Raw genomic sequence first — 54,230 nt, 5'->3', positions numbered from 1 at the left:
GCAACGGATCACCCCTCATGACATCACCGAGGGCTATTGTGGTGAATGCCACGTGGAACATCACCACTATGATCCTCAGGAGGGCACCCAAGATGTTGCCGCTGAAAAAAAGGGCCAGCCCGTAGAGGATCGCCTCGACTACAGCGAAGGCCAGGGCGACCTTTACCGTCAGGTGCCAGCGATACATATCACTGCCCTTGGAGGAGAAGTAGGAGAGTAGCTTAGCCCCTTCCTCAATGAAGCCAACGCCCATCACGAGGGCTATCATCATGACCGTCGTTGACTCAGAGCGGAATACAAAGAGGAGGACTCCTTCGAGGAAGAGCGCGAGAATGAACGCCAAGAAACCGTACTTAACTACCGTGGAAGTTTTAACGAAGGGGGTCACCCTGTCTATCTTGGTCATCCACCCATCTGTCTTAACGTACAGTTTAATTCCAACGGCTATAACTACTATAACGTAGGCGGCCAGACCCATTACCTCTAACATTGCACCACCGATAACTCTTTTATGTGGTATTTTTAAGCCTTGCCCCAGCAGGTTTTTAAATCCACGCCTTAATGAAACTGGGTGTTGCCATGGAGGATGCAAAGAAAAGGCTGGTAAAGATGTTTTTTGACGAGGAGGCGATACTCTTCGGGCGCTTCGTTCTGACCTCCGGAAAGGAGAGCGATTACTACATAAACGTCAAGAGGCTGAGCACAAATCCGAGGGCACTCAGACTGATGGCGAAGCTTATAGCGGAAGAGGCCAATAAAGCCGGAGTGGAATTTGATAGAGTGGCCGGTCCTGAACTCGGCGCGGTTCCGATAGCGACTGCTCTAGCACTCGAAACCGGAAAACCTCTTGTCATAGTCAGAAAAAAGCCAAAGGGGCACGGGACAGGGAGTCAGATTGAGGGAGAGGTGAAGCCCGGGGAGAGAATCCTCCTGGTTGAAGACGTGACCACGACCGGCGGAAGCGTGCTAAGGGCCGCGGAGGTTCTCGAAAAGCTTGGGGCAGAGATAACGGCGATAAGCGTTGTTGTTGACCGCGAGGAAGGAGCAGGGAGCCGGATAAGTGCGAGGTATCACTTTATACCCCTCATCCAAGTCTCAGAACTTCTTGAGAGACGGAGTTCCACCACGATGAACGAGTGAATTAATCGCCCCCTTCAGCCTCTCCCACAGGCTCTCCCTATTCTTTCCCCCAAACATCCACCTGTCAAGCAGGCCGCCTGACTTGGAAAGGGCGCGCGATGCCCTCGCGAACGGAGCATAGTGCAGAACGGGGGTTCCGTAGTTGGTGGCTTCTGGAACGCGGGGGTCAAAGGGTATTACACCGATTACAGGAACCTCTATACTGTACTCAAGGAAGTCCACTATGTCGTCAATGCTCTCTGCTGCCTCATGAACCTTGTTTATTATGACGCCCACGTGGAGGTCGTAAGAGTCGCCGATGGCCTTGAGCTTCACCACTTCGTTCTCTATCATCCTATGGACGGAATGTATCGGCCCTCTCTCTATCTCCACGACTATAAGCTGATACTGGGCCAGGTGAAACGTTGAGACTGTGTCGAACGGAATACCAACGGGGGAATCTATTATCGTCAGGTTGTAGCGTGTCTGAACCTCCCGCACGATATTCCTCAACCTCTTCTGGTCTATATCGATAACGTCGTAGATGCTTGAACTGCCCGGCAGAATGTCCACCCCAGTCCCTGGATCGTGGTAAACGGCATCCATTGTTCCCATAGGAGGATTCTTCAGAAGGGTGTGGACGTTATAGCGGGGATTATATATCCCAAAGTGAAAGGCAAGCTTTGGAAGGTAAAGGTCACCGTCAACGGTCAGGGCCCGATAACCATTACCCGAGAAGTAAGTCGCTAGGTTGGCGGCCATGGTCGTCTTCCCTGCACCGCCCCTTCCAGTAATAACCACAGCTATCACAGCATCGCCTCCCTGTTGAAAACATTTGTTAAAAGTGATTAGAGCGGGACAGAAACGCGCCTTAGAGGTAGTCCCCAATGGTCTTTGCGCGAACCATTATGGCGGCCTTCTTATGACCATAGAAGACCTCGACCAGGCCATCAGATTCGAGTTCTTTAACGGTCTTAAACACCGCCGGTGCTGGCGTTTCAAGCTCAGCGCTCAAGCTCTGGAGAGCAACCGCCCTCTTCTTGGTCGCGAGGGTTTTATAAACTATATCTTTACGTCTTCCAAACATCCCGCGGCACCGCTTATTTATACGTCTTCAAACTAAATAAACCTTCCGAGGACATTTTTGACACCCGCCCAAGGGCAGGTTTATAAACGCCCCAGCGCACGGACGAGCATGAAGGGAGTCATCGAGGAACTCGACTGGGACGGCATGGGAATTCTTAGGACAGGGGGGAGAGAGGTTTACGTCCCGTTCACAGCACCAGGAGACGTTGTTGAAGTCATAAAATGGCGCAGAAAGAAGAGGAAGCTCATCGCGATTGATTTTGAGGTTGTCAAGCCATCACCTGAGAGAACAGAGCCTCGTTGCCCACACTTCGGGACCTGCGGCGGCTGTGCCCTCCAGCACATTCCCTACGGGAGTCAGATTGCATTCAAAGAGACCAAACTTTCAAATATTCTGGGGATAGCTGTTAAAGTCAGACCATCTCCAGTTATTTACGGCCATAGGAACAGGATTGATGTCGTCATTTCAGCAAAGGGGACAGGCTTCAGGAGACGGGGAATGTGGTGGGATGCGGTTGACATCGACGAGTGCCCCATTTTCGGGGGGATCAGCAAAAAGGTTCTCAAATCCCTCAGAGAGTTTATAGAAGACCACAGGCCGAGCCTCTACGAGATAAAAAAGAACGAGGGATTTTTAAGATATATTGTTGTGCGCGAGGGCAAGTTCACGGGGGAGCTTATGGTCAACCTCGTTACCTCCAAAGGGACTCTGCCCGAGGATTTTCCAGCCTACTTCGATTACGCGGACTCAATATACTGGAGCGTCAACAGAACGAAGAGCGATGTCTCCTACGGTGAGATAGAGAAATCTTGGAAGTCGGAGTTCATAAAAGAAAAGCTCAACGACGTCGTCTACCTAGTCCACCCAAACAGCTTCTTCCAGACTAACAGCTACGCTGCGATTATGCTCCTTGAGGAGGTCTCAAAGCGCATTGATGGAGAGAAGGTTCTCGATTTGTACTCCGGTGTCGGTACCTTCGGGGTCTACCTCGCGAAGCGCGGCTTGAAAACCGAAGGAGTCGAAGTAAATCCCTTTGCGGTTGAAATGGCAAAAAGGAACGTTGAGTTGAACGGCGTTGATGCCGTCTTCCGCGTTGGGATGGACAGGGACGTTGGGAACCTCTCCACTTACGATACGGTAGTGCTTGATCCGCCCCGTTCGGGTCTGCACCCTAAACTTATAAGGAAAATTTTAAAAGACAAACCTGAAAGCATTGTCTACGTATCATGCAACCCCCGGACTTTAGCCGGGAACCTCCAATACCTCTCAGAGAAGTATTCCCTAGACAGTGCTGTCGGGATCGACATGTTCCCCCACACTCCACACGTTGAGACGGTTGCCAAACTGACACTCAAGGTTTAATCTCGGAACAGATAGGTTCAAAAACTTAATATACCCAATCGACATATATGTGATGAAGTAGAGGTGAGGAAAATGCTTGACGAAAGGGACAGCATCATAATCGACATGCTCACCAAGGACGCGCGCACTCCGTTCACGGAGATAGCAAAGGTCCTTGGCATAAGTGAGACGGCCGTGAGGAAGCGCGTGAAGGCCCTAGAAGAGGCAGGAGTTATAAAGCAGTACACCGCCGTCGTTGATCCCTCCAGGCTCGGTTACAACCTCGTCAGCCTGACAGGGGTTGACACCCTGCCTGAGAGGATATTTGACGTCGCGAGCAAGCTCAAGGAATTCGAGTTCGTGAGGAAGGTGTACCTGACGAGTGGCGATCACATGATAATGGCCGAGGTTTGGGCCAAGGACGGGGAAGATCTCTCAGACATAATCTCCAACAAGATCGGTAGGATAGATGGCGTCACCAAGGTCTGCCCCGCGATAATCCTTGAAAAGCTGAAGTGAGCTTTCTATTTCTTCTTTGCCCTTCTGTACCTTTTTCCATCACCACGTGCCTCTTGAAACAGATTGCACCATGCGAAAAACGCTTGAACAAAGCAAAAGCGGCGCTTTTGAAGAAAGGGTTGTAATGGTGCGGTGGCCGGGATTCGAACCCGGGTTACCGGCTTGGAAGGCCGGTGTCCTAGACCAGGCTAGACTACCACCGCTCTCAGCCGCGGTAAATAAGCGGATTAGGTTTAAAAGCTTTACCTTTTTCTTCTGAAAGCCTCGCCCTTTAGGGTGGGGGGTGCAATAAACTATCAAACAACCATAAGTGATGGAAACCCTTTAAATTGTTTGTATTTTATTAAGGCCTCGAAGAGGCCACTTAAAAACAACCCGATGAGGTGGGGGGTTTCAGTTACCACTCCCTCCTTGGAGTGGTTTGACGCTGTTAAGCGTCTTCGAAAGACTGCCCGTTATGGCAGTTTGAAACTCACGAGTGGTCTTTGGAACGATAATCCCAATCCGCTCTGCGGTAGGGGTAATGGGCATGAGACCGTGCCTTCGGGCTGAGCCGAAACTGGCAACGGGAGTAGGTGAATGAGTGCCCGTAAACCTTCCCGTCAATGGCGGAGGGTTAATTTGTCAGAACCCTCGCCATTCACGACGAGGAGGAGGTCAGTTTCCAGCCTTCCCAATCACTATACCTATAACTATCAACACAAGCCCCCCGACGGTCGCGGGCGCTATGCTCTCCCCAACTACGGTGAAGATGAATAGAAGGCTCAGGAATGGTACTAGATAGGCTAAATTCGAGGCGAAACCTATATCACCCTCAACAGCCTTATACCAGAAGATGTAGGTAATACCCATCTCGAAGAGGCCGACGTAGATTGCTCCGATGGCGCCCACTAGGGGTGGAACAACAAGCCCACCTAAGAGCGTGAGAATTACTGAAACATAAGCGAACCCAAAGAGGAAGTTCCAGAACATCTTCTCAATGAGGGGTCGCTTATCTCTCAGGTTCAGTAACCAGTAAGCGGCCCATATAACCGCGCTCCCGATGCCAAGGGCAACACCGACGGGATTGGAGAGGTTCAAACTGGTTAGGTTCCCCCTTGTAGCCACCACCAATGCCCCGAGGAAGCCGATTAACAGCCCAAAAACTGCCCCCCTCCCAGGTCTCTTCCCGAGCAGGGGGATTGAGAGAAGGACGAGCATAAGGGGCCAGGTGTAGTTGAGCGCCTGTGCTTCCTGGGCTGGCAAGCGGCCGTAGGCCGAGAAGAGGACGGTGTAGTAGAGAACCACTAGAAGGCCAAGGTAAGCCGAGCGGAGGTTTTCTTTCCTCGGCGAGAACTCGCGGAAGTAGATAATCCCGAATACAATGAGTGAGGTCAGGGAGGCGTAGAAGAGAAGTTGCAACGGCGTCATGTAGCGGAGCGAGAGCTTGAAGGCGGAAGCAACCGTTGACCAGAGGAGCACAGCAAGAACGGCGTGCTTTTTGGACATGATCGGAGATAGAACTGGATAAATAAAAATCTTATCCGCGCTCTCTTAGGACCCTCCCGATAACCGCACCGAGGTCATTTAGGGCCCTAAGGGCATCGGAGATTTGGACCGGCTTCTCAAACCGAAGCTCAAGTCCGCTGATCTTCACGCCCCTGACGCTTTTCATTCCCTCGGGGGGTATGTGCTTAAAATCTCCTCGAAGGGAATTGGGTGCCCTCTCAAGCTCTCTCCTTAAGGAATCCGCGGTTATCCAGCCTCCAGAATCGAAGTACATCTTCCTGGCATCCATATACACTCCGTTCTCAATTTCATTGAGCGTGGCCCTGAGGAGGGGAGCTTTTATTAACCCACCCGATTCCAAGAAGGAGTGTTAGAGTTCGTTAGTTGATGACAGTGCTTTGAATTCCTCTCTCCTGTCAAAAAGCTCATCAATCCTCTTCTTCGGTCTCGGGTCGAACAGCATAAGTAACGCCCCCATTACCTATAAGCCTTTGGGGTGATTGGGAAGAGACTAAAAATAGGGAGAGGGCAAAACGGGAGGAATTACTCCTCCCTGAATGCTCCGTACTTCTTGGGGTTATAGAACGGTGGGGTAACGGTAAGGGCCTTCTTGGGCTTGCCCCTTATCTCTATCTCCAGCTTGACGCCGGGCTTGGCGTACTCCGGCTTCACGAAGGCTATGCCGATTCCTATGCCGAGGAGCGGCGAGAGTGTTCCGCTGGTGACCTCGCCTATGAGCTCGCCGTCAGCGTAGACCTTGTAGCCCTCCCTCGGGATTCCCTTGTCGACCATCTTGAAGTGAATCATCTTACTCGGCAGGCCGCGCTCCCTCTGCTTGAGGAGGGCGTCCTTCCCTACGAACTCCTTGTCCCAGAAGATGGCAAAGTCAAGGTTGGCCTGGAGTGGCGTAACTTCGTCGATATCGGTGCTGAGGAGCTGGAATTCTTTGGTCTCGTTTCCGTAGAGGGTGTAGCCGGCCTCAAGGCGGAGCGTATCCCTCGCTCCAAGCCCGGCGGGCTTTATGCCGTACTTCTCACCGGCCTCGAGGATCGTCTCCCAGACGTGGAGGGCCTTCTCCGGCTTCCCGCGCTTGCTCTCGTCCGGGTGGTAAGGGTTGGAGTCCTCAAAGTAGACCTCCCAGCCGTTCTCGCCGGTGTAGCCACTCCTGGAGAGGAGCATCTTTATCCCGTCGAGTTCAACCTCCTTGGCCTGGAACCACCAGAGGTCGTTGATATCTATGCCGAAGAGCTCCTTGGCAAGGTCCCTGGCCTTCGGCCCCTGGATGGAAAACATGACCATGTCGTAGGTCTTGTTCTCCATCTCGAGGTCGAGGTTGCCAAACTTCTCGATTCCGCGCTTTATCGCGTTAAACCATGCCTCAAGCTTCTCAAAGGCATCGCTGTCACAGACCATCATGTAGGTGTCGTTACCCATGTTGAAGATCAGAGTTTCATCCTTTACAGCGCCGCGCTCGTTGAGAACGAGTGTGTATGTTCCACTTATCGCAGGGGGTTTGCTTATGTCGTTTGTGGTAACGTACTGGAGGAACTCTAAGGCATCCTTACCGCGGAAGATGAACTCTCCCATGTGCGAAACGTCGAAGATTCCAATGCCGTTCCTCACGGCTAGGTGCTCCTCCTTTATGCCCGAGTACCAGATGGGCATCTCCCAGCCCGCGAACTCCTCAACCTTCTTAGCGTGCTCCTTATGCCAGTCGAAGATGTGAACCCTCTTGACCATGGCTACCACCGTTCAATCTTGGGTCTGGCCGTTATAACCCTTTTCACTCCACGTGTCTTATGGCCTCCGCCGGCCTCAGCTCCGCCGCCTTTCTGGCGGGGTAAACGCTTGCAAGGATTCCTATAAGCAGTGTAACCCCGAAAGCAATTGCCACCACCCTGAGATCCACCACCGGGTTTGGGAGGCCCGATGTTTTCTGTCTCAAAATGTCCACGACCGCATCCGCGAGGAAGACCCCGGAGACGAAGCCGATGATTCCTCCTATAACCGTAAGCATCAAACCCTCGAGGAGTATCATCTCGAGGATGAACCTCTTCTTGGCCCCAAGGGCGCGGTAGGTTCCTATCTCCCTCGTGCGCTCCATGACGGAGGTGAGTAGCGTGTTGATGACCCCCAGAGCTCCAACGAGAAGGGCTATGCTGCCTATGCCGATGAGCAGGTTGTTAAGCATCTCCTCTATCTGGAACACCGTTTTGATGCCCTGGCGCTCCGTTATGACTGTGGCACTCGGCAGGAGCTTTGAGACCCTTTCCTTGACGTAGTCGACGAAGTTAACGTCATCCACCCATATCTCGATGAAGCTTATCTTCCCCGGCTCGTTGTACATCCTCTGGAGCGTTCCCAGGGGGACAAAGACGCTCGTGTCTATGAAGCCGCCGATGAAGCTCTGACCGCTCTCACGAAAGCTCCCAGAAACCTTGAACTCCCATGGATTGCCGTTGCCGTTGTATACCTTTATCGTCTGACCCGGGAGGATCTCCCAGTTGAGGTAACCGCCACCGGCCTTTTTTACCCTGCCGTTGGCGATGGAGTAGCCAAGAACCGCCTTAAAGCGCGAGCCTTGAGGCATGAACTGTCCCCTCTGCATGGGCGGGCCGGTGAAGGCGTAAAACTTCTGCGCGTCCCGTGGGATTATGCCCATGACCGTCACGGGCATCTGCCATCCCTGATATTCCATGGCCGTGAACTTGAGGAGGATGGGGTTTATGGCCTCAACGTGGTTTATGTGCGCTATCTTCTGCACGACGTCCTGGTTCAGGGTGCTCGTGCCTATTGTCCAGATCGATGCCCCCATGCCGGGCAGGACTATCACGACGTTGCTCGTGCTCTGAAGAGTCTGGGCTATGGAGATCTGGAATCCCTCGGCTATGGCCACCAGCGCGGTTATTGAGGCTATGGCTATTATTATCCCAAGCATGGTGAAGAGTGTTCTGGTCTTTCTCCTGTGAAGATTCCTGAATGCTATCTTCAGAACCTCTCTATCCACGCCTCGCCCTCCAGAGCAGTATAATGGCAATTATCAAAGCGGCCGCGCCAACGTAGTAGTACTCCCGTCTCCTGTCAGTATGTATCCCCAGCGGTATCTGGACGGTTATCGTCTTTGTGAAACTAACGAAGCTTCCATTGTCGGCCAGATACGATACCCGGACGTCCACGGGGTAGGTTCCGGCCTTCAGTGTATCATTGAGTATCATGAAGTTGGCGCTGTCGTAATCCAGGGGTTCAACGCTCCCGACGTACTTCTCACCCAGAGGGAAGAGGCTCAGCTCCTTGGAGCTCACCTCGACTGTAACACCATCTGCGGCAGCCCTACCGTCGTTGGCCACGTCAATCTCAAAACTGTACTCTCCATTGCTGACCCAGACGTTCCCAAGGTAGACCTTTAACCGTGGTTTTCCGGCGACGCTGACGCCAAAGGTTGCCTGCTCCTTGTAGGTTACCCCGTTCTCGTCTTCGTAGGTTATCACCGCATAGAGGGGATAAACATTGCTTGAAACATCCTTGACCGCGAAGGTGAGCTTTCCTGTATAGGTCTGGTTTACCTTTATCTCGTCGAAGTAGAGGCCGCTCTGCCGTCCTACCGGATAGATGTTGGCCTCCTGGTTACTTCCTCCCCCCGTGGGGAAGAGCTGATAGGTCTGTTTCTCCTCGGTGGGTTTGGTGCCCATCAACTGGACCCTAACGTGCATTGCCGGGGCGTTTCCGGTGTCAGCCACTTTGAGAACGACCGTGAAGTTAGAGCCGGGTGGAACCGGGTCTGGCTCGGTTTTGAAGCTAACTATCGTCACCTTTGGACTCTGGGCGTTGTTAACAGGGATTCCAATCTGGAACTCCTCCGTCTTCACGACACCGTTCTCATCGCTGTATTCGACTTCTATGTAAAGGGGGTACACGTCGGGTTTCAGGGCCTTGGAGGTTATGAGCCTGAAGTGTAGAGTCCTGACTCCGCCCGGCTGAAGGGGTCCGATGTACCTAACGGGTCCCTCCATATAGGATGCAAACGGCAGCTCCTGACTTACGGAGGGTAGTGAAACCGTTGGAAGCAGGCTCTTCCCGCCCCCCTCCTCTTGGACACTGGGTTTGGAATAGAGGTAAACCTTGACGTAGCGGGCGCTCGTGTCCCCTATGTTGGAAACCGTCACGTTCAGCTGAAACGGAGCCCCCACCTCGACGTTCGAGAAGCTCACGTTATCCATCACGACAACCGTTCCCTGAACGAGTGAGTAGCGCAGGTACTTGGGGACGAGTATCTTCATCTTGGCACTCGAATTGGTAACGTTGTATACCATCATGTAAACGCCGTGCCAGTAGTGCCCACCAACGCCAAAATAGGCGTAGTCGATGAAGTCATCCCTGTAGTAGCGCATGAAAACAGTTCCATTTTTGAATCCCAAAACCGAGAGCTGAAGGGGCCCATAGGTGAATGTGCTGTTGACATGGGTCATGCCGTAGAATACAGTAGTCGGCTTGGAGTATATCGACACAAAGGCACGCGGATTCTTAAACATCGCACCCGATGAAACGTAGTTTAAGTTGATCTTTACGTCACCGTAGGAGTAGGACTGCCCCTCGGAGAGCGAGAAGGTAACCGATGTAAAGTTCCTGTTGTCCCTCAGCTTGAAGAGAACAACGGGCGGCCACGTCTGGGCGTTGTAGAGGAAGTTTAAAACGGTAAGAGTGTAATTCCCGACTATCACGGATTCCCCCAAGCCAAGATAACCTTGAAAAGTCACCATATAAGACGGCTCCCCGGTGTTCCCCAGAACGGGGGGAAGGAGGAGAACCATGAATAAGAGGAGAGCTAAAATCTTTTTCTTCAAATCTCCTTCACCTCGTAGAGTTTTCCATCGCGTATCCTCAAAACCCTATCGGTTTTCCTCGCAACGTCCACATCGTGGGTTACGATAACGAAGGTTGTGCCCCGCTCCTTATTAAGTCTCCTCATTAGTTTCACTATATCCTCAGAGGCCTTTGTGTCTAGGTTTCCAGTTGGCTCGTCGGCGAGTATTATGCTGGGTTCATTGGCCAGCGCCCTCGCTATTGCAACGCGCTGCTGCTGGCCGCCGCTCATCTCCGGAGGTTTATGATCAACCATGTGGGGGATGCCCACCATACGAAGAAGCTCCATGGCCCTCTTCAACCTGACCCGCCTTGGAACCCGCGCCAGTATCATCGGAACCTCAACGTTCTCAAGGGACGTTAGTGTGGGTATGAGGTTGTACTGCTGGAAGATGAATCCTATCTTCCTCAGCCGCATCTCTGAAAGCTCGTCGTCGTCTAGGCCTATCACAGATGCTCCATCTATGTAAAGTTCCCCCGAGTCAGGAACGTCGAGGAGACCGAGCATGTTCAACAGGGTGGTTTTTCCACTCCCGCTCGGACCCATTATGCTGAGGAACTCTCCCTCATGGACTTCAAGGCTCGCCCCCCTCAGAGCTGGAACCATCACTCCCTTCCCCATACTGTAGCTCTTGTAAAGCTCAACGGCCTTTAAAACAACCTTCCCCTTCCCCATAGACGACATCCTCCAACTGGGTACCATCCACCAAAAACCCATATATAGTTTGTCCAATAAAACCCCCTGGTGAAAGACATGTTCAACAGAGTTTTATACCCTACGGATTTCTCGGAGGTCTCCCTCCATGCCCTCCGCGAGTGCATACCGAGGCTCGCAAAGCTCGAGATCAAGGAGCTTCACCTCCTCAACGTCGTCGACATAACCATGGCCGAGTTTGAGGCCTTTGAGCTTGAGAGCGTTTACAGGAAGAAGCTTGAGAGACTCGCAAGAGAAGTGGAGGAGGAATGCGGCGGAAAAACCCGGATAAAGGCGGACGTGAGGATAGGAATTCCCTCGATAGAGATAGCTAAAGCTGCTGAGGAAGCGGGGGCAGAGCTTATAGTCATCCCGAGCGTCGGGGAGAACATCTGGCGGCGCATGTTCGTGGGAAGCACTGCATCTAACCTCGTGAGGGCCGCGAAGAAGCCAGTTCTCCTTATCAAGTATACCGAGAGGGACGGGAAGTTCGAGTTCTCCGGTGACTGCGAACGGATGTTCGAAAGGCCGCTCGTGGCGCTGGACTTCTCTAGGTGCTCAGTTAAGCTGGTTCAGACGGTCAGGAAGTTCAGAGAGCGTGTAAAGGGCGGAATCCTGATCCACTCCGTTGACTACGGTGGGGTTGACGAACTCGAACACAACATGGCAGTGGCCAAGAAGAACCTGGAGAAGTCGACGAAGGGCTTAGGAGAGATGTTCGAAATCGAGGTGATGGTGGGAACTGCCAGCCAAGCAATAATAGGCACCTCTCTCGCAAAGAACTCAACCCTGATAGTGCTTGGAAAGAAGGGCAGGAGCTTCATAAAGGACCTGCTTCTCGGTTCGACCGCAGAGAGGGTGATAAGGGACTCAAGGCTCCCGGTTCTACTGGTACCGTGTGAATGAGACCTCAGACTGGAACGGCTTCCACATCAGGATTCGGTAGCTACCCTGTTGCCATCATCGGTCGTCTCCTTCTTTTCCTGCGTGCTTATAAACCTACTCCCTCGTGCTCTCGCCGGTCATCACCGCACTTGCTATCATGTGGGCCAGTCTGAGCGGTTCCGGTGTTAGGCCTGTTCTCGTGGTTACGCGGATTATCTCCCTAGCTGTTCCCTCGTCGACGCCAACCGCCTGGAGGTAGAGCTTCTCTGGGAGGAGTTCCACGAGGGATGGAGCCTTTTGGAGGAGTGCAATCCTCCGGTCAGCATCTGGGAAGTGCTTTCTCAGGGCGTTCTCCATGGCCTCTATGTCGGGCTTTTTCCTAACGATGACAATGACTGGAAGACCTGTCTCACTGTTCAAGCGCTCCAGGTCGATTACGTTGAAGCCCCCGTAGGTTATCCCCTTGAGGAGGATGACCCTCAAATCCTCAAAGCGGGAGGAGGTAACGGCGTCTATCATGGCGTCGGTCGCATCGGTTCCGTCGACGGTTATCCAGCGCGAGAGGGCCCCCACAACCTCCTGCGAACCCTTCATAACGACGCCGATAAGGATGGTCTTATCCCGGTTGAGTTTGGAGGAAAAGGAGAAGGTGCCGTCGTCGAAGCCGACGACGCGAATCTGAGGTTTGACCTTTCGTATCATTCAAAGAGCACCTGCCCCATCCACTCGGAGTACTCGCGGTTGAGCTTGTCAAGGTCGATTCTCGCGATAACGGGTACCTCGTAGGGGTGGAGGTCCCTTATGGCCTCTTTGAGTTCCTTCCACTTACCCACCTCTGTTTTGAGGAGAACTCCAACCTCTTTCTCCTCTCTTACCCTATCTTCCCCCCAGTATATCGCTTCGTGCTCGCGCAGGTTAGCGCAGACCGCAAGCTTCCGCTCAAGGAGTTCCCTCACTGTCTTTCTGGCGCTCCCCCAGTCCGGAAAAGTGGTATAGACGAATATTGCCTCCATGCCCTCACCCGTTTGAGTATCGACGGATAAGCTTAAATCGGTTGCGGGAAATTACCTGAGGGATGAGTCATGGAAAGGGTGAGGGCGCACCTTAGGATACACGGCCGTGTTCAGGGGGTCGGCTTCCGCTGGAGCATGCAGAGGGAGGCTAGAAAACTGGGCATTAGTGGGTGGGTTAGGAACCTGCCCGATGGGACTGTTGAAGCCGTAGTGGAAGGCGAAGAGGAGAGGGTTGAGGCTTTAATCGGCTGGGCGCACCAAGGACCCCCAATGGCTAGGGTAACAAAGGTAGAGGTAAGATGGGAGGAACCGGAGGGCCTCGAGGGCTTCAGGGTGACGGGTTAGTCATTCTCTCGATGAGTGCCCTCTTGGGGCAGTACTTAACCTCGCAGTAGTTGCAGACTAGCTTTTCCTTGTCCTTCTCCGGTGTGTGGAGAATGAGTTTTCTAAAACCCTCCATGTCCTTGACGCGGACGAAGACGCCAACGGGAAGCGTTCCGTCGATGACAATGTAGAGCTTCGTGGGTTCCTCGCGGAGGTTTCTACTGAATATCTCCATAACACTAACGTCGTTTTCGTGTAGCAGCTTCAGAACGTCAGAAAAGCCCTTTAGGTATTTGTCCTTGTCGAGCTCTATCTCTAAAACCTCCCAGCCCATCAGCGGTGCTACATCGATTAGGCTCGGCAGGGGGTTGAGCTTCTCGAAGATGAGCTTAAGTGGGTAGGTCTTCTCAATGTAGTCGATGGTATGGTAGACTATCTTTCTGTTGACGCCGATTATCCTGGCAAGCTCGCTTATAGGGACTTCAACGTCCCTCAGGTAGATTTTACCCTTCTTAACGCTCAGGCCGTTCTCAAAGAGGAACTCGGCCACCTTCCTCCTCGCTGGGTAGTTCTTGAAATAAGCCTCGAGTACGAGCATCATCTCTGTTCACCTCTTACCCATAAATGAGTAGAAATGGATATTTAAATCTTTCCCCACGGAAGGTTATTAAGCACAACGTCACAGCCAACGGAAGGGTGGTCTGTATGGAGAGGCTGGACGTCATAGGGGTAGGGAACCTCAACTACGACATCATCATACTCCTTGACAGGTTTCCGGAGTTCCATGAGAAGGTGAACGCAAAGGAGGCAGTTTTCGGTCTCGGTGGGGCTGCTGCAAACACGATAACCTGGTTGGCTCACTTTGGCCTGAAGACCGGCTACCTCGGAACAGTTGGAAAGGATGAGATAGGGAATGCCCACTTAGCCTTCTTCAGAAGGATAGGTGTTGATATCTCAGGAATAAAGCGGGTCGATACCCCCTCCGGGATCGCCATAGCGATGGTGCACGGCGATGACAAGAGGATCGTGAAGTATCCCGGGGCGAACCTGTTCAAGGAGGTGAACTTCGATTACCTCTCCAGGGCCAGGCACGTTCACCTCTCCTCCAACCCAGAGAAGACGATAGAGGCCGTCGTGAGGTTCGCGAGTGATAGCGGGATAAGCACCTCACTGGACATCGGCGAGGCTCCACTCTCAAGGGAGATAGAGGGTATAGTGGACTACCTCACAATGAACGAGGATGAGTATAAGCGGAAGTTCGGTTCCCTCGACCCGTCGCTCTCAAACGCCAAAAACCTCATCATAACACTCAACGGGGGTGGGGCGCTAATAAGGGACAGAGATGGAAACGTTGAGGAAATACGCGGCCTGAGCGCCGAAGTGGTGGACTCAACCGGTGCTGGAGATTCCTTCGATGCTGGTATTATTTATGGAATCCTAAACGGATGGTCTCTCGCGGACTCAGCAAGGCTCGGCATGCTTCTCGCTTACCTGACGATCCAGAAAGTCGGAGCGAGGAGCGCGGTGGTTCCAATCGATGAGGTTATGAGAAAAGCAGAGGAGCTGAGAATGAAGCTCCCGTTCAAAGATGTCAAAGCTCACAATGTTTAAATACAGAAGTTAATAAAAGGGAGACATCAGGAAACCTTAAAAATTTGAATCCTAAAAGTCTTAGATGGGCCAAAACTCATTAGACCGGAGGTGACGCTCTTGGAAGTCATAATAGAGAACTTCAAGCCGAAGATTACTCGCCCTTTCAAGAGGAAGAATGAGTACTGGGTCAAGCTCATCCTCTCCGAGGGCGAGGAGTACATTATGAAGTTCAAAACCCCACTCGAGGCGGAGGATGCCATATACGGTATGCTGGACGACCTTCAGGTCTACGGGGGAAAGGTCAAGCTCAAACTCCGCGAGGGAAACGTTATTGACAAGATAGAGGTTTTAGAACTCTACAAACCCTCCGCGAAGGAACTCCTCAACGAGTACTTCACCAACTAACTTGATGTTCTTTTCTGTCTATTGGGGTTGGAAAAATGACAAAAACCTATATATACTCCAGAACACATATTTAACTCTTGGATAGTCCCGCAGTGGTTAGATTCCAAATTCTCGGAGGTAATGGCGGTGACAAGACGGAAGGACAAGGAACTCCTTGAACTAGCAATGGACATGGGCGGTGAGGAGGCCGTTGAGGTAATCAAAGCTCTGGAAAAGAAGAAAGAAGTCACCGACGAGGAACTTGCTGAGATAACGGAAATCCGCGTCAACACCGTTCGGAAGGTTCTATACATGCTCTACGACCAGGGACTTGCCGAGTTCAAGAGGATAAGGGACAAAGAAACCGGCTGGTACTACTACTACTGGCACCTTGAGATCAAGCGGTTGCCCGAGATAATCAGGGCCAAGAAAATGGCCGAGCTTAAAAAGCTCAAGGAGATGCTCGAGGAGGAAACGAGCGAGATATACTACTGGTGCGGAACCGAGGGACATCCAAAGTTGACCTTCGATGAGGCAATGGAGTACGAGTTCCAGTGCCCGATATGCGGCGGGATGCTCATGCAGTACGACAACACTGCCGTCGTTGAGGAACTTAAGACGCGCATAGAGAAGCTGGAAATAGAGCTTGGGTTGAAGCCAAAGCCAAGGAAATCATCCAGGAAGTCAAAATCAAAGGGAAAAGCGGCTAACTGAGCGGTTGAATGGATTGATGAACTTCGGGGAGGGTGAGGATGGAAGAAGTGGTTATTCTGGAGAAAGTTTACGGGGACAGGAGCGGTTTTCTCAAGCTCGACAGGAAGTTAAAGGCACTTCTGGGGGAGCTTGAGGTTGAGTGGAAGCTCTCCGCGGTAAAGAAGAACTGGGTAAAGGTCCTCCTCAAAGGCGAGGACGAGGAAATAAGTGCAAACCTAATTAGGGAGGAGTTTGGGGAGGTTCCATACAGCCTCAAAGCCGTTGGAGATGGAAAAACTTACCGCGGTCGCTTTATAGACCTCGGGAAAGTCGGTTATGGTGCCTACGTTGACATCGGAATCTTCCGCCCGAGGCCGAAGGACGCCCTCCTGCCGCTATACTACCTGAAGGAGACGTTCGGGGAAATGCCCGTTCGCGAGATGATAATCAAATCCGGCTGGGTCGATAACCTGCCTGTTGAGGTTACCGTTACTAAGGTCGAGTTCGGCGCGAGGGAGGTTGAGCTGGCCTTCAGCGACGCCCAGCTGAAGCGCATTAAAGGCTGGCTTAGTGACGGCCATGACAGGCTCTTCATAGCCGGAACCGTCAGCGAGAACATTGAGAAGGCTCTCATCCAGACGAGCCACGGCAGAGACGTGAAGCGCATAGAGGAGCTTGGACTCATGGAGACCCTCCTCGTCCTCAAGAAGGGGACCCAGGCACCGGGTATAATCAAGGAAATAGGGCCTCACATCAAGGGAACCACAATCGGAGCCATCAAGTTCCAGGAATGATCCGGTGGAGGAGCCTGACCGTCAGCGCCGCCAGAAACATGAAGTCGTAGGGAAAAAGTGAAGGAACCAACAGGGTTAAGGGTACGTAGACGAGGGTCATCAGCAGGAAGAAGGCGGTCTGACCTTTCATCCTTATCCTCCCCCCACCCTTCGCCCACGCGTAAACCGCGGTGAGGACCATGAGGCCTCCGTCAAAAAGGAACTTCCCCTCACACCTTAGGGCGCAGGGATAAACACTTCTCGGAATGCTGATTCCAAGGCCAAGTGTTTTGTACATAACAACCGTTCCAAGTGCGGTTATAGCAAGGTATGCATAGTTTCTTAGACGTCTCTTTGGAAACGCGAGAACGAAGATTACGGGAATAAGGGAGAGGTATGGGTTTATCGCAATGACCAGCAACGTAAAGGCCGAGAGGACAAGGGTCTGGAGGAGTGCCTTCCACCACTCTGGGGAGAAGGTGACGTTGCTTATTATCGCGAGGGTCATCACAAGCGAGGCAAGACCAAGGGTGTCCCCCCCAACAGAATCCAGACCGAGCCTGAACATCGGAGCCATCAGGAGGAAGCCCACAACTATGAATCCCAAGTCACGCGCCCTCTTTGGTGTGAGGTAGAACGAGAAGGAGAGGATTAAAAGTATGAGGAGCCAGTGGATGAAAAGAACGTTCTCTTCAACAGGGGAAATGAAGCGGAAAGCAAACCCCATAATGGCGCTCAGCGGTGAAGAGGCCACACCACCCACGGAGAACTCAAGGGCATTGAGAAACGTTCTAAGGAAGGAATCCGTGAAAGCCACCTTCCATGAGGTCAACGTCCACAGCACGTACAGGGAAACAACTATTGCGTAGAAACTTCCGGCGTGCGTTTTATCCCCACGAAGGGCTGCAAGGAAGACTATAACTAAGAAGAGGACAGTTCCGAGGAACACCAAAACTGAGTTCCGCGAGGGGTTCCAGAGGTTCTGGAAGGCCCTTTCCGTGAGGTATATGTTATCCTCGGTCCCGGTTATGAGAACAGTGCCGTTGAGAACGACTATCGACGGAAGAAGCGAGGCGTTCTCGGGGAGACCGGTTCGGTTCCAGAGCTTTCGCATAAGAGGGTTGTCGTAAACGTTACCAACGAGGACGAGCGTGCCGTTCCCACGGGGTTTAACCGTCAAGAGCCTCTGATCCACGTAGTAGGCCCATGCACGCGCCCAGATGTCGTTTCCAGCGACGACCGTGAAGGGGGAACTTGAGTTGAGGAACGACTCAAAGGCAACCTTATCTGGGTGGTAAGAGAGCCGGGCCGCGGAGACCTGGGGCACCAGCAGAAGAATCAGGAACAACAGGGGAACGGCCGCCTTTCTCATGTTCTCCCTCGGCTCGAATACCCAGAGGTGGTTAAAAAGTTAATGGGGTCACTCCTCTCCGGAGTCCCCTGTTTTTTCTCCATTCATTTCCTCGAGCTTCTTCACGAGGTTATCCACTATGCTCATGAAGGACTTCGCGGCAACGGTATCCTCGTAGAGGACTATCGGAATGCCGGCGTCGCTTGCCTCCCTCGCCTTGAGGTCTATGGGGATTTCGCCGAGGAAGTCCACGCCCTCCTTCTCGGCGAGCCTCTTTCCGCCGCCTTTGCCAAATATGTCAATCTCGTTACCGCAGTGGGGGCAGATGAGGTAGCTCATGTTCTCCACTACCGCGACATAGGGAACCTCCATCTTTTTCATCATGTTGACGGCCTTTCCCGTGTCGAGGAGGGCAACCTCTTGAGGCGTGGTCACTATCACCGCCGCATCAAGATTGAGGGTCTGGGTAACCGTCAGTATCTCGTCACCCGTCCCGGGCGGGAAGTCAATTATCATGAAGTCCAGCTCACCCCACTTGACGTCGCCGAGGAGCTGCTTGATGGCCTTCGTGACAAGTGCACCACGCCATATTATTGGCTGGTCCTCTGGAACCAAGAAGCCCATACTCATAACTTTTATTGGTGTAACCTGACCGAGGAAGTCGTTCACCGGTGGGAGCATCTCAAAACCGCCGTCTTCCCTCTTCTCAGCGAGGACGTCAGCCCTCTCAACGCCGAGCATCTTGGCGACGTTTGGACCATGTATGTCAGCGTCGAGAACACCCACAAAGTAGCCCTTCTTTGCTAGGGCTGCCGCGAGGTTTACAGCCACGGTGCTCTTTCCAACGCCACCCTTTCCACTTAGGACCGCCACCTTGTACTTCCATTTTTCCTGCTTTTCCTTTATCCTCTGCTCAAGAGGGTCAGCGCTCAGACCACCTATGTTGAGAGTGGGAGCTTTGATAGTCATCTTTCAACACCTCCACTCAATCATCACATGGGGAAACTTAAAAGCTTTGCCCAGATAGTTGTCAGTATTGCACAGGTTTGGGTAAAAGAATCAGTGTGGAGAGAACACCTCCTCAGCGAGCCTTTTCACAGCCTCGATGTAGCTGGTATAGTCCATCGCCTGGGCCGCCGCGGGATGAAAGATTTTATCCACCAACATCGGTGCGAAAATACCTAGCAGGACCACCATGGCTGCGAGAACCACGTTTACGGCGTTGAAGGTCCAGACTTCTTTTATGTTCCAACGTTTTTCTTTTTCATCATGCCCGTGTCCGTGCCCTCCACTCGGCTTCCCGCGCCAGAGGTAAACAAAGACCTTGAAGTAGGCCCAGGCCGCTATTGCGCTCGTTATCACCACCACCGAGGCCAGCCAGGGACTCACCTGCATGAGTGCGTCGAAAATGAGCATCTTCCCGAAGAAAACGTTAAGGGGAGGGACACCGACGAGGCTGAGGACAGCTATGCCGAAGAGGAAGGTATTGACGGGCATGGCCTGTCCGATTCCAGTAAGCTCCTCGATTCTGCTCGTTCCGGCGCGGTAGATGAAGGCCCCGGCCGTGAAGAAGAGGAGGGCCTTCGCTATGGCGTGGTTGACGAGGTGGAAGTCTATTGCCGTAAGGGCGAGCTGGGTTCCAACGCCGAGGGTCATGAAGAGGTAGCCCATATGGAGTATCGTGGAATAAGCGATGAGCCGCTTCATGTCCTTCTGAACTAGCATCATGAGTGAGCCGAGGAAAGCCGTAGCTGCCCCAAGGGTGAAGAAGACAAGCGAGAGTGCCCAACCAAAAGGAAGGCCGTGGAAGAGAGTGTAAAGGTATCTCGCTAAAACGTAGATTCCAGCCGCTTCAATGAAGCCGCTCAGGACTGCTCCAACAGGGATTGGTGCACCGGAGTAAGCCGAAGGGAGCCAGTAGTGACCTGGGAAGATGGCGCTCTTGACTATAACCATCGAAACCGTCAAGGCGAAGAAGATTGCAAGGGCGAGTGTTGGATTTCCAAAGAGCCTCGTCGTTACCGGAAAGCCTATCCCATGGAACATGGCGCTTAAGTCCGCCATGTTAAGGGTTCCGAGGGAGGCGTAGATGAATCCCAGAGCCAAGAAGTAGAGGCTGGTCGCTACTGCCCCGCTGATGCCGTACTTGAAAGCTCCCTCTACGGCTTCGCTCTTCGTCCGGTAGAATCCGACTATGGCGTAGGCGCTCGCGCCTATGACCTCGAACATGACAAAGACGTTAAAGGCATCCCCAGTCATAAAGACGCCGAGGTTACCTGCCTCCAAACCGAGGAGGAAGGTGTAGAAGGACTCCAGACCGCTCCACTCCGAGAGGTACCTGGCCGAGTAGATTCCAGCGAGCAGGAAGCCAAAGGAGGCCACCAAGACGAGCGTTGCTGAGAGCCTGTCGACCTCGAAGACGATGCCTATCGGTGCAATCCAGTTGCCAAAGGCGTAAACTAGGGGCGTGCCCGAGGAGTAGACCCTCTCAAAGAGCAAGAGAGAGACGAGGAAGGCCGTGGTGAGGGCCGTTAAAGCGTAGCCAACGATGATCCTCCGGTTCTTCCCGGTTATTATCGCGAGAAACGGCAGAAAGAAGGCGAAGCCGAGTGGTATGATTGGGACGATTCCGACCTCCATTCTATCACCTCAGTCAAATATTCTCCCCGCGTAGTCCTCGAAGTATGCGACGATGTTCTCCTTCACTTCCTTCTCGTCAAGCGTGGAAACGTCGATCCAGTGGACGTAGAGCCACTTTCCGTCGTCGCTTATATCGACCACTATCGTTCCGGGGGTGTTGGTTATCGAATTGGCCACCAGAACCTTCCCATAGTCACTCTCAACATCGAGTGGGATTCTAACTATGCCTGGATTGGCCTTAAGCGTGAAGATGCGCTTGGCCATATCAATGTGGGTCTTTGTCTCCTCTATAAGGAAGTAGCGGAGGCCGTAGGTTACCGCGTAGAACAACCTCCTCGGCGAGAAGAACTTGGACTCGTTCTCCACCAGCCAGTGACCAACGAGGAATGAGACTATAAAACCCACCACCGAACCGGTTATCAGGTTATACTCGCTGATAGCGCCAGTGTAAAACAGGTAAACCGCGAGCACAACGACGAAGGTCGCGGGAGAGAATCTCCCGAGCGGATTCATTCTTCCTCACCCCTCGTTATCTCGGCGATGTCCCTCGCATCGACGGTTCCGTGGAGGCGGTAGAACTGGATGGCGTAGGTCGTGAGAAGTATGTTCATAGCCATGCCTATGACGACCGCCGTCAAAACCAGCGCCTGCGGAACGGGGTCAACGGCCCTGTTCAGGAATTCCTTGAAGGTTATGTGACTCTCATAAACAGGAGGAAAGACGGGAAAGACCATTCTGTACCCTATCAAAATGAAGAGCATGTTTATGGCGTCACCCATGACGTTGAGCATGATGATTTTCTTTATCAGGTTGGAGCGCGTGGCAACACCATAGATTCCGAGGAGCATCATCGCGAAGAGGGTGATGGTAATGTATGCCAGCAGGAGGCTAATCATTCAGCTCCCTCCTGAGAACGTTTTTGAAGACCCACTCTGGGATCCCTAGGACGAGGAACACCGTGAGGAAGCCAAAGGTCACCGCGGTGTACTCACCAACATCGAGGTTGAAGAGGCCCGTTTCACCCGGCAGAAGGTTTATCTCGAGGAGTCTACCGCCGTAGATGAAGGCCGGAGCCAAAACTGTGGCCAAAATCAGGGCCAAGCCGGCAGCGTAGGCCGATATTGTGTGTCTGAGTGTGAGTCCCTTTCTTTCCAACGTAAACTTGCTAAAGGCCGCGAAGAGGAGTAGCGCTGCCACAGCCATCGCTGAACCGCCCTGAAAGCCGCCACCCGGGGTTAAGTGCCCGTGAAGGGCTATCGAGGCGGAAATAGCAATTATCATAACCACTACGAACTTCGTCGTGGCCTTCACTATGAGGTCCATCTGTCTGTGCGGCATGCCCCCCTCAAGCTCCCTCGCCTGCCTGAGCTGCTCTTTATCGAGGCGGAGGACGCTCAAAGCTCCCATTATCGCAAGGAAGAACACAAAGGTCTCGAAGAGCGTATCAAAACCACGGTAGTTCCAGACGATGGCGGTTACAACCTCCGGGCTGTGGGAGGTAAGACCCTCGTGGGCGAAGGCGTGACCCAAGTAGAACTCACCGAGCGGCCTGAGCTCCTCCCCACCGAGGCCGAGGACGTTTTTAATCGTCACGGCATAGGCTATGAAGAGGAAGGCGAGAAGGAAGGAAACCGCCACGATTACATCCCTCTTCATTCTCCCACCTCGTAGCGCTCGGTTTTGCTTATAGCGAGGATGACGAGGGCAGTGTAGGCTCCAACGGCTATCGCGAGGTATGCGAGGACTATATCAGGGGCGGCCAAAATGTAGAAGCCAAGGGCGAAGAAGGTTGACTGGACGGAGCTTAGAGCGAGGGCCTTGAGCAGGTCGTGCTCCTTCATGGCAAGATAACTGAATACGAAGCCGAACGAGACCACTATAACGAGAATGAGGAGGTGAAGCTCTATCATTCCCCGACCCTCCTGAAGGAGAACTTTGGCTCTTCCTCCTCGCCGGGAACCTCCTCATGCTCGCGAACGAGCTCTGCAACATCGCTCCTCTTTGGCAAATCCTCCTCAAGCTGATCAACCACGAGTTTGGGCTTCTTTCCGACCCTTCCGAAATAGACCGCTGAGACGAGTGAGTGGGAGCCTGTCGGGGCTATGAGAAGGATGAGAACGCCGACGGTAAAGGCTATGCCCGCCATAAAGAACCTCTGAGAGCCAAGGGGATGGTAAACAAGGGCAACTAAGCCTGCACCGAAGACGGGCAGAGCGGCGCCTCCTATTGTCCCCACCGTTGCGGCGTGGCTCCGCATATAGAAGTCGGTAAAGCGGAGCATGCCTATCGCTGCGATTAGGTCATATATCGCCCCCAGTAGGATAGCGATTGAGCCGATGATGAAGATGATTTCCTCTATCATACCTCTACCTCCCCGTAAAGAACGTATTTAGTGTAGTACAGATCAAGCATGAAGGCCCAGAGCGCTAGGATTATGGCGCCGCTCGCGAGCATTATCGACTTAAAGTAAATACCGAGGACGACCATAAAGGCTGCCATATCGAAGGAAAGACAGTCCACAACTAAGATTATGTCGGCCGTTGTTGGCCCCTTTATGGCCCTTATTCCATAAAGGATAAAGGCCAAAGCATAGATGACTGCTGAAAAGTAGAGGACGTTGAGGAAAGCACCCTCGAAGTTCATGCAAACACCCCCAGTAGGACTATGAGTATCGCCATTACCACCGCAAAACCTCCTATGAGCACGTTCATGTCGGGGTTTCTTTTCTTACCCCACTTGGCGAGCCTCTCAACGCCCCTTATCAGGGGCATGAACATGGCCTCGTCAAGGTGCCTCACCGGATAGTCAAACGCGTCATCCACATCCTTGATGTCGGGTATCTCATGCTTCGGAACGACCTTTATCATCGGGAGGACGTAGAGGATGTAGGCCTTTTTGAACTCACAGAGGAAGAAGCCGAAGGCCTCCCCCAGTATGTCACCCACGTTGTAGAATATGAGAAGAAGCTCGCTCACCCTCTCCGTTGGGACCTTTCCCACCTTCCAGCCGGCTATCGGGGCGGCCACGAGTAGGATAACCGCAAGCAGGAAAGATGGGGAGGCGAAGAAAACTCCGGCGGGACCCCCCGGAATCGAGCCACGCACCTCCCCTATGGCTGATGCTAGCCAGGGGTGGAGGAGGAGCGGAAAGACCGCAATGGTGAAACCAGCTACCGCAACGATGCCAGTTACGGACCTTATCATAAGCGGTATCTCCTCCCTCTCAACTTCCCTCTTGCAGAGCTCCCTGTTGAGGCGCCTTATCTGGAGTATCGAGGCCATCGGGAAGAGGCCGAGGAAGGCAACCGTCAGCATCATAAGCCAGAGGAGAACATCTTTGGACATAGCAATGCCCTCAAACACCAGCCACTTGGAGACGAAGGCCGCTAATGGGGGAACGCCTGCCATGGAAAATACGGAAAGAGAGATCAGAAGCGAAACCACGTGCCCCCTGAGGAGCTTTCTTATGGAGCAGATGTTCGGTTCCTCCCCGTAGTGCTCTATAGCTCCAAGTCCAAAGAAGACCGCGCTCTTGTAGAGGGCCTGATACAGAACGTGAAGGAGCGCTCCAATTAGGACTACTGTTCCTGCCATGCCGTTGAGGACCATCGAGGCACCGAGGGCAAAGAACGCGATTCCAACGTCCATTATGCTGTGGTGGGCAAACTTCCTCTTGAGCCTTATCTCCCTGAAGGAGTAGAGCGTGGCGAAGGCCGAGGTGGCACCAAGGGCGGTTATGGTGTAGCCGAGGGTTCTTGATGGGGGAAGGACGAACTCCGTCAGCCTCAGCAGGCCGTAAAAGCCAAGCTCCTCCCCGATGATGAAGATAGGTATGAACGGACTCGGAACGGAGCGGTAGGCCCTCGCAACCCACGTATGGAAGGGAAAGACCCCCGCCCTAACGAGGAAGGCGGAGAGGTAAAGTGCATACATCAACCAGAGGCCGACCGGGAGGTTCGAGAGGTTTTCATGTAGACCCTCAAATGTCAACTCATGGAGGCTTCCAATGGCGGAGTACGCTAGGGAAGTGGCAAGCAGGAGGGGGATTATACCGAAGAGCTGAGTAATGACTAGATACCTCCAGGCGGCCTTTCTGGAGCCTTTCGTCTCGGAGGTGAGGATGAGGACAAACGTAAAGATGGCGAAGAGTTCGTAGGCAAGAGTGAGTCTCTCAAGGTTATTCGTCGCGAGGAAGAGCAGAGCAGAGAGCAGTAACATGTTAACGGACAGACCAAGGTAGCGCTCGTCGCCCCTAGGCCTGTAGCCAAGGAGGTAGAGCGAGAGGGCGAAGGTGAGGAACGCGAGAACCATCAGAAAGAGCGCCGAGAGGGGGTCGACGTCAACCTCAGTGGGCAGGAAGGGCAACATCCCACCCCTGAAGCCGCTTATCCCCGCAACTGAAACCAAGAACGTGAGGACTGAAGAGGCCAGGGTAAACGTATAAACCAGTCTTCCACCCCTAAAAAGGGCAACGATGGCGCCGATGAAGAGGAGAGCAAGTGAAAGCTCCAACACTATGAGGGGTCCCATCAGTGCCCACCCCCGAAGAAGCCTATCCCGTGGACGAGAGGATACGCCAAGTAGGGAACGGCAAAGACGAGGATGAGGAGCATTATCAGCGAGGCAGTTATTATCGGGTGGCTGCTTGCCTTTGCCACGCTCCTCTTTCCGAAGACGTTTCTGGTTATCCACTTGACGCCGACCCAGAGGAAGACGGCCGAGTCCGCCAGAACCATGAGCACCGGAAGCCACGCGAGAGGTGTTACCTTAATCGCACTAAGGGTCGTTAGAAGCTCCGCCTTGCTAAAGGCTATGGCCATCGGGGGAAGGCCCGCCAAGCCGAGCAGTGCAACGCTCCAGGAGAGGGCGTTTACCGGGAGAACATCTTTCAGGCCACTTATCCGCCTCATGTCAAGGGTTCCAAGCGAGTAGGTGAAGCTTCCCGCGGTGAGAAAGGCCAACCCCTTGATGAACGCATGGGCCGTGAGCTGGAACATGGCCGCTTTTAGGCCCACTTCAAGGCCAAGGGAGGCGAAAGTTAGGCCGACAAACATTATTCCAGCCTCGGCAACGGTGGAATAAGCCAAAAGCCTCTTGGCATCCTTCTGAACCGGGTAGTTGATCATGGGGATCAGCAGGGTGAGCGACACCATCACCGCCATGAAGTAGAAGACCCATATCGGTAGGGGCCCTATGAACTGGAGGACTCTGGCGACGAGGTAGACGCCCATCTCGACCATTGCCGCACCGTGGAGGAAGGCACTCGCCGGAGTCGGGGCTTCCATGGCATCGGGAATCCAAGAGTACGTTGGGAACTGGGCGCTTTTCGTGTAACCAGCAATGAGGAGAGCTATGAAGAGCCAGGGCTTCACCGAATCGGAAACGTGTGAGAGCGAGAAGAGGCTCAGGTCGTGGAGCTGGGTTATTCCAATGTAAATTGCGGTGTAAAAGCCTATCATAGCCCCAACATTGGGGATTATAAAGGCCTTGAAGCCTGCCCTCACCCCCGCATTGGTTCCGTAGTAGCTGACCACCCCCCAGCACGCCAAGCCCATGAGCTCGAAGAATATAACGAGCCCCAGGAAGGTGGATGAGTAAACGAAACCAAGAGTCGCACCCTCAAAGAGCGTCATCCAGGCGTAAAACAGCCCGCGGCCCTTTCCAACGGGATGACCGACGTTCCTCTCGCTCATGTATTCCACGCCGTAGAACATGAAGATAAAGCCGGCCAAAGCCACAACCGTTCCAATCAGAACGCTCATGGGGTCGATTATTATACCATAGACCTCTCCAAGCCTCTCCGTAGTCATGTAGGCAAAGTGGAGCATCTCATGGTTGTAGTGGAGGAGGTACTCGATTAAAACGCCGAATTGGAGGAGCATGGCCAGGAGGAAAGAACAGAGCATAACAGCATCAGCTTTCCTCTCGTCGAGTTTGAAGAGGAGCAGTCCCCCGAGCAGTGGGACGATGAAGGTGAGAGTCGCGAGAAGTCCTATCATCCCCAATCCTCCTGACCCTAAACCCATTAGGTTAGTCTAACTATCCCTTTAAAGTTTTTCGGCGATTTCCAAAATTCATTTTAATGAAGGTACAAATCCGTGAAACCTGATAGGTTAACCACCAACTTTTTCAAACTTTACGAAGACCCCCTTAAAGTACTCATCGACGAGCGAGATAACCCCCGAAGAATCGAAGGGAAGGGATTTGATTGACCCATAAGCCTCGTTTAGAAAACCCCTTGCGATGTCCATAGCCTCCCTGAAAACACCAGCAGAGTTCATTCTCCTGAACAGGTTCAGAAGGTTATCCTCCTTCGGTTCGAGTAGGGTTCTCTCAACGAGGGATGAACCATAGTGCTCTGTGTAGAGTATGAGGGGCAGGGTCGTCTTACCGTTAAGGAGGTCCTTGAAGCGGTCCTTTCCGGTCCCAGGGAAGTAGTCAAGGACGTCGTCAACAATCTGAAAGGCCCTTCCAACCAGCATCCCTGCCTTATCCAGCTCCTCCCAGAAAGGTTTCTTAAGGTAGTAAGCCGGAAGCGCGAAAGAAGCTCCGAAGAGCTTCCCAGTCTTTCCGTCGATGACCCTGTAGTAGGTGCCGATGTCAAGGTGGACGCTTCCCCTCACTGCCTCCTGAAGGATTTCGGCCTTCACCATATCCTCGACGGCCTTGGCAACGTAGTCCACCATACCAGCCCTCTTGAAGGCGATCATCCTCAATGCCCTCACGAAGAGGAAGTCACCGCTGAGAACGGCAAGTTCAGGCCCCCACTGCATCGGCACGGTCGGGCTGTTCCTCCTCTTCTCCGCCAGGTCGATGACGTCGTCGTGAACTAGGCTTGCCGTGTGGATGAGTTCAATGGCGGAAGCAAGATCCAGGGCATCATCCCCTCTAAGGTCAAGGCCCTTTGAAACAGCCAAAACTATACGAGGCCTTATCCTCTTCCCACCGCTCCGTATCATGTACTCCCCTATCTTCTTGGCGAGTTCAACGCTTCCCTCTAGGGCCTCAATGAGCTTCTCGTCAAGCGACTCCATGTTCTCTCCCTCCGGTGAGAGCGAATCCCACAACAAAGGCCAGCACGATGAGTCCTATACCCAGCGCGGGCATTCCAAGGGATAAAAGGGCCAGCGCCGAGAATTCGAAGCTCGTGAACAGGAAGAAGTAGGAGGGCTTCCCCCCAGAGTAGAGCATCGCACTTACCCCGTGAAAAGCCGTGAAGACCAGCGCACTCAGGAAGGTGTAGAGCTCCCCTCCGGCAAAGGAAACCGGGAGCTTCATTATGAAGTTGGCGGCAACGAACGTGCCTATAGCCAGGAAGACGTACTTACCGACGCCAAAACCAAGACCGAGCGAGAGGCCATCCCTGTTATGGGAGAAGTAGTATTTCGAGCCTTCAACGGTAAGGGCCGTTAAGAAGGCGGTCGTTAGAACCCCCACGGCCCTACTCATTCCAATAGTCACAATGGAGTAAAACGGCAGGATTACTGAGAGACCGAGCGCTATTCCAACGCCCATGACAAACTCCGCCGTTTCAAGCCTTCTCCTCCAATAGTAAAACACCCCCAAGGGTATAAGCGAGCCGAGCATCATTAATAACATCCCGACGGGATTGGGTTTTGCCCTGATGCCGAGGGCAATCCCGACGAGTTTACCGTTCTTATAGGCTAAAAGAACCGGAAAGGAGCCTCTATCGCCGTAAACTCTATACTCGAACTTCCTCAACTCACCCTCAGTCGAGTTAGAGATAAGCTCATAGCCCCTAAGCTTCCCATAGTTGCTGAGGGTGAATTCCCCTATCTGGTGAAAGTAGCCCTCTGTGAACTGGCTTTTGAGTTCCCCACTCATATAAGGTTCTATCAGCGAGTAGTTGCCAGTGTTAAATGCATCTATGAACTTCCCCATGAAAACATCTGGGTTCCCCGCCTGGACGTGTGGAACCAAAAGAAGGGTAAGTAAAAGCAGTGAAAGGACCGCAACTTTCCTCATGGCTTTCCCTCACACTGCTGGTTCAATGGCCTTAATGAGCTTTTCTGCCATGCCATCTATGACGGGGATTCTGTAGGTCTCACCCCTAACTGCTTTCCAGATGCCGAAGGCCGCATATACCAGCCAGGTATAGACAACGTACATAGCTGGTCCAAAGTGGGGGTAACCAGGGTTCATATGCCAGGCCCCCATAAAGGCGAGCCAGGCGAAGAAGCCCATGACGCTCGAATAGGCGGCGTGCTTTCTCATGAACTCGCTCGAGTCCTTCATGAGGAGTATTGGAATCCCGCCGACGAAGCCCATTATGTACGCTATGAAAGCATCCGTAAAGTTGCCCATCTCCGTTACCTCCACACCCTCAGTTTTCGTTACCGGCATTCTCAATCACCTCCACTATTGCCTCACTCAGGAGCGGGTCGCGGTGGTTTAGCCCGACCCGGTAGTATCTCAGGCCGAGCCTATCCGCGACCTCTTTATATTCCACATCAAGCTCGTAGAGCGTCTCAACGTTCTCAACGAGGAAGCTGAGCGGGTAAATCAAAACCTCATTAACTTCCTCCAATTTGAGCTTCTCCAATACATCAGGGACTTCCGGTCCAAGCCACTCACCTTTTCCAAACTTGCTCTGGAATGCGATTTCCCATGGAAGGTCAAAGGCTTTCATGACCCTTTCGGCGAGTCTCCTGTGGCTCTTCTCGTAGGGGTCGCCTTCCTCGATTACCCTCTTCGGCAAACTATGGACGCTGAGGATAACGTAAGGCTCTTCAAAACCGCTCTCCTTCAGCCCGGTCTTAATATTCCCCTGAACCCAGCGGACGAACTTCTCATTGTCCCACCATTCCTTAACGTAGGGCTTCTCGCCAAAAAGCTCCCTTATCCTGACCAGACAGCGCTCCGTGGTTGAGCTTGAGTAGACTTGGTAGAGCGGGAATATTAAGTCGAAGTCCCAATTAAGTTCTTCCAAAAGGGGTTTTGAGTAGCACATGCCGAGTCTTATCTCGTGGCCGGTCTTTTCACTCACAGCCTTTGCTATCTCCTCCATATACTCGACGAGAGGACTTTTCCCGCCCATGAACGCGTAGTGCTCCCTAACCTGCCTCGCCCTCGCCTTCGCTATCCCCTTGATTATCGCCCTAGCGCCGGGAACGTCCAAACCTATGTGGTGCTTTATGTCATAGAGAAAGCGGAATATGAAGTCCTCGATTTCATCCGGTTCGGTGGGAGCGCCCATGTAGGTGAAGAGAACCCTCAAGCTACCACCTCCGAAAGGAAAGGAAGGGTCAGAGCGTACCGTTTAAAGCCGCTCCAAGGTTCTTGGCGAGGATTAAGAGGAGGCCAAGTCCCTTCTGAACGTCCTCGTCGCGGAGGTAACCCAGAGCCGAGGTCACGCCGACCCTTGGAGCATCCTTTGGATCGGTCTTGGCTAAAGCCTTGAGGAACGCTTCCACGAGTTCCTCTGTATTTACCTGTATCTTCTCTACCTCCTCGGTCTCTATCTCTCTGACCGGTTCAAGTGCGGCGTTTCCAATGCCCGCAAGCCTGAGGACTGCCTTCTCCTCGGCTATTGTCTCAAGGAGCTTGTCACCGTTCTCGGCCATGGACTTGAGCATGCCCAGTGTACCGCCCTTCTTGAGAGCCAAAGCAACCTCGGCCATCTCTTTAATGGCAATAACCTCCTCCGGGGTAAGAGTAAGCTCGCTCATCTTCACCACCTCACACCCTCAAGCTGTCAAGCCATCCCCTATAGAAGGAGTCCTTCATCAGCCTCACGAGTGGGCTCTTGAAGAGTAGATAGCACTCGTGCTTATACTTATCGCCCTTCCATTCAAACTCGCAGTTTCCGGAGAAGCCCGTGTTGTAGCCGTGGCCAAGACACATCGTCGGGGCGTATTCAGCCACCGGATAGCCACCGTGTATCCAGTGGAGTATGCTGGTGGCCGCTACAATCGAAGCGTTGTGGAGCGGAACTCCCGCAGTTAGAAGCCCGAGAGGCGGCATGCTCGCCTCGCTGACGATGTAAACCTCGTCGTATCCCGGATAGCGGAAGTCGGGTCCCTTCACTTTCGCCCAGCGCGGGTCTTTATCGTCAGCCATGAACGCCAGGATGTCTGGAATCGCTATCGGCGGAACTTTGATGAGGAGGTCGTAGTCAACCTCGGCGTTCTTTGTTACTACCTTATTGGAAGTTATCTCAACATGCCCCTCGTTGGATATGAACTTCACGTTGGCCTTCTCCATCTCCCTCTCGAAGAACCTCACCAGGTTTGGCCCGAGGCCAATTCCGGGCCTCTTGTCTGGATGGATGACGGTTATCTCAACACCCTCAATTCCGCGGTGCTCGAAGTACATCCTGAGGTTAAGGCTCATCTCGTAGGGGTAGATTCCGCAGCGGTGTGGTACCTCTGGAGTGTAGATGACTACCTTCCCGCCCTTGAATTCCGAAAGGGCTTTGTGAAGCTCAAGCGCCCCCTCAAGGGTGTAGTTATGGTAGCCGTACTCGCTCATGCCTTTATACTTGTCCCAAACGTACTCCACGCCGAGGCCAAGGAAGAGGTAGTCGTAGTCGTAGACCTTGCCGTTTTCAGTCTTCACCTGTCTGTTTGACAGATCTATCTCGGTAGCCCTGCCGATGTCAACTTTGAAGCCGTATACCTTTTCGGCGTTCTTTATCGGCGCCCAGGTTTCATGGGGCTCCGCAGAACCAAGCGCGATCTCCATAAATAATGGGGGCATGTAGTGTCTGTCGCTTGCAGTTACCATAGTAACGTCCACTTCCAGACCGAGCCGCTCGGCCTCGGCCTTTAGATACCTTCCAGCCACCAATCCAGCGGTTCCTCCGCCGAGTATCAGAACTTTGGTCATGCCTGCACCTCCCTCAGTTAGGATGGTCTAACTGAGTTAGGAAGTTTGGGGTATTTAACCCTTTTGATTCTCGCACCTTTAGGGTTTGGAACCCCTAATGGCCGAAATTTATATAAGAACATAAGACGAAAAAATCAGACGGTGATGCGCCATGACGGTGGAAATTGAAACCGGGAGGGAAGTGCTCTACGGTCTCGCGGCTATAACCCTGACACTGCTGTTCGTGTTGATAGCATTCCTGGCGCACAGCGTTGTATGGATAATCGCAGGGATGCTCTTTACCGTGGGCTTCGTCCTCTACGAAGCGGAAGTTCACGGCGAAGGATTCTTCACGAAGCCGAAGGTCAGAAGCTAGTTCCTCTTCCAAATTTTTCGTTTTTCGTCGATGAACCCATTTATGGTACCCGAAAACATTATAAGTTTGTATGTAGGTATTGAAAGTTTGAGGGGCAAACCTGGAGGTGACGTAGAATGGACCCGGTAACGCTTTCAAGGATTCAGTTTGCACTCACCGCGGGTTACCATTGGATTTTTGTGCCCGCAAGCATAGGAATAGGCTTCATGGTGTTCCTGCTGTGGACCATGGCAGTGATAACCAACGAAGAACAGTGGTACAAAGCCGCAAAGTTCTTCAGCAAGTGGCTAGGAGTGTTCTTCGTCCTCGGTGTTCCAACTGGAATCGTCATGGAGTTCGAGTTCGGTGCCAACTGGGCGAACTACTCGATGTTCGTTGGCTCGATCTTCGGCCCGCCGCTGATGCTCGAGGGACTCTTTGCCTTCGCCCTTGAATCAACGTTCCTTGGCGTCCTGCTCTTCGGCATGGACAGGCTCCCAAGGGTCATAAGCTGGATTGCGGCATTTTTCGTCTCTTTAGGTTCAGCGCTTTCAGGTCTCTGGATTCTCATAGCCAACAGCTGGCAGCAGACCCCAACCGCTTACATCATCAAGAACACCCCCCTCGGACCGAGGGCCGAACTCACCAACTTCATGAAGGCCGTTTTCAACCCACTCTTGGTTTCCCAGTACACCCACACCATTAACTCCGCAATAATAACTGGAGCGTACATCGTTGCGGCCGTTGGTGCCTACTATCTCCTCAAGAAGAAGCACGTTCAGGTTGCAAAAAGCGCCGTTGCGATAGGTATAGTCGTCCTAGCGATAAGCTCCGTTATCCAGCTTTATCCAACCGGTCACGAGGAGGGCAGGGTTATAGCCCAGTACCAGCCGACGAAGCTGGCTGCGGACGAGGGTCTCTACCACACGACCGTCGGTGCGCCCATGGTGGTCTTCGGCATCGTCGACGAAAAGAACCAGCAGATAAAGTACGCGATAGAGATTCCAAAGATGCTGAGCTGGCTCGCCTTTGGTAACTGGAACGCAAAGGTCCTCGGACTGCACGACGCGGCTGAATACGTCTGGTACCATGAAGTGCTCAACAACCCGAACTACGCGAACGAGAAAGTCAAGAAGCAGGTGGTTGACAGCATAATGAAGGCCTACGGCATCAACCCGAACGACCCGAACGCCAACCAGAAGATGGTTCAGGTCCTTGAGAAGTCAGTACCCGTTGCCTTCATGTTCTATGCCTACCGCGTCATGGTCGGCCTTGGAACGCTCTTCATAGCAATAGGCGGCCTTGGAGTTCTCCTACTCCTCCTCGGCAAACTCTACGATGCCAGATGGTTCCTCAAGGTGCTCGTAGTTACGCTCCCACTCCCGTGGCTGGCCGGTGAGGCGGGCTGGTTCACCCACGAGGTTGGAAGGCAGCCCTGGATGGTCTGGGGCATGGTAACCGTCAGAAACGGTGTCTCTTCAAACATCTCAGCTACCAGCGTGTTGATAACCCTAATCGGCTTCGTGACGGTCTACCTGCTGCTGTTCTACATCTGGCTCCACTTCGTCAAGAAGCTCGTCAGGGAGGGACCTGAGCCTGTTGAGGGCGATCCCACCTCCAAGTCAACGCCCGCTCCAGCGGTTAGCGCCGCAGGGGGTGGTCAGTGATGGACTACGCGACTGCCTGGTTTTACTTTTCAGCGTTCCTCCTTGGAATGTATCTGGCATTCGACGGCTTTGACCTCGGCCTTGGAAGCCTGCTCCCCTTCGTTAGGGACCAAAAGGACAGGGACGTTTTAGTGAACACCATGGCCCCTGTCTGGGACGGCAACGAGGTATGGTTCATCACGTGGGGAGCCGGGCTGTTCGCAATGTGGCCCGCCCTCTACGCGACACTCTTCAGCACGTTCTATCTCGCGGTCTGGCTGCTGGCGTTCATGTTCATCTTCAGAGCGGTCAGCTTTGAGTTCAGGAACAAATACAAGAGAACCTGGGACTACCTCTTCGCCACAGTCAGTGCCCTCATAGCACTGATCCTCGGCATCATAGTTGGCAACCTCATCCAAGGCATCCCCATAGATGCAAGCGGCTTCCACGGCTCGCTCCTGACGCTCTTCAGACCGTTCCCGCTCATAGTGGGCCTCTTCGTGCTCTTCGCTGTGATGTGGCACGGGGCCAACTGGGCGGTCTACAAGACAACGGGCAGGCTCCAGGAGCGGATGAGAAAGCTTGCCTTTGACTTCTGGGTCCTCATGGTGGTCTTTCTTCTGCTCACGGTAATCGGCATGAAGGTCTGGGCACCGCTGAGGTTCAGTAGAGCACTGACCCCGCTTGGGCTTACACTGACGTTGATAATCCTAATAGCGGCCTTCGTGGATGCCTACCTAATCAAGAAGGGGTCCGAAAGGGGAGCGTTCTACCTCAGCTGGCTGGCCTTCCCGCTGGTGGTCTACCTCGTTTACTACAGCATGTATCCTTACTGGGTCATTTCTACCATCGACCCCACCTTCAAGCTCAGCATCCACGCCCTCGCTGCATCGCCGCTGACGCTTCAGGCAGTTCTTGGAGTCTCAGTAATCCTAGCAATAATCATCATGGCTTACACCCTCTACGTCTACAAGATGTTCGGAGGGAAGGTCACCGAGGCGAAGGGCTATTATTAACCCTTTTCTTTTACATTTGAATTTCGAACTTCTGAGGGGAAAGGTTTATAATTCGATGTTTCTAAGTTCATTATGATAACCTAAGAGACGGTGGTCGAAATGCACCGAGGCAAATCTCACAGTTCTTGGCCATATAATGAAAAGCCAGTCCTCGTATTCTGGGAGACGACGAAAGCCTGTCAGCTCAAGTGCAAGCACTGCCGCGCCGAGGCGATTCTCCAAGCACTTCCCGGCGAGTTGACAACCGAGGAAGGGAAGAAACTCATTGACTCACTAACCGACTTCGGAAGGCCCTATCCAATTCTCATCCTCACCGGCGGAGACCCGCTCATGAGAAACGATATCTTCGAACTAATTGACCACGCGGTTGAGAGGGGCATCCGCGTCGGCCTCGCTCCCGCCGTCACTCCGCTCCTCACGGAAGAAACAATAGAGAAGATCGTAAAACACGGCGTTAAAGCAGTTAGCATAAGTCTCGACAGTCCCTTCCCGGATGTCCACGACGATATAAGGGGCATCAAAGGAACGTGGGAGAGAACCGTCTGGGCGATAAAGGAGTTCCTCAAGAGGGACGTTGCCGTTCAGGTGAACACCGTCGTTATGCGTGAGACCGTTGAGGGCCTTCCTGAGATGGTTAAACTTCTCAAAGAGCTGGGCGTCGAAATATGGGAGGTCTTCTACCTCGTCCCAACCGGAAGGGGTAACTTCGAAAGCGACCTCAAGCCGGAGGAATGGGAAGACGTAACCCACTTCCTCTATGAAGCATCAAAGCACATTCTTGTTAGGACAACTGAAGGGCCTATGTTCAGAAGGGTTGCGATAATGAGGAAGGCCCTGGAGGAGAAGGGCATCAACCCGGATGAAACTCTAAAGCCAGGGGAGCTTTACTTCAGGCTTAAGAAGAGGCTGGTCGAGTTGCTCGGGGAAGGCAACGAAGCGAGGGCACAGACGATGGGAACGCGCGACGGGAAGGGAATAGTCTTCATCTCATACAATGGTAACGTTTACCCGAGCGGTTTCCTTCCGTACAGTGCGGGCAATGTGAGGGAGAAAGGTCTCGTCGAGATTTACCAGAATTCAGAACTCATGAAGAAGCTCCGCTCTGCAGAGTTCAAAGGGAGATGCGGAATGTGTGAGTTCAGGGACATCTGTGGCGGGAGCAGGGCAAGGGCCTACGCATACCACATCGACCCCCTTACCGAAGACCCCGCCTGTCCCTACGAGCCGGGTTCATACCTCCAACTTGCCAAAGAACTCGCTCTTACCCTTCCAATTGGAACTTTCGGAAAGCAAAAACCGGTGTGAGGTGGGAGTATGAAGTGGAAGGCACTTTTGGTAATAGGGGTTTTGTTGTTTTCAGTTGCAGCAGCAGGATGCATTGGGAGTTCAAGCACCCCAAAGAAGGCGACCTCGACACCAAAGGAAATAACCGTCAAGGACTTAGTTGGGAGAACCGTGACGGTGGAGGTTCCGGTCCAGAGGGCAATTATACTCTCCGCATCGGCCCTTGAAGTAGCCCAGCTACTCAACGCGACCAACCAAGTTGTTGGGATTACAGCAGATGCCAAGCCTGATGCATTCCTAAGTTCAAGCCTTAAGAACAAGACGGTCGTCGGGAATATGTTAAGAGTTACGAACTGGGAGAAGGTCTTAGCGTTAAAGCCCGACCTTATAATAGACCTTTACCTCAAGAAATTCTACAACGTCGACGAGCTCCTCAACAAATCGGCGAGCTACGGGATTCCAGTGGTAATGCTAAGGGAGGACAAGCTTGAAGAAATCCCCAAAACTGTAGAACTGCTTGGAAAACTCTTTGGAAAGGAGAAAAAGGCGGATGAGTTCGCCAAGTACTTCAACGAGCAGGTGAGCGAAGTAAAGGCTATAGCCGCCAAGATACCGAACGAGGATAGGAAGAAGGTTATTATGATACAGCCAATAATGGGCAAGTACTACCTCGTCAACGGGAACGACGTTCTGGCACAGGCGGTAAGGCTCGTCGGGGCGGATTACATGGTCAACCTGACCTTCAACGGCTACACTCCCGTTAGGGTACCCATGGACGAGGAGAAGATAATCACCAATTATAAGGATGCAGATGTAGTAATTCTCATTACGAGCGCTGTTACCCCCTACGACCAAGTTAAGGAGCTCAAAGAGACGATGCTCTCCAACCAAGCGTGGAACCAGATAAAGGCCGTCAGAGAGGGCCACATAATAATCCTCAGGGCCGACATGGGGAAGGGCAGTTACCTCCGCTGGAGTCCAAGGATTGTCATTGGGATATGGCAGATTGGGAAGGCCATCTACCCCAACTACTATCCAAACTGGGAGGACAAAGCCAAAGGATTCATAAGGGAGTTTTATCCCTTCCTCTCCTGATTTCTTTTTTGGGGTGAGAGCATGATAGCCGTCTTTCCGGCAAGCCTTGCCGAGATCGTTAAACTTGTTGGAAAAGCAGACGATGTAGTTGGAATCAACGAGGAGATAAGACTCGACCTCTGCCTTCAAGAGCTGTGGGGCAGGCCGGTCGTGGGTAAGTACCTCAAGAGAACCAAGAAGACCTACTGGGATGTCCTCGAGGGGACAAAACCTAAGCTCATCCTCGATTTTAAGGTCGAGAACCTGCACTCCAGCGATGAGCTTTATTCCTTCGCGGGGAGGATCAACGCCGAGGTCCTTTTGCTCGACTTCATTACAATTGAGGATCTCGTTGATGGTAGCAGGCTGATAGCAGAAAAAACAGGAGGGGACTTCTCAAGGCTTGAGGAGTTCTACAGGAAGCATCTTGAGAGGATAAGGGAGATAAATCAATCGCTAGAGGATAGACCCAAGGTAGCGGTGCTCTATAGGGGAATAAACGTCGTTACTGGAACCAACGTTATAAGCGATGCAATCAAAAAAGCTCACGCCGAAAGCCTCGGGAAGAGACTTAAAACCGAGAGAAAGGTCTATCCTCTGAGAGAGAGGGACTTCATCAGGCGCTTCAGCGACGCTGACCACCTCTTCCTCCTAACGAGTATCCTAACTAACAGGGAGAAGTTAGAAGGGATAAGGGATGAGATGTTTGATTCAGCCGAGTGGAGGAAGGTTAAAGCTGTTGACGAGGGCAACGTTCACATCGTCGGCTCTGCCCTCGACGGGGAAAGCTTTATGCGCTGGAGTCCCCGTTTGATTCCAGGAATTTACCAGATTGGAAGGCTCGTCCATAGAAAGGACTTCCCCGACTGGGAAAAGCCCGCGAAAGAACTTTACAACCTCTGCGGTGTTGAATGATGAGAAAGCAACTTACCCTTATAGCCCTCCCCACGGTCGCTATACTCCTCGGAATCTTCGTGGGCAGTTATCCGACGGATCCCCTCCACCTGACGCCGGGCGCCATCATCATAATAAAGGACATACGCCTGCCGAGGACGCTCATGGGCATCTCGGCCGGGATAGCACTAAGTCTAGGGGGAATGACCCTTCAGGCGGTCTTTCGGAACCCTCTCGTTGGCACATACATCCTCGGAGTCTCCTCGGGAGTTGCCTTTGGAGCGGCCATAGCGGTTGCCTTCCTGCCCTCCGCGGGAGTTGCACCGTTGGCGCTCATCTTCGGTCTTCTGGCGGTTTTCTTAGCCTACTGGATGGCCAGGATAAACGGAAGGGTCTCAACGGTCTCTCTCATTTTAGCCGGCATAATTGTCACCGCTCTTTTCTCGGCTTTGCTCTCCCTCCTTGAGCTCCTCCTGCCGAGTGAGAGTCTATCTGCACTGGTGATATGGCTGATGGGAAGCCTCTCCGGTGCAACGGAGAAGATGGTGCTCTACTCCCTTCCAGGCGTTCTGATCCTTGCCGTCATTCTCTTCCTCCTTCGCTGGAACCTCAACGCGATGAGTCTTGGCGACGAGGCCGAGCTTCTGGGTCTGAACGTGCACCTCTGGAGGGGGATATTCGTCTTCATCTCGGCTCTAATGACGACGCTCGTTGTTTCGTTCACCGGGATAATCGGCTGGGTAGGGCTTATGGTTCCCCACATAGCCAGAATGCTTGTCGGTCCGGAACATTCCAAGTTAATCCCGGCGACGATCTCTATTGGAATCACCGTCATGGTTCTGGCAGATGTTGTTGTGCGGCTTTTACCGGGTGATATTCCCGTTGGAATTATAACAACGCTAGTTGGCGTTCCCTTCTTTGGGTATTTGCTCAGGAAAACCGGAGGTGGATGGAGTTGAGGATCCTAATTGTCTACACAACGCGCTACGGAACCACGAAAAAAGCTGTTGAGCTGACCAAAAGGCTTTTTGAGGGAAGAGGAGGTGATGTTAAGGTTAAGCGCACTGAAGAGAACCCATCTCCAGCCAACTATGATCTCGTCATCATGGCTGCTCCGGTCTACCGTGATGGTCCCCACTGGGACATAATGGAGTGGGTGGAAGCTCACAAAGGGGAGCTTGAAGATGTACCCAAGGCCTTCTTCCTAGTTGCCATGCACTTAGCAGGCTCGGTCTTTATGGGAAAACTCCACGGTGGGATAGCCTATTCCCAACCACTCATAGATGCCTTTGAGATCCCTCCCTTCTACGGAACGCTCATAGGGGGCGAAATAGACCCTGAAAAACTCAGCTATGATGACAGGAGAAAGATGGTTAGATTTTACGCCGTTCTTGGGGAAAAGCTGGAGAAAAAGAGCCTCTTCAAAGAGAAGGACGTTGAAGCATTCGTCAGGAGAACGCTCCTCTACTACGACTGGTTCGGAAAGCATTTCAGGAAGGGGGGGCTTGATAAGGTTAGGGACTTCGACTTCATGGAGAAGGTGAGAGAGATTGAGGGGCTTATGGGTTGAGGGGGTATCCTACTCCTACGGGGACTTTAGGATAGATAACATCAACCTTGGGGTTAGTCCAGAGGAACTGGTCGCCATCATCGGACCTAACGGAGCTGGAAAGAGTACCCTGCTCAAGCTTACATACGGCCTTTTAAAGCCTGAGAGGGGAAGGATTGAGGTTGATGGAATGGACGTTCATCAACTTTCACCGGGAGAGAGGGTTAAGCTTCTCGGCTTCGTGCCCCAGGGTCACACTCCCACGTTTCCGTTCAGGGTTCTGGACTTTGTCCTTCTAGGCTCCACTCCAGAGCTGGGCCCATTTGGAGCCCCAAATGAAGGACACAGAAAGAAAGCCATGAAACTCCTGAAACTCTTTGATATGGATCCCTACTTGGATAAACCCTACACCTCCCTCAGTGGAGGGCAGATAAGGCTCCTGCTTACGGCGAGAGCCCTGATGACCTCACCAAAATACCTCCTCCTCGACGAACCGACGAGCGAGCTCGACCTTAAAAACACCCTTCTAGTCCTTCAGACGGTTAAGAAACTCTCAAAAGATGGTGTTGGTGTCCTACTGGTAATCCATGACCCCAACTTGGCTTACCTCTTTGCTGATAAGCTGGTTCTGATGAAAGGAGGGAACATAATTGCCCAAGGAAAGCCTGATGAAGTCTTCAACGAGGAGCTTTTAAGCAGGGTTTACGGTATAGAGCTGGAGCTTATAGAGTGCGCCGGTGAAACCGTTTTAAGGCCCAAGGTTGAGGTGTAAACCGTGGATGACATGAGGGACTACCTTGAGTGGCTTGAAAAGCGCGGTGAGCTTATCAGGGTTGACGAAGAGCTCTCACCAGAACTCGAGATTCCAGCTTTTCTTAGGAAGGCCATGTACAGGAAAAGGGGAGCTGTTCTCTTCGAAAGGGTTAGGGACTTTCCAGAGTGGAGAGCTGTTGGAAACCTCTTCACGGGTGTTGAGACGCTCAGAGATGTGCTGGGCGTTGAAAAACTCGAAGAGATAGGCGAGAGGCCTCTCAAGCTCCTAGAGAACCTTCCACTCGGCCTCTCGGACAAGCTCACATCCCTCGGAAAGTTGAGGAAGATGAGCAACTACCTCCCAAGGGTCGTGAGAAAGGCCGAATTCACAAAAAACATTATCGAGGACGAACCACTGAACTCCGTTCCTGCCTTCAAAACCTGGCCGGGAGATGCCTCCCGCTATCTAACCTACCCCCTCGTCTGCTTCTCAGACCCCAAAGGAATAAACTCGATGAGCGTTTATCGCGTCATGCTCCTCAATGGCGAGAGGGGTGTAATCCACTGGCAGGTTCACAAGCGCGGGAGCCAGGCCTGGAGGGATTACCTCGAGAAGAACGACGGTAAAATGCCGGTGGCGATAGCTATAGGCTCGGACATAGGGACGCTCTTGACGGCCGTTTCGCCGGTTCCGTATCCGATGGACAAGCTCCTCTTTGCCGGCTTCATCAGGGGAAAAGGTTTGGAACTATACCGCCTGCCGAACGGCATCCTCGTCCCGGCCAACGCTGAGGCCGTCATAGAGGGCTACGTCGATGTGAACGAGCTGACCGAGGAGGGACCATTTGGAGACCACTTCGGATTCTACGACAAGCCAAGCGAGAGGAACGAGCTTTACCCTGTTTTCCACGCCGAACGCTTGTATTACCGTGATAACCCCCTCTACTACGGCTCGGTCGTCGGGAAGCCGCCTTTGGAAGACGCCGTAATCGGGAAGGCCATCGAGAGGATTTTTCTCCCTCTTATGAGAATGGTCCTGCCGGAGGTCGTTGACGTCAACTTTCCGGAGTACGGTGTCTTCCAAGGAGTGGCAATAGTCTCGATAAAGAAGCGCTATCCCGGTCAGGGAAAGAAAGTCTTAAATGCCCTTTGGGGCACTGGGCAGGCCGCTCTGACCAAGGTGATAATCGTTGTGAGCGACGACATCAACGTCCACGACGTAAACCAGGTGATGTGGGCGGTCGCTTCCTTCGTCAATCCGGAGAGGGACGTTTTGATAATCCCGAACGCCCACACCGATGCCTTGGATCCAGCAGTTTCAAACCCGCCGCTGGGGAGCAAGCTCGGGATAGACGCCACTAAAAAGCTCCCGCTGGAGATGGGCGGCAGGGTTGTGGAAGAGGTGAGGGAGGAGCCTGAAGTGCTGAAAAAGCTCGAAACCCTTTTCAGGAAGTACCTCGGTGGTTGAGATGGCATTCGACCCCGGTGAGGTCAGCAAGGCGAGCAGGTTCCACGCACTCATGAGGCTCGTCAGGATAGAACACACCCTTTTCAGCCTGCCTTACGCCTACGTTGGGGCCCTCCTCAGTGGTTTTCCCGTGACCTGGGCTGAGATAGTACTTATGAGCTTCGCCCTCCTCGGGCTTAGGACAGCAGCCTTGGCCTACAACAACATAGCGGACATAGACATAGACAGCTTAAATCCGAGGACTTGGAACAGGCCCCTTATCAGGGGCGCGGTAAAGGTGAGCGATGCATGGTGGCTGGTCGTTGTTGGCTCGGTAATCTACTTCATCTCGGCCGTTCTCTTGAACATCTGGACGGCTTTGCTAAGTCCGATTCCCTGGGTTCTGGCGCTCAGCTATCCCCAAGGGAAGAGAAAGCACAGCTTCCCGCATTTACACCTCGGTCTAACGCTGGCTATGGCCGTAGCGGGCGGGACGATAGCCGTCGCTGGAAACGCCTCACTGCTTGAGGCCCTGCTCAGGATCCCCTGGGCCTTCTACTTTGGGGTACTCTTCTGGGTGGCAGGTTTTGACACCATCTACGCGCTCATGGACTACGAGTTCGACGTGGAGAATGGAGTGGGAAGCATTCCCGCGCGCTTTGGGATAAAGAAGGCCCGCAACGTAGCATTGGCCTTTCACCTGTTTGCGGTAATCCTCTTCGGGATTGCAGGGCCACTCTATGGTCTCGGGTGGGTTTACACCGCTGGCTGGGTCGTTGCGAGTGCCTTGATCATCTACGAGAACTACCTGTCAAGGAAAAGCCTCGAAAACGTTCCCAAGGCTTTTAACCTCAACCTACCCATCGGTTTAATCCTCACGCTCTCTGCAATAGCCGATGTCCTGATAAAGCTTGGAGGTGGTTGAATGAGAAAGGCTCTGGCACTGTTCCTAATAGGCTTGGTTGTCCTGACGTCGGGGTGCATAGGCTCTGGTTCAAGCAAATCCACGGGTACGGAAAAGCTCCCGACAGTTAGAGCGGCGACTCTACTCGGCGGCATCAGTACACTCGACATAATGCAAGCAAAGGGTCTTGACGAGAAGAACGGCTTCTACGTTAAGGTTCTCCGTCTCGGCAAGACCCCGGACATAATAGCCGCCCTCAAAAACGGGGAGACAGACTTCGCGGTTATCCCTGCGGAGATGGCGGCAAAGTTAGCCCAGAGCGGTGTGGATATAAAAATCATTGCCGTTGATATGCTCCAGAACCAGGCCATAATTGGCAGGGAGAAGATGAAGCCCGAGCAATTAAAGGGCAAGAAGATAGGGGCTGTGGTGGCCTCCGGAACTTTCAAGCTCTTCCAAGCTTATATGAAAGTTCTCTACAACATCAGCCCCAGTGAGTACACCATCGTCAATGTCCCACCCGGCTCAATAGAGGACTCACTTAAGGACGTTGATGCCGTCGTGATATGGGAACCCTTGGTTAGTAGACTTATAGTCAGAAACTACACGGTGATAACAACTTATTCAGAGCTGTGGGACGAGGCCAAGGAGAGGGGTATCGTAAGGGGCCCACCAGTGATGCTCGTCTGGGTTGTCAGGGGGGACTTCCTCAGGGAACACAAGAACCTAGTGAATGCATTTATCAGGGCACAGAAGGAGAGTGCCGCCTACTGGATGAATCACCCCGCTGAGACGGAGAAGGTGCTCATGAATCTCTACCACCTCAACGAGGAGACGGTTAAGACCCTTTACAACAGGACGGAAGTGGTTGATTCCGGTCTGACCGACGAGATGATAACTGGGATAAAGAGCGAGTGGCATCTCGCCTACCTCGGCGGTTACCTGACAAAGAATCCGGAGAACCTTAACATCTTCTACAGGGGCTGAAGATGAAACGCGGTTGGCTCTATCTTTCCATTTTTGCACTGGCGTCTTGGGTTGTCCTAGCAAAGCTCTACCCAGCACTGGTCCCAGGGATAGGTGAGACCCTCGCGTTCTACTCAAAGGCGGGCTATGGCCTCGTCATTAAGTCGCTTCTCCTGACGCTCTACCACAGTCTCCTGGGTTTTCTGGTCGCTTTCGGTTTAACGGGCGGCGCGATACTGCTTGCACTCTATTCCACAGAGTTCAAAGCGTTTTTAGACTCCCTCAACGTCTTTATCCAGAGCGTTTCGGTTCTCGTGTGGACGATAATCTTCATCATGATATTCGGGGTGACAAGTTCCATAGCCCCTATCCTAGTCACGGCAATGGCGGCTTTTCCAGCCCTCCTTTCAGCGGGCATAAGCTCTAGCAAGAACCTCCTTGAGAGGTACCGCCCGCTCGTGATACTCCTCAAACCAACCAACCTCCAGCTTTACAGACACTTCGTAGTCCCCGGAACTCTCCCGGAGATGGTTTCAGCGAGCAGAATAGCCATAGGCATAGCCTTGAGGATAAGCGTCGTTGCTGAGGCATTCGGCTCCGCTGGAGGAATAGGCTACCAGCTCGTTTACTCTTACGACCTGGGTTTAAAGGACGGCGTCTTCGCCTGGGCGCTGCTCCTAGTCATTCTCATGGTGACGGTTGATCAACTTATCTTGGGGAGGCTTGAAGAATGGGTGAGACGCTGGTACTGGTGAAGAACCTAGAGAAGTCTTTCAACGGCGAGAAGATACTCGGGGGGATCAGCCTTAAAGTTGAGAGAGGAGAAGTTGTCGGGATAGTCGGTCCCAACGGAACCGGGAAGAGCACGCTCGTGAAGATTTTGGCGGAGGCGGAGAGACCGGATTTGGGTGAGGTCTCAATAAAAGGTCGCCTTTCTGTCCTCTATCAGGAGGACTATCTCCTACCCTGGAAGAAACTCCGCGATAACCTCTGCTTGGGACTAAAGCTCATGGGGCGAGAGTGCAACCCGATTGTCTTCGCCAGAAAACTCGGTATAGACAAATTCCTCGAGAGATACCCCAAGGAGGTGAGTGGTGGGACGCGGAGAAAGGCCGCGATAGTTAGGGCTTTGCTCCCGGACGTAGACGTCCTCGTCCTCGACGAACCTTTCACAGGGCTTGACACCGAGTCAAAGGATACTCTGCTGTCCATCGTTGGGGAATTCGCAAAAGCGAATAAAGCCGTCCTCATAGTCTCCCACCAGCTCGAGGAACTGTTCAGAGTAGTGGACAGGGTTTACGTTCTCCGGGGGAGGCCCGCGGAGGTCAAGAAAGTCCTGCGGAGGGAAGAGATTGGTAAGGGAACTGTTTAACAGCATAGCAGAGCACTACGACCTTGTGAACAGGCTGACGACCCTTGGGATAGACAGACACTGGAGGAAGAAGGCCTGTGAGGAAGCGCTTAGGTACATAACGCAGGAGAGAATACGAATCCTCGACATAGCCTGTGGGACGGGGGACATGATAAGATGTATGAAAAAACGACTTGAAAAGCGGGGCCTTTCGGCAGAGTTCCACGGCCTGGACTGTAGCGAGAGAATGCTTGAAATAGCGAGGAAAAAGGTACCATTTGCGGAGCTTAAGGTCGGAACCGCGGAGGAAATTCCCTTTTCAGATGAAAGCATTGATTTGGTTAGCGTTGCCTTCGGTTTAAGGAATTTCTCTGACAGGGAGAGAGCCATGGGGGAGATGCACCGTGTTCTTAAAGAGAATGGGGTTCTCCTCCTTTTAGAGTTCTCGCGGAATAATAGCCCTCCTGGGAGGTTTGCGTGGTTCTACACGAAGAGCATCGTCCCCCTCGTCGGCAGTCTCCTGACCGGCAACAGAAAAGCATATGACCACCTCTGGCGCTCCATCAGGGCATTTCCTTCGCCGGAGGAGCTTTCACTGGAGTTTAAGAAGAAGGGCTTTACAGTTCTTTCATCCAAGTGGCTTTTTCCAAGGATAGCCTTCGTTATGGTTCTTCGGAAGGTTTAGCAACTACTGTTCCAACAGCACCGTTCGTGAGTTTGTCTTCCTCAAAGACTTCGAAGCTGTCCTTCCCAAGGGCTCTGGCCGGGACTCAAAGCTAGATGGTCTGACTATGGGATACTAATCATCTTAACTTTCATTCGCAGTGAATGGGTATTGACCGTTCTGGTTGGCCGTGTTTTGTGTAAAGTTTGTAAGCCTCGTCACAGCTAACCTTCCAGCCTCCCGTCTTCATCGGTTGGCTTTCAGAGAGAACGGAAACTCCCCACATCTTCAGGTTAAACAGTCCCCATTCGAGCTTAAAACCCCACATTCCAAAGACTGCAACACTAACACAAAATCCAACGCAAAAGTATTTAAAAATTACGGCAAAACAAAAGAAACTCAAATACCCCATTTGTTACTATCTATAAAACAGCCCAGGAAACCCTGTAAAGTCCTGATGGTGTCGGGATATGACCTCCTCTCCGCCGTGAACGGCGAGGCTTTCAGGAGAAAAATGCAACCGCCGACAAAGCCTGGTTCCGCTAGGAAGAAGGATTTCTATGAAAGAAAGTTCAAAGAATAAAGGGGGAGATCAGGCCTTGGGGTTCATAAGTGCCCTAAGCTGAGAACCCCTCGCTCCAAGCTCTCTATCGAGCATGAATAAACCCTGGGGGTGGTCGCCGATTATCTTGAGCTTGTCAACGATGGCCTTCGTGCTTGCTTCCTCCTCGACCTGTTCCTGGACGAACCACTGGAGGAAGGTGTAGGTCGCGTGGTCGTTCTCCTCCCTAGCAAGGTCGACCAGTTTGAAGATAGACTGGGTAACGCCGACCTCGTGGAGATAAACGGCCTCAAAGGCCTTCAGAGGGCTTTCAAATTCCTGCTTTGGCTTCTCAATCCTCTCAAGCTCGACCTTACCACCGCGGTCGAAGACGTAGTCGTAGAACCTCATCGTATGCCCGAGTTCTTCCTCTGCCTGGGCCTCCATCCAGCTCGCAAAGCCGTCGAAGCTCCTCTCCTTAAAGTAGGCTGCGATCCCCATATAGAAGTAGGCCGAGAAAAGCTCCTTGTTAATCTGTTCATTAAGTGCCTTAAGCATTCTTTCACTAAGCATTGACATCACCTGCCACCCATTTAGTTTTCGAACCTTATAAGTTTATCTGTCAAACCCCACAAAGGAGTTGCCAGGATTCATTTCTCAGGGAGTTTCATTGACGTTTTCTTTTAAAACATACCTTTGTGTAATCGAACTGTCGAGATTCCACCTTAATCCCTAATTCTTCTTGTCATTCCATCAGCTAAGTTTTAGGTTAGTCTACCAAAAGTTCATTAGGAAAACCGAAAAGGTTATATATAGAAAACACATTGGACAATATCGAGAACAAACCCACAGAGTTGGGTAGAGGAGGGATGTGAAATGACAAAGACAACCTTTGAGGAGGAGATTTATCTCAGGGCCTTGACCGGAAGGGTCGTTGGAAAGGTCCTGGCAGACCTTGGACTCAACAAGGTGGCCGTAGTTGCCAGCAGGAACATAATCTGCTCCAGTATTGCAACAGCCACAGAGGCAACCTACATAACCCTCAAGGGAGGCGTTATCTACCACTTCCTCGCTGAGAAGGGCAAGGAGGGGGAGATGGCGGAGCGCATTAAGGCCTTCGCTCCTCAGGTTACAGTCCTCCAGTTCGGCGGTGAAACCCCCATCGAGGAGACCAAGGAGGTATTCATCGAGACCCTTAAGCAATTTGCGGAAAAGGATGTTCCAGGAGCCTTCGTTGTTCACGTCAGGATATTCGCGGCTGGAGGCCTAGCAAAGGCCCTTGAGGACGAGAAGATCAAGGAGTACCTGAACAAGAAGGACCTCTTCGTCTACACCGTCGGCTTCGACGAGGGCAAGGTCTACGTCAACAAGATACACCTTGACGATAAGGAGATAAAGCTCGAGAAGATCAGCGAGTATCAGGTTACCCTCGAGCATGCCGACCTGCTCAACCGTTCCCTCAAGGATAGGAGCGTTACCTTTGCATGAAACCCTTTTCCTTTTCTTAATCCAGGAAAAGGGCAGAGAGAACAAGGGCAATCAAAAAGTACGGCACTGAAATTTTGTGGAAGTCCCTAAGCCGTATTCCTGATATTCTGACCGCTATGAGGTTCGCAAGCGAGCCGATTACTAAGCCAGTTCCACCGACATTAACACCCACTGAAAGGGGGAGCCACCTAGGTCTTCCGCCGATGAGGAGAACCGTCGCCGGAACGTTGCTCATGACCTGGCTCAGTAGAGAGGATGCAAGGAAGAGGTGAATTCCTTCATTGGGGAAGGACAGCCCGAGGGAGGCTATTATCGATGAAATCTCACCAAAGTCGACGAATATGAGGGCGAAGGTGAGGACAAGAACCCAGTCGAAGGCGAGCAAAGTCTCCCGCGAGAACAGGAAGACCACAAGCAATGTTAGGGGAAACGTCCAGAGAGCTTTTCCGGTCTCGGCGAGGGTTACGTCCGCAACTATGAGGAGAGCTGCAGAGACAAGGGAGACTCTCTTTAGGTGAACGGCCGGAAAGTCATGGAGCTCCAGCTTCCTGCCCCCCACGGAAAGTGCGAAGACAAGCAGAAGGGCAAGCCACAAGAGAACAAATGGGAGCATACGGCCTGTGAAGGTCCCAAAGGAAAGGTCGTAGTTCTGCCAGATTATGACGTTCTGAGGGTTGCCTATCGGTGTTAAAGCCGAGCCAACGTTGGCCGCCGTCGCGGAGAGTGTAACGGTTTTAGCTTTGTCAGCCCCGGAAAGCTCCGAAGTGAGGGTCACCAAGGGGATAAAAACGAGCATAGTGGTGTCGTTCATTATGAGCGTGGAGGTGAGGGCTATGATCGGAAGGAGAACCAGCATCAGCTTTCTCTCGGAGCCGCCAGAGAGGGCAATGAGCCTTGAGGAAAGCCGCACGAAAACGCCGGACAGCTCGAGGGCCTTTGAGGCTATTATGAGTGACGTTATCAGCGACAGGCTCTTCCAGTCGATTAAACCGGGCGTTATTGAAGGAAGCGAATGATCCAACAAAACCAAGACTACGTAGAGCGAGAGCAGGGAAAAGAAGAACCACTCCCTCTTCGCAAATTCCTTGAGCCTATAAGCCGTGTCTCCTCACCTCCCCCGTAAGGCATTAGTACGGTATGAGCTCCTTCCAATCCCTGCTCACACGGATATGGAAAATTATAAAGCTTTTCCATACTCGGGAATCACCCCAACAGCCCCCTTGGTTCATGAAAACTCACGTGCTTCAAGCACCTTCAGCGCATTGAACATCCGTAGCGCTTTTCTGACGGGCTCTATCTCCTTCTCCACACCTATCTAGATCCACCCGTCTCGATGGATGCTCGGATCGAAGGTAGGGTGCCCCCACACTACTCCCCGCAAAAAATACCCGAATGAACGTATAACCTTACCCCTGGTCAGATTCGTCCAGAAAAGGATTTAAACGTGGAGACATAGGGTAAACGGTGGTAGGAATGGAGGGGGTTTTCAGGGCACCAAAGGAACCTGGAGCCGGAGGAACGATAATCCTATCAATGATAGGTGGTTTAATTCTCTCCCATGCCAGCTGGGGGGGCTGGTTCGTAGGTCTTCTCGTTGCGGTGGTGACGTTTTTCACCTTCGACTACGCCTTTGATTCTTACCGCTCATGGCGGATAAAGGGGATGACAACGGCCCTTGGCCTTAATGGTCTGGCCTACATTCTACCGGCTCTCTACTGGTGGAGGAGCCTGGAGGGATTGGTGGATGTTCTCCTGATTCCCTTCGTCATAGTTGGTATCATCTTCGCTTTTCACTTCACCTTCTCCAGAGCTAGGGGCTGGAAGGACCCGGTAACTTATGCACTCGGCAACCTGCTTCCGGCTGTGCCGGTCCTCTTCGCCCCGGCCGTTGCGGGGAGACCTTTCGGCGAGGACGTCTTTATCTTCTGGCTTCTCTTAGCGTACTACGAGGCTATCGGAGCGGCGTACGTCGAAACGAAGCTCGCCTTCAGAAAGTTCCCGCGGAAGTACCCTTTAATAGCTTGGCTTCCGGCTTTCCTCGTGGTGCTTTACAACCCCTACCTAGTTCTGGCACTCATTGAACCCACGATCAGGCTCACCCTAAACCTTCGGGATAACACCTACGCTGCCAAAATGGACGAGATAAAGAAGCTCGGCTGGAGCGTGTTTAAGAGCGTGATGTTACTCTACATCATAACACTAGCTGTGCTCTACCTGACGTGATGGGAATGCCCTTTGACCCCGCCTACGCGAGCTATCTCGATAATCCATCCCGGAGAAAAGCCCCTCCACCCAAGAGGATACTCCGTTATCTTCTGTCCCTACAGATTGAGAGAAGGATTGCCGTCGATGTGGGGGCCGGGACTGGCTACCTGACAATCCCACTGTCATGGGGTTTTGGGAAGGTCTACGCCGTGGAGGCCAACCCACAGATGGCACAAATCCTCGAGAAAAATCTCAGGGAAAGGGGCGTTAAAAACGTCGAAGTTCTCAGGGGGGAACCCACCTAAACTCCCCGAGAGACCAAACCTCGTGGCATTCTCACTTTCACTCCACGAGATCAAGGATAAGAGGGCTTACCTTGAGTGGGCGAAAACTTCAGACTACGTTCTGGTGATTGAGTGGGTAAAGGAAAAAACGCACGGGGCACCTTTTAATGAGCGTATTTCACGGGAGGAACTTTTAGAGCTTGCCCAGGGTTATGAGCTTGTCCTTTCAAGGGAGCACAGGCCTTACTACCTCGTAATCCTAAAGCCAAAAGCAATTTAATGTGAAAACCTTTTTAATAATTCTGTCGAAATTTTTTTGGTGATACCAATGGTCGACGTTAGGGTCGAGAAACTCTGCACTGATCCTGAGCTGTACATCATCAGGGTTGATGATGATGAGATAAAGTACTTTGAGGCATCCTGGGACATCCCGGAGGGCATAACATACAACGCCTACCTCATGAAGCTGAACGGAGCGACGGTGCTCTTTGACGTCAGTAAGAAAGACTACGCGGATATCTTTATGGAAGCCCTGAAGAAGCTCGTGGACCCAAAGGAGATAACGCACATAATAATCCACCACACGGAACCGGACCACAGTGGAGCATTGCCGAAGCTCCTTAAGGAGAACGGTTATAGGGCGCAGATAATAGGAACCACCTTCGCGAGAAACCTCCTCCAGGGATTCTATGGTGACGAGGTCGTGAAGAACTTCAAAGTCATCAAAGATGGAGAGGAGATGGAGATAGGCGGAAAGACCTTCCGCTTCATAACCGTCCCCTGGCTCCACTGGCCCGACACGATGATAACCTACGTCGTTGAGGACAGGCTCATATTCAGCTGCGACGCCGGCGGCGGCTATGGAATTCCGAAGACGGTAGACGACAGCGACGAAGAAGTCATAAGGGAATACCTCCCCCACGTCACAAAGTACATCGTTACCGTCATCGGCCACTACCACAAGTACATCGTCCAGAACATCAACAAGCTCAAGGACCTCGGAATAGTAGAGGAGGCGAAGATGATACTTCCTGGCCACGGTTTGGCCTGGTGCAGAAACCCGAAGAGAATATTTGAATACTACGAGCAAGTCGGTGCCGGCATTCCAACTAAGGACAAGGTTCTGGTAATCTATGACTCAATGTACGGCTTCGTCGAAAGGAGGATGGAGATAGTTATCGACGAGCTGAAAAAGCTCGGGAAGAAGCCGGTGGCCTACCGCTTCACTGATAAAGAGGCCCCAGCGGTGAGTGACATCCTTGGAGAGGTTCCGGACAGCGAGGCGGTAATCATAGGTGCATCGACCTACGAGGCAGAGATACACCCGCGCGTACGCTATGCTCTCTACGAGATACTCGACAAGGCGAACTATGATAAGCCAGTTTTAATCGTTGGAGCCTTTGGATGGGGCGGTGTTGCCGCTAAGAAGATTGAAAGCCTTATAAGCAGGAGCAAGTTTGACCTCGTTGACACCGTCGAGAGCAAAGGTATGCCCACAAAAGAAGATGAGGAGAGGCTACGCGAGGGCGTCAGAAAGCTCGTGAAGTGGATAGCTTAAAGAGGCACTACAAGGGGAATTCCCCTCACTTCTTCTATTGTCACATCGACACCGTAAACCTCCCGGAAGAGGGACGGCTTCAGAACCTCCCTCCCGCCATCTGCCACTATTCTACCGCCTTTCATGAAGATGAACCTCCCTGCGAAGCGCAGTGCCAGGTTGACGTCGTGCATGACCACTATGGATAAACCATTTTCCGAGAATTCCTTTGCGAGTTTCACCACCTCAAGCTGGCTTTTCAAGTCGAGGTTGTTTGTCGGCTCGTCTAGGACGAGGATTCTCGCCCCTTGTGCCAGTGCCCTAGCTATACTAACCTTCTGAAGCTCCCCACCGCTTATCTCGTTCGTCCTTTTTAGGGCGAGGTGTTCAATGCCGAGCCTCCTAAGGGCGTTCTCAACGGTCTTTAAATCCTCCCTGCTGGGAGTTAGCCCCATGTAGGGTCTCCTGCCAAGGAGCACCGTATCGAATACTGTCATGAATCCCCTTCCCACCCTCTGGGGAACGTAGGCAACGGCTCTGGCCAGTTCTCTTGGAGAGTACTCCCCCATCGGCCGGCCGAGTATTTCAACACCTTTACATCTTACTATTCCCACCAAGCACTTCACAAAGGTGCTCTTTCCAGCCCCGTTTGGTCCAAGGATTGCAATGAACTCACCGGTCCCGGCTTTGAAGTCTATTCCGCGCAGAATCTCCATGCCGTTGTAGGAGAAGTGAAGGTCTCTAACCTTTATCATGTCCTGCCCTCCATCTTTACTAGAAGATAGATGAACGCTGGGGCGCCTAGGAAGGAGGTTATAACGCCAACGGGCAGGTTCATCGGTGACAGGATGATCCTAGCGAGCAAATCGGCGGAAACCAGAAGCAACGCCCCGGCCAGGGCTGAGAGGGGAATCAGAAAGCGGTAGTCCCCACCGGCTGTAAGCCTCATAGAATGAGGGGCTATCAGACCTATGAAGCCTATAACCCCCACGAAGGCAACCGTCACGGAGGTTATGAACGCCGAGAGTAACGTTCCGATGAGCCTCTCACGTTCTATGTTCACCCCGACGCTCTTTGCAATGTCATCGCCGAGCGTCGAGGCGTTGAGATCCCACCTTCTAAGGAGAAAGTAGGCGAAGATGAGGGTGAAGGCAACCGTCATAACCCCATCTTCCCGCCATGTGGCCCTGGCGAGGTTCCCAAAGCTCCAGTAGACCATCGCCGAGAGCTGAAGCTCATTGGCGAAGTACTGGACGAGCGTGGTCAACGCGACGAAGAGGGAGCTCATGGCAACTCCAGCTAAAACTATGGCCTCCGGCGATAGACCCCTCAGCCTCGCCAGAGTGAGAATGACGAGGGTCGCGCTTATTGCCCCAAGGAAAGCGAATAGCACCACGGCGTAGGGGTTGTTGAGAAAAACCTGGCCGGAGTTGAGCGAGTAGCCCGCACCAAGGATTATCGCTAGGGAAGCACCGAACATGGCCCCATGCGAAACGCCCATCGTGAAGGGCGTCGCCAGCGGATTCCTCAGGTACCCCTGAAGAACGGCTCCGGCCACTCCCATGGATGCCCCGACGAGAATTCCCGCCATTATCCTGGGCAGTCTTATGCCAAGGATGACGAGTCTGTCATCAGGGTTTCCGCCACCTGAAAGAACGTCAAATATGGCCCTCAGTGGCACGTGGTACTCTCCAAGTGAGAGTGAGAGGAGAGAGACGGCTAATAGGATCAGGAAAAGGGAAAAACCTATGAGGAGTCTCTGTCTTGTGTAAACCCTGTAGTCCATGGCCATCACGGATTTGTCGGCAGTCCGTAGGTCACGTTTCCGTTCGTGAGGTTTACCTCCCCAAAACCGCCGAACTCATTGGCCAGCTGGCCGTAGACAGGCTTTCCATCGAGGAACTTGAGAATCTCATTCGCCTTCTTAACGGGGTTGATATTCCTGAACCTCCCAGGGTAAATCACCTTTCCGATGTAGTATGCATCGGCAATCGCTATCCCCATGTTGGTGTTGTAAAAGTTGTAAGGCAAGACACCGTAAACGTGGCCTTTCTTGACCGCTTTAAGTGAGTTGTAGAAGCTGGGATTGTTATTGTAGTCACTCAGGATTATCTTCAGGCCTCCCTCGTCGATGAAGAGATAATCCGGGTTCTCCCTCAGCAGGAACTCTTTGTCAACCTGCGCCCAGCCGTTTTTACTCCCTATCTTTGAGGCGATGTTGTTCAGGTGAAGAACCGTAAAAGGCGCGTAGTCAGTGTACGTACTTGTAATCCCGTGAGCGCCCTTGTAGCCGATCCCGCCGACGTAAACTGTCGGACCTTCGAGACCATTTGTGAGATTCTCGAGGTAGCTCTGTTGATTCTCTATGAATCTAATGACGTTCTCTGCTCTCTTCTCCTTTCCGAGTATCCTCCCGGCTAGGAGAAGCGAGTTGAAGAACTCCCTGTCTGTGAAGTTGCTCAGCGTTCCGTAGCTTAGGACCACAACTGGAATTCCAGTTTTGCTCTGAACCTCATTGGCCTCACTTCTGCTCACAAAAACCATGAAGATGACCTGTGGATGGACCTTGATGAGCGCCTCGAAGTTCGGTAGTTTCCCAGGTCCACCAGGTCCGATTATGGGCAGTTTTAGAAGCTCAGGGTGGGCGAGTATGTAGGGCCTCCCATAGGGGAAGCGCTTCTC

At 52.7% G+C, this 54,230-nt stretch carries 64 protein-coding genes and 1 tRNA gene (1 of these 65 running past the window's edge); 30 read left to right on the top strand and 35 right to left on the bottom strand.

The window, feature by feature from the left end; translation table 11 throughout:
• A protein-coding gene (locus tag MV421_RS00745; RefSeq protein ID WP_297416548.1) for a PrsW family glutamic-type intramembrane protease crosses the window boundary here: on the bottom strand, window positions 1–490 show its 5' portion. The gene continues 260 nt to the left of window position 1, outside the view; the window shows 490 of its 750 coding nt (coding positions 1–490); the start codon lies at window positions 488–490; the stop codon falls past the left edge of the window.
• Window positions 491–579: 89 nt separating this feature from the next.
• Here MV421_RS00745 and pyrE point away from each other — a divergent pair, with 89 nt between their 5' ends.
• A complete protein-coding gene (gene pyrE, locus MV421_RS00740) occupies window positions 580–1,140 on the top strand; it encodes an orotate phosphoribosyltransferase (RefSeq protein WP_297416737.1) in 561 nt (186 codons plus the stop codon).
• Here the strand turns inward: pyrE and MV421_RS00735 are convergent.
• The gene (locus MV421_RS00735) at window positions 1,096–1,929 is read right to left on the bottom strand and encodes a MinD/ParA family protein (protein ID WP_297416550.1); all 834 of its coding nucleotides are present in this window, start codon (window positions 1,927–1,929) and stop codon (window positions 1,096–1,098) included. The two genes, pyrE and MV421_RS00735, sit on opposite strands and share 45 nt — an antisense overlap.
• A 61-nt stretch (window positions 1,930–1,990) precedes the next feature.
• Window positions 1,991–2,206 carry an ArsR family transcriptional regulator gene (locus MV421_RS00730; RefSeq protein ID WP_297416552.1) on the bottom strand — a complete coding sequence of 72 codons (216 nt, stop codon included), beginning with the start codon at window positions 2,204–2,206 and terminating at the stop codon, window positions 1,991–1,993.
• Between the two features lie 108 nt (window positions 2,207–2,314).
• Here MV421_RS00730 and rlmD point away from each other — a divergent pair, with 108 nt between their 5' ends.
• The gene (gene rlmD, locus MV421_RS00725) at window positions 2,315–3,568 is read left to right on the top strand and encodes a 23S rRNA (uracil(1939)-C(5))-methyltransferase RlmD (protein WP_297517670.1); all 1,254 of its coding nucleotides are present in this window, start codon (window positions 2,315–2,317) and stop codon (window positions 3,566–3,568) included.
• Window positions 3,569–3,640: 72 nt separating this feature from the next.
• Window positions 3,641–4,066, top strand: a complete 426-nt coding sequence (gene lrpA / locus MV421_RS00720; protein ID WP_297416557.1) for an HTH-type transcriptional regulator LrpA — start codon at window positions 3,641–3,643, stop codon at window positions 4,064–4,066.
• A gap of 125 nt (window positions 4,067–4,191) precedes the next feature.
• On the opposite strand, the gene MV421_RS00715 is transcribed toward lrpA, so the two are convergent.
• From MV421_RS00715 to MV421_RS00685, 7 genes are all read right to left on the bottom strand, one after another.
• Window positions 4,192–4,269 (bottom strand) — tRNA-Gly (locus MV421_RS00715).
• 454 nt (window positions 4,270–4,723) lie between these two features.
• Window positions 4,724–5,554, bottom strand: coding sequence for a DMT family transporter (locus tag MV421_RS00710; protein ID WP_297416559.1), 831 nt, complete (start codon window positions 5,552–5,554; stop codon window positions 4,724–4,726).
• Between the two features lie 31 nt (window positions 5,555–5,585).
• A complete protein-coding gene (locus MV421_RS00705) occupies window positions 5,586–5,843 on the bottom strand; it encodes a hypothetical protein (protein ID WP_297416561.1) in 258 nt (85 codons plus the stop codon).
• 254 nt (window positions 5,844–6,097) lie between these two features.
• Window positions 6,098–7,294, bottom strand: a complete 1,197-nt coding sequence (gene gcvT / locus MV421_RS00700) for a glycine cleavage system aminomethyltransferase GcvT (RefSeq protein WP_297503966.1) — start codon at window positions 7,292–7,294, stop codon at window positions 6,098–6,100.
• 43 nt (window positions 7,295–7,337) lie between these two features.
• Entirely contained in the window at window positions 7,338–8,561 is a 1,224-nt protein-coding gene (locus MV421_RS00695; protein WP_297416563.1) for an ABC transporter permease, read from the bottom strand.
• Window positions 8,554–10,272 (bottom strand): hypothetical protein, encoded by a 1,719-nt coding sequence (locus tag MV421_RS00690; protein ID WP_297416565.1) that lies wholly within the window; start codon window positions 10,270–10,272, stop codon window positions 8,554–8,556. The genes MV421_RS00695 and MV421_RS00690 overlap by 8 nt, the downstream gene beginning before the upstream one ends.
• Window positions 10,273–10,391: 119 nt before the next feature.
• Window positions 10,392–11,090: an ABC transporter ATP-binding protein gene (locus MV421_RS00685; protein ID WP_297517667.1), complete on the bottom strand. Its 699-nt coding sequence runs from the start codon at window positions 11,088–11,090 to the stop codon at window positions 10,392–10,394.
• 78 nt (window positions 11,091–11,168) lie between these two features.
• Between MV421_RS00685 and MV421_RS00680 the strand changes: the two genes are divergently transcribed.
• Window positions 11,169–12,014: a universal stress protein gene (locus MV421_RS00680; RefSeq protein ID WP_297416740.1), complete on the top strand. Its 846-nt coding sequence runs from the start codon at window positions 11,169–11,171 to the stop codon at window positions 12,012–12,014.
• 93 nt (window positions 12,015–12,107) lie between these two features.
• Here MV421_RS00680 and MV421_RS00675 read toward each other — a convergent pair whose 3' ends face one another.
• The gene (locus MV421_RS00675; protein ID WP_297416569.1) at window positions 12,108–12,695 is read right to left on the bottom strand and encodes a DUF99 family protein; all 588 of its coding nucleotides are present in this window, start codon (window positions 12,693–12,695) and stop codon (window positions 12,108–12,110) included.
• Complete coding sequence (gene cutA, locus MV421_RS00670; protein WP_297416571.1) at window positions 12,692–13,006, bottom strand: divalent cation tolerance protein CutA; 315 nt, start codon at window positions 13,004–13,006, stop codon at window positions 12,692–12,694. Before cutA ends, MV421_RS00675 begins: the two co-directional genes overlap by 4 nt.
• 69 nt (window positions 13,007–13,075) lie before the next feature.
• On the opposite strand from cutA, the gene MV421_RS00665 reads away from it, so the two are divergent.
• A complete protein-coding gene (locus tag MV421_RS00665) occupies window positions 13,076–13,351 on the top strand; it encodes an acylphosphatase (RefSeq protein WP_297416572.1) in 276 nt (91 codons plus the stop codon).
• On the opposite strand, the gene MV421_RS00660 is transcribed toward MV421_RS00665, so the two are convergent.
• Window positions 13,335–13,931, bottom strand: a complete 597-nt coding sequence (locus MV421_RS00660) for a regulator of amino acid metabolism, contains ACT domain protein (protein ID WP_297416574.1) — start codon at window positions 13,929–13,931, stop codon at window positions 13,335–13,337. The two genes, MV421_RS00665 and MV421_RS00660, sit on opposite strands and share 17 nt — an antisense overlap.
• Window positions 13,932–14,035: 104 nt before the next feature.
• On the opposite strand from MV421_RS00660, the gene MV421_RS00655 reads away from it, so the two are divergent.
• The 4 genes from MV421_RS00655 to MV421_RS00640 all read left to right on the top strand — a co-directional run bounded on the left by MV421_RS00655 (window position 14,036) and on the right by MV421_RS00640 (window position 16,794).
• Window positions 14,036–14,941: an ADP-dependent ribose-1-phosphate kinase gene (locus tag MV421_RS00655; RefSeq protein ID WP_297517719.1), complete on the top strand. Its 906-nt coding sequence runs from the start codon at window positions 14,036–14,038 to the stop codon at window positions 14,939–14,941.
• Window positions 14,942–15,040: 99 nt separating this feature from the next.
• Complete coding sequence (locus MV421_RS00650; protein ID WP_297416578.1) at window positions 15,041–15,328, top strand: hypothetical protein; 288 nt, start codon at window positions 15,041–15,043, stop codon at window positions 15,326–15,328.
• A gap of 126 nt (window positions 15,329–15,454) precedes the next feature.
• Complete coding sequence (tfe, locus tag MV421_RS00645) at window positions 15,455–16,021, top strand: transcription factor E (RefSeq protein WP_297416580.1); 567 nt, start codon at window positions 15,455–15,457, stop codon at window positions 16,019–16,021.
• A 38-nt stretch (window positions 16,022–16,059) separates the two neighbouring features.
• Window positions 16,060–16,794: a DUF2110 family protein gene (locus MV421_RS00640; protein WP_297416582.1), complete on the top strand. Its 735-nt coding sequence runs from the start codon at window positions 16,060–16,062 to the stop codon at window positions 16,792–16,794.
• Here the strand turns inward: MV421_RS00640 and MV421_RS00635 are convergent.
• From MV421_RS00635 to MV421_RS00555, 17 genes are all read right to left on the bottom strand, one after another.
• Window positions 16,778–18,145, bottom strand: coding sequence for a hypothetical protein (locus MV421_RS00635; RefSeq protein WP_297416584.1), 1,368 nt, complete (start codon window positions 18,143–18,145; stop codon window positions 16,778–16,780). The genes MV421_RS00640 and MV421_RS00635 overlap by 17 nt on opposite strands.
• A 48-nt stretch (window positions 18,146–18,193) precedes the next feature.
• Window positions 18,194–19,093, bottom strand: a complete 900-nt coding sequence (locus tag MV421_RS00630) for an Mrp/NBP35 family ATP-binding protein (RefSeq protein WP_297416586.1) — start codon at window positions 19,091–19,093, stop codon at window positions 18,194–18,196.
• A 90-nt stretch (window positions 19,094–19,183) separates the two neighbouring features.
• Window positions 19,184–20,764: a proton-conducting transporter membrane subunit gene (locus tag MV421_RS00625; RefSeq protein WP_297416588.1), complete on the bottom strand. Its 1,581-nt coding sequence runs from the start codon at window positions 20,762–20,764 to the stop codon at window positions 19,184–19,186.
• Window positions 20,765–20,773: 9 nt separating this feature from the next.
• A complete protein-coding gene (locus MV421_RS00620; protein ID WP_297416590.1) occupies window positions 20,774–21,277 on the bottom strand; it encodes a Na+/H+ antiporter subunit E in 504 nt (167 codons plus the stop codon).
• The gene (locus tag MV421_RS00615) at window positions 21,274–21,660 is read right to left on the bottom strand and encodes a sodium:proton antiporter (RefSeq protein WP_297416592.1); all 387 of its coding nucleotides are present in this window, start codon (window positions 21,658–21,660) and stop codon (window positions 21,274–21,276) included. The genes MV421_RS00620 and MV421_RS00615 overlap by 4 nt, the downstream gene beginning before the upstream one ends.
• The gene (locus tag MV421_RS00610) at window positions 21,653–22,420 is read right to left on the bottom strand and encodes an MnhB domain-containing protein (protein WP_297416594.1); all 768 of its coding nucleotides are present in this window, start codon (window positions 22,418–22,420) and stop codon (window positions 21,653–21,655) included. Before MV421_RS00610 ends, MV421_RS00615 begins: the two co-directional genes overlap by 8 nt.
• Window positions 22,417–22,674, bottom strand: coding sequence for a hydrogenase subunit MbhD domain-containing protein (locus MV421_RS00605; RefSeq protein WP_297416596.1), 258 nt, complete (start codon window positions 22,672–22,674; stop codon window positions 22,417–22,419). Before MV421_RS00605 ends, MV421_RS00610 begins: the two co-directional genes overlap by 4 nt.
• Window positions 22,671–23,126: a monovalent cation/H(+) antiporter subunit G gene (gene mnhG, locus MV421_RS00600; RefSeq protein WP_297416598.1), complete on the bottom strand. Its 456-nt coding sequence runs from the start codon at window positions 23,124–23,126 to the stop codon at window positions 22,671–22,673. The genes MV421_RS00605 and mnhG overlap by 4 nt, the downstream gene beginning before the upstream one ends.
• Complete coding sequence (locus tag MV421_RS00595; protein ID WP_297416600.1) at window positions 23,123–23,407, bottom strand: monovalent cation/H+ antiporter complex subunit F; 285 nt, start codon at window positions 23,405–23,407, stop codon at window positions 23,123–23,125. Before MV421_RS00595 ends, mnhG begins: the two co-directional genes overlap by 4 nt.
• Window positions 23,404–25,293 (bottom strand): complex I subunit 5 family protein, encoded by a 1,890-nt coding sequence (locus MV421_RS00590; RefSeq protein ID WP_297416602.1) that lies wholly within the window; start codon window positions 25,291–25,293, stop codon window positions 23,404–23,406. The genes MV421_RS00595 and MV421_RS00590 overlap by 4 nt, the downstream gene beginning before the upstream one ends.
• Window positions 25,293–26,762: a hydrogenase 4 subunit D gene (locus MV421_RS00585; protein ID WP_297416604.1), complete on the bottom strand. Its 1,470-nt coding sequence runs from the start codon at window positions 26,760–26,762 to the stop codon at window positions 25,293–25,295. The genes MV421_RS00590 and MV421_RS00585 overlap by 1 nt, the downstream gene beginning before the upstream one ends.
• A 114-nt stretch (window positions 26,763–26,876) precedes the next feature.
• Entirely contained in the window at window positions 26,877–27,797 is a 921-nt protein-coding gene (locus tag MV421_RS00580; RefSeq protein ID WP_297416606.1) for a polyprenyl synthetase family protein, read from the bottom strand.
• Window positions 27,784–28,749, bottom strand: a complete 966-nt coding sequence (locus MV421_RS00575; RefSeq protein WP_297416608.1) for a DUF3887 domain-containing protein — start codon at window positions 28,747–28,749, stop codon at window positions 27,784–27,786. The genes MV421_RS00580 and MV421_RS00575 overlap by 14 nt, the downstream gene beginning before the upstream one ends.
• Before the next feature lie 9 nt (window positions 28,750–28,758).
• Complete coding sequence (locus MV421_RS00570) at window positions 28,759–29,127, bottom strand: hypothetical protein (RefSeq protein WP_297416610.1); 369 nt, start codon at window positions 29,125–29,127, stop codon at window positions 28,759–28,761.
• The gene (gene hemH / locus MV421_RS00565) at window positions 29,108–30,001 is read right to left on the bottom strand and encodes a ferrochelatase (protein WP_297416613.1); all 894 of its coding nucleotides are present in this window, start codon (window positions 29,999–30,001) and stop codon (window positions 29,108–29,110) included. Before hemH ends, MV421_RS00570 begins: the two co-directional genes overlap by 20 nt.
• 28 nt (window positions 30,002–30,029) lie before the next feature.
• Window positions 30,030–30,452 (bottom strand): DUF1641 domain-containing protein, encoded by a 423-nt coding sequence (locus tag MV421_RS00560; protein ID WP_297416615.1) that lies wholly within the window; start codon window positions 30,450–30,452, stop codon window positions 30,030–30,032.
• A 10-nt stretch (window positions 30,453–30,462) separates the two neighbouring features.
• Complete coding sequence (locus MV421_RS00555; RefSeq protein WP_297416617.1) at window positions 30,463–31,611, bottom strand: FAD-dependent oxidoreductase; 1,149 nt, start codon at window positions 31,609–31,611, stop codon at window positions 30,463–30,465.
• A 151-nt stretch (window positions 31,612–31,762) separates the two neighbouring features.
• Here MV421_RS00555 and MV421_RS00550 point away from each other — a divergent pair, with 151 nt between their 5' ends.
• From MV421_RS00550 to MV421_RS00475, 16 genes are all read left to right on the top strand, one after another.
• Window positions 31,763–31,966 (top strand): hypothetical protein, encoded by a 204-nt coding sequence (locus MV421_RS00550; protein WP_297416619.1) that lies wholly within the window; start codon window positions 31,763–31,765, stop codon window positions 31,964–31,966.
• 116 nt (window positions 31,967–32,082) lie between these two features.
• Window positions 32,083–33,612, top strand: a complete 1,530-nt coding sequence (locus tag MV421_RS00545) for a cytochrome ubiquinol oxidase subunit I (RefSeq protein ID WP_297416621.1) — start codon at window positions 32,083–32,085, stop codon at window positions 33,610–33,612.
• On the top strand, window positions 33,612–34,607 hold the full coding sequence (gene cydB, locus MV421_RS00540; RefSeq protein WP_297416623.1) for a cytochrome d ubiquinol oxidase subunit II: 996 nt from the start codon (window positions 33,612–33,614) through the stop codon (window positions 34,605–34,607). Before MV421_RS00545 ends, cydB begins: the two co-directional genes overlap by 1 nt.
• 99 nt (window positions 34,608–34,706) lie before the next feature.
• Complete coding sequence (locus tag MV421_RS00535; protein ID WP_297416625.1) at window positions 34,707–35,912, top strand: TIGR04053 family radical SAM/SPASM domain-containing protein; 1,206 nt, start codon at window positions 34,707–34,709, stop codon at window positions 35,910–35,912.
• A gap of 9 nt (window positions 35,913–35,921) precedes the next feature.
• Window positions 35,922–36,986, top strand: a complete 1,065-nt coding sequence (locus tag MV421_RS00530; protein ID WP_297416627.1) for an ABC transporter substrate-binding protein — start codon at window positions 35,922–35,924, stop codon at window positions 36,984–36,986.
• Between the two features lie 21 nt (window positions 36,987–37,007).
• Window positions 37,008–37,880 carry a hypothetical protein gene (locus MV421_RS00525; RefSeq protein ID WP_297503941.1) on the top strand — a complete coding sequence of 291 codons (873 nt, stop codon included), beginning with the start codon at window positions 37,008–37,010 and terminating at the stop codon, window positions 37,878–37,880.
• Window positions 37,880–38,818 carry an iron ABC transporter permease gene (locus MV421_RS00520; RefSeq protein WP_297416631.1) on the top strand — a complete coding sequence of 313 codons (939 nt, stop codon included), beginning with the start codon at window positions 37,880–37,882 and terminating at the stop codon, window positions 38,816–38,818. The genes MV421_RS00525 and MV421_RS00520 overlap by 1 nt, the downstream gene beginning before the upstream one ends.
• Complete coding sequence (locus tag MV421_RS00515; RefSeq protein ID WP_297416633.1) at window positions 38,815–39,429, top strand: flavodoxin domain-containing protein; 615 nt, start codon at window positions 38,815–38,817, stop codon at window positions 39,427–39,429. Before MV421_RS00520 ends, MV421_RS00515 begins: the two co-directional genes overlap by 4 nt.
• Entirely contained in the window at window positions 39,410–40,180 is a 771-nt protein-coding gene (locus tag MV421_RS00510) for an ABC transporter ATP-binding protein (RefSeq protein ID WP_297416634.1), read from the top strand. Before MV421_RS00515 ends, MV421_RS00510 begins: the two co-directional genes overlap by 20 nt.
• A 12-nt stretch (window positions 40,181–40,192) precedes the next feature.
• Window positions 40,193–41,629, top strand: coding sequence for a UbiD family decarboxylase (locus MV421_RS00505; RefSeq protein ID WP_297416742.1), 1,437 nt, complete (start codon window positions 40,193–40,195; stop codon window positions 41,627–41,629).
• A gap of 1 nt (window position 41,630) precedes the next feature.
• Entirely contained in the window at window positions 41,631–42,533 is a 903-nt protein-coding gene (locus MV421_RS00500) for a 4-hydroxybenzoate octaprenyltransferase (RefSeq protein ID WP_297416745.1), read from the top strand.
• Entirely contained in the window at window positions 42,534–43,499 is a 966-nt protein-coding gene (locus MV421_RS00495; protein WP_297416636.1) for an ABC transporter substrate-binding protein, read from the top strand.
• Window positions 43,500–43,501: 2 nt separating this feature from the next.
• On the top strand, window positions 43,502–44,233 hold the full coding sequence (locus tag MV421_RS00490; RefSeq protein ID WP_297416638.1) for an ABC transporter permease: 732 nt from the start codon (window positions 43,502–43,504) through the stop codon (window positions 44,231–44,233).
• Entirely contained in the window at window positions 44,209–44,850 is a 642-nt protein-coding gene (locus MV421_RS00485) for an ATP-binding cassette domain-containing protein (protein WP_297503937.1), read from the top strand. The genes MV421_RS00490 and MV421_RS00485 overlap by 25 nt, the downstream gene beginning before the upstream one ends.
• Window positions 44,831–45,514 (top strand): ubiquinone/menaquinone biosynthesis methyltransferase, encoded by a 684-nt coding sequence (locus MV421_RS00480; RefSeq protein WP_297416642.1) that lies wholly within the window; start codon window positions 44,831–44,833, stop codon window positions 45,512–45,514. Before MV421_RS00485 ends, MV421_RS00480 begins: the two co-directional genes overlap by 20 nt.
• Before the next feature lie 436 nt (window positions 45,515–45,950).
• On the top strand, window positions 45,951–46,076 hold the full coding sequence (locus MV421_RS00475; protein WP_297416644.1) for a hypothetical protein: 126 nt from the start codon (window positions 45,951–45,953) through the stop codon (window positions 46,074–46,076).
• Window positions 46,077–46,085: 9 nt separating this feature from the next.
• On the opposite strand, the gene MV421_RS00470 is transcribed toward MV421_RS00475, so the two are convergent.
• A complete protein-coding gene (locus MV421_RS00470; RefSeq protein ID WP_297416748.1) occupies window positions 46,086–46,607 on the bottom strand; it encodes a ferritin in 522 nt (173 codons plus the stop codon).
• A 303-nt stretch (window positions 46,608–46,910) separates the two neighbouring features.
• On the opposite strand from MV421_RS00470, the gene MV421_RS00465 reads away from it, so the two are divergent.
• Complete coding sequence (locus MV421_RS00465) at window positions 46,911–47,522, top strand: hypothetical protein (protein ID WP_297416646.1); 612 nt, start codon at window positions 46,911–46,913, stop codon at window positions 47,520–47,522.
• A 16-nt stretch (window positions 47,523–47,538) separates the two neighbouring features.
• On the opposite strand, the gene MV421_RS00460 is transcribed toward MV421_RS00465, so the two are convergent.
• Window positions 47,539–48,573, bottom strand: coding sequence for an SLC13 family permease (locus MV421_RS00460; RefSeq protein ID WP_297517716.1), 1,035 nt, complete (start codon window positions 48,571–48,573; stop codon window positions 47,539–47,541).
• A gap of 422 nt (window positions 48,574–48,995) precedes the next feature.
• Between MV421_RS00460 and MV421_RS00455 the strand changes: the two genes are divergently transcribed.
• From MV421_RS00455 to MV421_RS00440, 4 genes are read left to right on the top strand one after another with little or no spacing between them, the layout of a single operon-like run.
• Window positions 48,996–49,745, top strand: a complete 750-nt coding sequence (locus tag MV421_RS00455; RefSeq protein WP_297416751.1) for a hypothetical protein — start codon at window positions 48,996–48,998, stop codon at window positions 49,743–49,745.
• The gene (locus tag MV421_RS00450) at window positions 49,745–50,032 is read left to right on the top strand and encodes a methyltransferase domain-containing protein (protein ID WP_297416651.1); all 288 of its coding nucleotides are present in this window, start codon (window positions 49,745–49,747) and stop codon (window positions 50,030–50,032) included. Before MV421_RS00455 ends, MV421_RS00450 begins: the two co-directional genes overlap by 1 nt.
• A gap of 22 nt (window positions 50,033–50,054) precedes the next feature.
• The gene (locus MV421_RS00445) at window positions 50,055–50,291 is read left to right on the top strand and encodes a hypothetical protein (protein WP_297416653.1); all 237 of its coding nucleotides are present in this window, start codon (window positions 50,055–50,057) and stop codon (window positions 50,289–50,291) included.
• Window positions 50,292–50,339: 48 nt separating this feature from the next.
• On the top strand, window positions 50,340–51,569 hold the full coding sequence (locus tag MV421_RS00440) for an FprA family A-type flavoprotein (protein ID WP_297503961.1): 1,230 nt from the start codon (window positions 50,340–50,342) through the stop codon (window positions 51,567–51,569).
• Here MV421_RS00440 and MV421_RS00435 read toward each other — a convergent pair.
• The 3 genes from MV421_RS00435 to MV421_RS00425 form a co-directional block, all read right to left on the bottom strand.
• Window positions 51,566–52,303 carry an ABC transporter ATP-binding protein gene (locus tag MV421_RS00435; RefSeq protein ID WP_297503935.1) on the bottom strand — a complete coding sequence of 246 codons (738 nt, stop codon included), beginning with the start codon at window positions 52,301–52,303 and terminating at the stop codon, window positions 51,566–51,568. The genes MV421_RS00440 and MV421_RS00435 overlap by 4 nt on opposite strands.
• On the bottom strand, window positions 52,300–53,334 hold the full coding sequence (locus MV421_RS00430; RefSeq protein ID WP_297416757.1) for an iron ABC transporter permease: 1,035 nt from the start codon (window positions 53,332–53,334) through the stop codon (window positions 52,300–52,302). The genes MV421_RS00435 and MV421_RS00430 overlap by 4 nt, the downstream gene beginning before the upstream one ends.
• Window positions 53,335–53,339: 5 nt before the next feature.
• The coding region (locus tag MV421_RS00425; protein WP_297517663.1) for an ABC transporter substrate-binding protein at window positions 53,340–54,230 on the bottom strand (891 nt) is incomplete at its 5' end.

The sequence above is a fragment of the Thermococcus sp. genome, assembly GCF_027023865.1.
Taxonomy (GTDB): domain Archaea; phylum Methanobacteriota_B; class Thermococci; order Thermococcales; family Thermococcaceae; genus Thermococcus.
This window is presented reverse-complemented; position numbering and strand designations above follow the sequence as displayed.

What these genes read in the sequence shown, in the direction of transcription:
- pyrE (WP_297416737.1), top strand. Translation starts at nt 580, where the DNA reads ATGGAGGATGCAAAGAAAAGGCTGGTAAAGATGTTTTTTGACGAGGAG.
- MV421_RS00730 (WP_297416552.1), bottom strand. Translation starts at nt 2,206, where the DNA reads ATGTTTGGAAGACGTAAAGATATAGTTTATAAAACCCTCGCGACCAAG.
- rlmD (WP_297517670.1), top strand. Translation starts at nt 2,315, where the DNA reads ATGAAGGGAGTCATCGAGGAACTCGACTGGGACGGCATGGGAATTCTT.
- lrpA (WP_297416557.1), top strand. Translation starts at nt 3,641, where the DNA reads ATGCTTGACGAAAGGGACAGCATCATAATCGACATGCTCACCAAGGAC.
- MV421_RS00710 (WP_297416559.1), bottom strand. Translation starts at nt 5,554, where the DNA reads ATGTCCAAAAAGCACGCCGTTCTTGCTGTGCTCCTCTGGTCAACGGTT.
- MV421_RS00705 (WP_297416561.1), bottom strand. Translation starts at nt 5,843, where the DNA reads ATGGATGCCAGGAAGATGTACTTCGATTCTGGAGGCTGGATAACCGCG.
- gcvT (WP_297503966.1), bottom strand. Translation starts at nt 7,294, where the DNA reads ATGGTCAAGAGGGTTCACATCTTCGACTGGCATAAGGAGCACGCTAAG.
- MV421_RS00685 (WP_297517667.1), bottom strand. Translation starts at nt 11,090, where the DNA reads ATGGGGAAGGGGAAGGTTGTTTTAAAGGCCGTTGAGCTTTACAAGAGC.
- MV421_RS00680 (WP_297416740.1), top strand. Translation starts at nt 11,169, where the DNA reads ATGTTCAACAGAGTTTTATACCCTACGGATTTCTCGGAGGTCTCCCTC.
- MV421_RS00675 (WP_297416569.1), bottom strand. Translation starts at nt 12,695, where the DNA reads ATGATACGAAAGGTCAAACCTCAGATTCGCGTCGTCGGCTTCGACGAC.
- cutA (WP_297416571.1), bottom strand. Translation starts at nt 13,006, where the DNA reads ATGGAGGCAATATTCGTCTATACCACTTTTCCGGACTGGGGGAGCGCC.
- MV421_RS00665 (WP_297416572.1), top strand. Translation starts at nt 13,076, where the DNA reads ATGGAAAGGGTGAGGGCGCACCTTAGGATACACGGCCGTGTTCAGGGG.
- MV421_RS00660 (WP_297416574.1), bottom strand. Translation starts at nt 13,931, where the DNA reads ATGATGCTCGTACTCGAGGCTTATTTCAAGAACTACCCAGCGAGGAGG.
- MV421_RS00655 (WP_297517719.1), top strand. Translation starts at nt 14,036, where the DNA reads ATGGAGAGGCTGGACGTCATAGGGGTAGGGAACCTCAACTACGACATC.
- MV421_RS00640 (WP_297416582.1), top strand. Translation starts at nt 16,060, where the DNA reads ATGGAAGAAGTGGTTATTCTGGAGAAAGTTTACGGGGACAGGAGCGGT.
- MV421_RS00635 (WP_297416584.1), bottom strand. Translation starts at nt 18,145, where the DNA reads ATGAGAAAGGCGGCCGTTCCCCTGTTGTTCCTGATTCTTCTGCTGGTG.
- MV421_RS00630 (WP_297416586.1), bottom strand. Translation starts at nt 19,093, where the DNA reads ATGACTATCAAAGCTCCCACTCTCAACATAGGTGGTCTGAGCGCTGAC.
- MV421_RS00625 (WP_297416588.1), bottom strand. Translation starts at nt 20,764, where the DNA reads ATGGAGGTCGGAATCGTCCCAATCATACCACTCGGCTTCGCCTTCTTT.
- MV421_RS00620 (WP_297416590.1), bottom strand. Translation starts at nt 21,277, where the DNA reads ATGAATCCGCTCGGGAGATTCTCTCCCGCGACCTTCGTCGTTGTGCTC.
- MV421_RS00615 (WP_297416592.1), bottom strand. Translation starts at nt 21,660, where the DNA reads ATGATTAGCCTCCTGCTGGCATACATTACCATCACCCTCTTCGCGATG.
- MV421_RS00610 (WP_297416594.1), bottom strand. Translation starts at nt 22,420, where the DNA reads ATGAAGAGGGATGTAATCGTGGCGGTTTCCTTCCTTCTCGCCTTCCTC.
- MV421_RS00605 (WP_297416596.1), bottom strand. Translation starts at nt 22,674, where the DNA reads ATGATAGAGCTTCACCTCCTCATTCTCGTTATAGTGGTCTCGTTCGGC.
- mnhG (WP_297416598.1), bottom strand. Translation starts at nt 23,126, where the DNA reads ATGATAGAGGAAATCATCTTCATCATCGGCTCAATCGCTATCCTACTG.
- MV421_RS00595 (WP_297416600.1), bottom strand. Translation starts at nt 23,407, where the DNA reads ATGAACTTCGAGGGTGCTTTCCTCAACGTCCTCTACTTTTCAGCAGTC.
- MV421_RS00590 (WP_297416602.1), bottom strand. Translation starts at nt 25,293, where the DNA reads ATGGGACCCCTCATAGTGTTGGAGCTTTCACTTGCTCTCCTCTTCATC.
- MV421_RS00585 (WP_297416604.1), bottom strand. Translation starts at nt 26,762, where the DNA reads ATGATAGGACTTCTCGCGACTCTCACCTTCATCGTCCCACTGCTCGGG.
- MV421_RS00580 (WP_297416606.1), bottom strand. Translation starts at nt 27,797, where the DNA reads ATGGAGTCGCTTGACGAGAAGCTCATTGAGGCCCTAGAGGGAAGCGTT.
- MV421_RS00575 (WP_297416608.1), bottom strand. Translation starts at nt 28,749, where the DNA reads ATGAGGAAAGTTGCGGTCCTTTCACTGCTTTTACTTACCCTTCTTTTG.
- MV421_RS00570 (WP_297416610.1), bottom strand. Translation starts at nt 29,127, where the DNA reads ATGCCGGTAACGAAAACTGAGGGTGTGGAGGTAACGGAGATGGGCAAC.
- MV421_RS00560 (WP_297416615.1), bottom strand. Translation starts at nt 30,452, where the DNA reads ATGAGCGAGCTTACTCTTACCCCGGAGGAGGTTATTGCCATTAAAGAG.
- MV421_RS00555 (WP_297416617.1), bottom strand. Translation starts at nt 31,611, where the DNA reads ATGACCAAAGTTCTGATACTCGGCGGAGGAACCGCTGGATTGGTGGCT.
- MV421_RS00550 (WP_297416619.1), top strand. Translation starts at nt 31,763, where the DNA reads ATGACGGTGGAAATTGAAACCGGGAGGGAAGTGCTCTACGGTCTCGCG.
- MV421_RS00545 (WP_297416621.1), top strand. Translation starts at nt 32,083, where the DNA reads ATGGACCCGGTAACGCTTTCAAGGATTCAGTTTGCACTCACCGCGGGT.
- cydB (WP_297416623.1), top strand. Translation starts at nt 33,612, where the DNA reads ATGGACTACGCGACTGCCTGGTTTTACTTTTCAGCGTTCCTCCTTGGA.
- MV421_RS00535 (WP_297416625.1), top strand. Translation starts at nt 34,707, where the DNA reads ATGCACCGAGGCAAATCTCACAGTTCTTGGCCATATAATGAAAAGCCA.
- MV421_RS00530 (WP_297416627.1), top strand. Translation starts at nt 35,922, where the DNA reads ATGAAGTGGAAGGCACTTTTGGTAATAGGGGTTTTGTTGTTTTCAGTT.
- MV421_RS00525 (WP_297503941.1), top strand. Translation starts at nt 37,008, where the DNA reads ATGATAGCCGTCTTTCCGGCAAGCCTTGCCGAGATCGTTAAACTTGTT.
- MV421_RS00520 (WP_297416631.1), top strand. Translation starts at nt 37,880, where the DNA reads ATGAGAAAGCAACTTACCCTTATAGCCCTCCCCACGGTCGCTATACTC.
- MV421_RS00505 (WP_297416742.1), top strand. Translation starts at nt 40,193, where the DNA reads ATGAGGGACTACCTTGAGTGGCTTGAAAAGCGCGGTGAGCTTATCAGG.
- MV421_RS00500 (WP_297416745.1), top strand. Translation starts at nt 41,631, where the DNA reads ATGGCATTCGACCCCGGTGAGGTCAGCAAGGCGAGCAGGTTCCACGCA.
- MV421_RS00495 (WP_297416636.1), top strand. Translation starts at nt 42,534, where the DNA reads ATGAGAAAGGCTCTGGCACTGTTCCTAATAGGCTTGGTTGTCCTGACG.
- MV421_RS00490 (WP_297416638.1), top strand. Translation starts at nt 43,502, where the DNA reads ATGAAACGCGGTTGGCTCTATCTTTCCATTTTTGCACTGGCGTCTTGG.
- MV421_RS00485 (WP_297503937.1), top strand. Translation starts at nt 44,209, where the DNA reads ATGGGTGAGACGCTGGTACTGGTGAAGAACCTAGAGAAGTCTTTCAAC.
- MV421_RS00475 (WP_297416644.1), top strand. Translation starts at nt 45,951, where the DNA reads ATGGTGTCGGGATATGACCTCCTCTCCGCCGTGAACGGCGAGGCTTTC.
- MV421_RS00470 (WP_297416748.1), bottom strand. Translation starts at nt 46,607, where the DNA reads ATGCTTAGTGAAAGAATGCTTAAGGCACTTAATGAACAGATTAACAAG.
- MV421_RS00465 (WP_297416646.1), top strand. Translation starts at nt 46,911, where the DNA reads ATGACAAAGACAACCTTTGAGGAGGAGATTTATCTCAGGGCCTTGACC.
- MV421_RS00455 (WP_297416751.1), top strand. Translation starts at nt 48,996, where the DNA reads ATGGAGGGGGTTTTCAGGGCACCAAAGGAACCTGGAGCCGGAGGAACG.
- MV421_RS00450 (WP_297416651.1), top strand. Translation starts at nt 49,745, where the DNA reads ATGGGAATGCCCTTTGACCCCGCCTACGCGAGCTATCTCGATAATCCA.
- MV421_RS00440 (WP_297503961.1), top strand. Translation starts at nt 50,340, where the DNA reads ATGGTCGACGTTAGGGTCGAGAAACTCTGCACTGATCCTGAGCTGTAC.
- MV421_RS00435 (WP_297503935.1), bottom strand. Translation starts at nt 52,303, where the DNA reads ATGATAAAGGTTAGAGACCTTCACTTCTCCTACAACGGCATGGAGATT.
- MV421_RS00430 (WP_297416757.1), bottom strand. Translation starts at nt 53,334, where the DNA reads ATGGACTACAGGGTTTACACAAGACAGAGACTCCTCATAGGTTTTTCC.